The sequence below is a fragment of the Chelatococcus reniformis genome (assembly GCF_014640075.1).
GTDB classification, from domain to species: Bacteria; Pseudomonadota; Alphaproteobacteria; order Rhizobiales; family Beijerinckiaceae; genus Camelimonas; species Camelimonas reniformis.
The window spans coordinates 3,935-61,380 of the sequence record NZ_BMGG01000012.1 but is presented as its reverse complement, the minus strand read 5'-3'; the positions used below and the strand labels follow the sequence as shown (position 1 = coordinate 61,380).

The window sequence follows — 57,446 nt, the reverse complement described above, 5'->3', positions numbered from 1 at the left end:
CGTCACCGACATGATCTGATGGGGTGAAGCTCCGCGTTCTGCCAGCCGCGCGGCCATGGCGTGGCGGAGGCCGTGCGCCGAGCAATGTGGTAGCCCAGCCGCGTCGCACCACTCACGAAAGACGTTGCCGAAGCCGGCTGGCGTTCTGGCTCGTCCTTGCTGGGTGGCCAGGAATGTGAGGTGCGTGATCTTGGTGCCTGCGATCACCTCGTCGAGATCGGGGTGCACCGGCACCTCGACATCGACCGGCTCCCGATCGGCAAGATCCTCGCCCTTGGCCTGCGTGTATTTGAGCCAGCCGCCGCGGATGTGCTGCGGGCCGAGCCGCACGGCGTCCTCGCGCCGGCGGGCCGAATAGAGCAGCAGCGCCGTCGCCGGCCTCGCCTTCGTGCCACGGGTGGGTGCTCTCAAACTGCTCGACCTCGTCCAGGGTCCACGAGTGGTGCCCCTTCTTCACCTCCTTGGGTGCCGGCATGCGTCGGCGCCAGGGTGCGAGGCAGCGCGAGGTGGCGCTCAGATTGAGCTGCGCGCGTCATCGTTGGAGAGCCTCCTCGGCGAGCTTCCGGCGCCAGGTGGTGACGGTCTGCGGCGAGACGCCGAACTGCCGGCCGAGCGCGCGGTCGGATAGGGCGGCACGCTGCGGTTGGCGAAGAGCTTCGATCAGGCGCTCACGGCGCTGGCACGCGGTGGCGGCCGGCGCCGGCCCCTCCGGGTCCGGTTGACAGATCGGCGCCGAATTCGGATCCGGTTGCGGGGAGCCCTTGCCGAGGTCGAGGATCACGATGCCCAGATCCGCCTGGCCCATGGTGGCGCCTGGTTGTGCCAAGCCTCTGTGAAGCTATTCCCTTCTCCAATGCTCATCTCGATTAGGTCGCTCTTGGGATCCGGCTCTGGATCCGGGACGTCGAAATCGACGCAGCTCACCTGCCACCGGCCACCACGACAGGCGATCGTTAACGCGAAGCTCTGGGCATCGATCAGCTCGCCCTCGGCGTCGTCACGTAGGTCCTTGTCCAGCTCCATCACAATGTTCCTTGAGGGGGCGCGCTGGAGAAGCGGTCCCAGTCGAGCGCCAGCCGAACGACCCGGACATCTGACCGTGCGAACATCCTCAGGCGCTCGCCGTTGTCGCGGGTCATGTCCAGGCCCGACGGGTCATGATCGCCCAGGTGCAGCACGATGGGCGTTCGCCCCGCCCGCCAGCGGTCGGCATGGTGCTGGTCGGCCTGCTGGCCGGCTTGGCGCTCGACCGCCGCGCGGACATCCCAGGGCCGTTCTCGATGACGCAGAGATTCGCGCCCCGACGCATCCGAAGCCCCGAGAGGGGCAGCCCTCGTGGCAGACCTCCCTAGCTAGACTGGCCCTGCGAGATCGAAGCCTAACGCGCAGCTAGCTGCGACGGGCGGGTTCCGGAATGCAAAAGGCTCCGCCGACAGTCGGGCGCCCCACTATCGACAACCTGGTGACGAGCCCCATTGTGCGACGCACCACAACGTTGTACCACGCCAGAGCCTCGCCTATGCGAGAGATGGCTGGGCGCGTATGATGTGCCGTCGCAATCAGAGTTGGGGGGGCTCCATGGCAGACTATTCGGTGAGGCTATACTCAGGAAGTTACGATCAGGTTAGCAATTCTCTTCTGATAAACGGAGTAGGCGGCAATTATGCCATCTCTCCCGGCGAGTATCCGGTCGGCAGTGTCATCCCTCTCGCTACCGGTCTTGCCATAAAGGTGCTCGGCTTCTCTGAAGATAGCGTCTTCGCGCAGTTCTCATCAAATTCTAGCACAAACCCCATTTTCTTTCTCGCGCCAGCGGCAACTCCTGTTGCAGACATCATGGGGAGAAGCTTCGCAGTGGAATTTACGGCGGGCAGCTTCCAGATCACGAACTCCGGCGAATTCGTTGCCTGCTTCTTGGCTGGCACACGAATCGCTACACCGGATGGCGACGTTGCAGTCGAGGATCTCGTCAGAGGCGACCTGGTTCTCACCGCCGATGGCCGGAGCCGGCATATCCTTTGGATCGGGCGTCAAGCGGTGGCCGCGACGTTCGCCGATCCCTCAACGTGCTATCCCGTTCGCATCATGGCCGGGGCCCTGGCCGAGGGCGTGCCCGTCCGTGACCTCTACGTCTCGCCCGACCACGCCCTGCTGGTCGACGACGTTTTGGTACAGGCCGGCGCCTTGGTGAATGGCACTACGATCACCCGCGTGGAGCAGCCTGAGGAGCGCTTCACCTACTACCACATCGAACTGGAGGACCACGCGCTGGTGCTCGCCGAGGGCGCGCCGGCCGAAACATTCGTCGACAACGTCACCCGCCGCCGCTTCGACAATTACGCCGAGTACGAGGCGCTGTTCGGTGCATGCGAGGCGCGGCTGCCGGAATTGGAGCTGCCGCGCATCAAGTCGGCGCGCCAGCTGCCGCGGGCCGTACGAGAACGGCTCGCGACGCGGGCCGAGGCGCTGGGCTTCGTCGGCGCCGCGGCCGCCTAGCCCCCCGTGATCTGAGCATCACCATCTGCCCTGGCACCGCTCGCGACGGCGCAACGTCAGAAGCCTCAGAGGTCAGGCAAGTGCGAACGGGTTTAGAAATGCGGACATTCGCCTCGATTGGATGAGCCCGTCTGATCGGAACATGGCGCCAGTCCCCGCTTCTGAACCCGTCATAAGACGACGTTGGACTTGGGGGCGCCTGTCTCGGCGGGGCATCGAAGCTTTTCAAAGCGCGAGTTTCAGGCTTGCAACAGTTGTGGTGACGTGTCGGAGAGGCGATGCCAGAGCTGCCTCATAGCGTGCTGGCGCGAGAATTCGCTACAGAAGCAGCTGTGGAGAGCAGATTGTCTATTTGACGTCGTTTTGCCCGTCCCGCGTCTCGCCGCCTCGCATCGTTCGCCGCGCCGCCTGAGGCCGAGGATGGCCGCGAGCATGACGAGGCGGAGCGTGGGCGGCTCGGCGTCCCTCACTGCCGGTGAAGCACGCCTATGCCGAAGACGGGCAGCGGCAGCAAGGCACGCCGTTCGGCCGCAGCATCGGCTGAAGTCCGGCCCACGACCAACTCGGACCATATTGGATAGATCATCATTCTGCTGGAGCAATAGTAGCGGGTCGAGTGGTGACGGAGTTTTCGGCCTATCAGGGCGGCCGCGCCGATGCGTTTTTGCTTCCGGCGCGGCGATCAATGGCACGCCGGCGGGCGCGTCGCCACCTGCCGCGCGGGGGCGAGGTTCAGACGAACGTCCTACACGACCGCCAAAGGACATTTATCGCCGGATCGCCTAGGGTGGGTTCGGCTCCGGGCAACCGGAACAGGGCGGGCGGATCAACCGCCCGGTCAAGAATACGTTGAGGAAACGTCAACCGCCCGCCGCCAGGCGGCAAAAGAGGAGGACAGCATGGCCGGTACGCGTTCGATTGCGCGCGCTCTGACCGTAGGCTGCGCATTGGCATTTGCCACCTCGTCCTTCGCGCAGGACGTCACGCTGCGTGCGTCCCACCAGTTTCCGGGCGGCAAGGGCGATCCCCGCGACGAGATGGTGCAGATGATCGCCCGCGACGTCGAGGCGGCCAAAGTCGGCCTCAAGGTCCAGGTCTTCCCCGGCTCGTCGCTGTTCAAGGCCAACGAGCAGTGGGGCGCGCTGACCAAGGGCCAGCTCGACATGTCGTCCTTCCCGCTCGACTACGCCTCCGGCCGCGTGCCCCAGTTCTCGGCCACGCTGATGCCGGGCCTGGTGCGGAACTTCGATCGCGCCGAGCGCCTGAACGACTCGCCTTTCATGCAGGAGATCAAGGCGATCGTCGACAAGCAGGGCGCCATCGTGATCGCCGATGCCTGGTTGTCCGGCGCCTTCGCTTCCAAGAAGGGCTGCATCACCGGTCCCGACAGCATCAAGGGGCAGGTCACCCGAGCCGCCGGCCCCGCCTTCGAGCAGATGCTCGCCGCAGCGGGCGCCTCCATCTCGTCCATGCCATCCTCGGAAATCTATTCGGGCATGCAGACGGGCGTGCTCGACGCGACCAACACCTCGTCCGAGAGCTTCGTCTCCTACCGCCTCTACGAGCAGGTGAAGTGCCTGACGGCGCCGGGGGCCAACGCCCTATGGTTCATGTACGAGCCCGTGCTGATGTCCAAGCAGGTGTTCAACCGGCTGAGCCCCGCGCAGCAGAAAGCCATCCTGGACGCCGGCAAGAAGGCACAGACCTGGTTCGCGCAGGAGGTGCGCAAGGGTGATCAGAAGCTGATCGACGCCTACAAGAAGGCCGGCGTCGAGGTGGTGGAGATGTCCGCGTCCGATTACGACGCCTGGCTCAAGGTGGCGCAGGAAAGCTCCTACAAGAACTACGCCGAGAAGGTGAAGGGTGGCGGCGAACTGATCAAGAAGGCTCTCGCCGTCCAGTGACCGCGCCACCGCCGCGGCACCTGCGCCGGGAGGCCGCGGAACGCCTGCGCCGACGGACGATCGACGGCCCGTAGCCGCTACGCGGCGGATGCGGCGTCCAGTCCCGCCGCGCACCGATCATCCCGATAAGCGAAAGTCTCCCATGATCAGCCTGTTCCTGCGAGCGGTCGACCTCATCTCGAAGGTTGCGGCGGTCGTCGCCGGCCTGATGCTAATCGCGGCGATGCTGGTGATCTGCGAGATGATCTTCCTGCGGTACGTGTTTCGCGCGCCGACCATCTGGCAGACGGACTTCGTCGTCTTCTCGGCTACCGCGGCCATGTTCCTTGGTGCGCCTTATGTGCTGAAGACCAGCGGGCACGTGGGAGTCGACGTGATCGAGACCGCGCTGCCGGAGGGACCCCGGCGCGTCGTCGGCATCGTCGGCGGCGTCCTTGGCCTGCTCTTCGCGCTGATGATGACGATCGCAAGCGCGACCTTCTTCCACGAGGCGTATGTCAACGACTGGCACACCTCGACGGTGGCGGCCATCACCCTATGGATCCCGCTCCTGCCGCTGCCGGTCAGCTTCGCTCTGCTGTCGCTCCAGTACGTCGCCGAACTCATCCGCCGCGTCAGTGGCCCAATTGAAGCCGAAGGCCACGTGTGATGAGCCTCTCGCCCACGTCCTCCGGCCTGCTCGTCATCGGTCTGCTGTTCGTGCTGCTGGCCACCGGCATGCCCATCGCCTTCGCGCTCGGCCTGACCGCGATCTGCGGCCTCTTGATCGCCAACGGTATCGGCGTCTTCGAGGTACTGGCCGAGACCATGTTCGCGGGCATCGCCAACCTCGCCTATGTCTCCATCCCGATGTTCGTGCTGATGGGGGCGGCGGTGGCCGCCACCCCCGCGGGGCGCGACCTCTACGAGGCGCTCGACCGCTGGCTCAACCGTGTCCCCGGCGGGTTGGTGCTCTCGAACATCGGCGCCTGCGCCATCTTCGCCGGCATGACGGGCTCGAGCCCGGCGACCTGCGCGGCCATCGGCAAGATGGGCATCCCCGAGATGTTGAGGCGAGGCTATCCGGCTTCGGTCGCCACAGGATCAATCTGCGCGGGCGGGACGCTCGGCATCCTCATCCCGCCCTCGGTGACGATGATCGTCTACGGGATCGCCACGGAGACCTCGATCGGCCGTTTGTTCCTGGCGGGCGTGATGCCCGGTCTCATGCTCACGGCGATGTTCATGGCCTGGGCGCTCTACGACTGCCGCCGCAAGAACTTTGATTTCGACGTGCGCAGCAAGCGCTTCAGTCTCGGCCAGAAGCTGGCGGCGCTGCCGAAGGTCACGCCCTTCCTCATCATCATCCTCGGCACGCTGTACGTGCTCTATGGCGGCGTGGCCACGCCTTCGGAAGCGGCGGGCGCGGGCGCCTTCCTGACGCTCGGTGTCGTCATCGTGATGTACCGGCTGTTCCGGCCGAAGCCGATCTTCGACATCTTTTCGTCGACGCTGCGCGAGAGCGTCATGATCATGATGATCATGGCCTCGGCGGAGCTCTTCGCCTTCGCCCTCTCCTCGCTCTTCATCACCCAGACCGTGGCGGGGGCCATCGCGTCCCTGGAGGTGAACCGCTGGGTGCTGATGGCGCTGATCAACCTGTTCTTGCTGGTGGCCGGCATGTTCTTGCCGCCGGTCGCCATCATCGTGATGTCGGCGCCGCTGCTTTACCCGATCATCGTCTCCTCCGGCTTCGATCCCTATTGGTTCGCGGTGATCCTGACGGTCAACATGGAGATCGGCCTCATCACGCCGCCCGTCGGGCTCAACCTGTTCGTGGTCAAGGCCATCGCCCCGCAGGTACCGGCGCAGCAAGTGCTGACCGGATCGCTGCCCTATGTCCTGCTCATGCTGCTCGGGATCGTGATCCTGAGCATCTTTCCGGGCGTTGCCACGTGGCTTCCCAACTACGTCATGGGTCCGACGTGACGCGCCGCTTGGCGACACGGAGGGGACGATGGCTGGTTGGGCTTGACGGCCGCCACGTCCGCTTCTGCGACCATGACGGGTTTACCAGCTGCAGCCCGAGGCATCCGGCGCTGCACAAGGATCGGCAGAGACGCCGCCCGCCGCGTCGGCGCTGGCGGTGGGGTCAGGGCAGGTTGGCGGCGCGCAGGCGCTCGGCGAGCGCGCGCCGTTCCAGGATGTCGAGGATCGTGTCGGCGATCTCCTTGGCCGAATCCTGGTGAATCTTGACGGTGATCTCCGCCTCGCCTTCCAGGCCGAAGGCGAGGGTCACATGGCCGTCGCGGTCCGAGCCGATCGCGCAGGCGACGACCGGCAGGCACGGGTCGGTGCCATGGCGCTCGGCGATCGCCGTCGACAAGCGGAGGGACAGATTGACCAGGCCGCTGATCTCGGTGACCGGGAGCGAGATCGGCGCTGTACCGTTCGGCCCGACGAGCTCGATCACCAACCGCGATCCGTCAGGCGAAATAGATCCCGCCTCGACTTCGTCGAACACGTCCATCGCTCCTCCCATTCGGAGCGATTTTAATCATTCCCGGCCACCCATCAACCTCGGGCTGCGCATGGCACGGCGGCCCCGGCATGGCCCACCCGCAGGCTCGCGCTGCCCGTGCGGACGCACATCTTGTCCCGACGGGCCGTCCACCCGATCGGTGGGAGGCCGCCCCAGCGTCGAAAGCGAGATGATTTTCATTGAACGATCATCCCGTTCCAAGTCTTTGTTTGGGAAACTTGCCCAGACCGGTACCGGCCTTTTGGGATCATGCTCTAGCGCGTTTTCGAGCGAAGTGGACGCCGGTTCGCGTGAAGAAAACGCAAACAGATAGAGCATTGCGGCGATTCGAAGAAACGCGGAAATGCTCTAGAACCGCAGCGTCAGCAGGATCAGGGCGGCCGCGCCCGCCGTGCCGAGCAGCCACATGAGGCTCGACAGATGGCCGAAGGTGTCGATACGCCGCCGCAGCTCGCGGTCGCGGTCGACGATCGTCTGAATCTGTTGGCCGGAGAGCCAGGGCATGTCGGCCCGCAGATCACGCGCCAGGTCGGCGCCGCCGGCGGGCGGCAGGCCGGCATCGGGGTCGAGCCGGTCGAAGGCGCTGCCAGCGATGTTCATGGCCGGCCCCCGCTCGTCATGATGGGGGTGCCGAGCACCGCGGACCGGCGCGAGCGCCGTGAATTGAAGGTCAGCATCGACCGCACCCCTCTTCGGGCATGTTGCGACTGGATGACGGCATCCAGTTGCCCCGACAGGCTCCAAACCAGCCAACCTGAAGCGCCTCTTGCGATCGGATCAGTTCGCCCCATCGCGCGACGCGCGAGAAGCGCCGGTTGGCCGCAGCCCTGACGTAGCCGCCCCGCTTTGGCCCGGGAATGGCACTTATTGGTCGCATCCTATCGTCAACCGGCGATGGTCAGCCACGGCCAGCGGGCGCGGTAGGCCTCGGCCTTGCGGCGAAACAGCTCGGGGCGGGCATGCTTGGGATTAATCCGCAGCACGCCCTCCCACAGCTCGTCGAGCCCATTGGGCGCATAGAGATCGCCGGCAGCGTCCAGGCCGACGCATGTGCAGCGCACGAGGAACCGGTCGATGCCCTCCCTCGCCGAGCCCAGCGGTGGATAGGCGCCGCCGAACCGATCGCCGTACCAGAGATGGACGCGTGCCTGGTTCCTGATCTCGACCGAGACGCCGAGGTCCTTGAAGAGGTCCGCAGCCTGCCGGATGACGGCGTCTTCCGCGGCCCACGAGAGGTCGCGGTCGTCGAAATAGAAGACGTCGTAGTCCTTGATGCCGGCTGCCGCCGGGCGCCCGCAGCGCCGGTTCCAGACGGTCTGGAACAGGGAGCCGGCGGTCAGGACACACTGTGGCAGGCCGAGGCGCGGCAGCCGCTCGATGATTGCGGCGTTGGCCGGGTTGGCCAGAACCCATCCGACGAAGGCATCATTGGAGATCGGCACCCGACCCGCTGCTCCCCGTGCCCAGGCGTGCATCGCCGAGCGACGCCGCGCCGGGCTGGTCGGCCCAGTGCCGCCTCGAGGCTACATCGCCGGCTGCGCCTGCGCCGGCGTCAGCATGAAGCTGACGACATCGCGGACTTCGTGCTCGGCCGCCGAGCCCGGAGCGAAGTCGGTGACCGTCAGGCCTTCGGCGAAAGCCCGCACGAAGTTCGTATCGTAGCTCAGGACCGGCCCGACGTCGTGGCCCAGCTCCGCCAGCTCCTGGGCGATCAACTGGCCCTCCAGGGTCTGCGCGTCGACGCGCGTCGGCACGATGACGATGCGCGGCATGGCGGCACCGGGCCAGCGCGACAGCTCGTCGATCTTGTCCAGCGTCTGCTTGGCCGAATTGATGTCGAGGCTCGACGGTCCGCACGGCATGATGATCATGTCGGCGAGCTCGATCGCCGTGCGCGACACCGAGCCCAGGTCCCCTGGCGTGTCGATGATGGTGACATCGGTGCCGGACGTGTAGATCGCCTTGATCCAGGCGGTGATGCGCGCCGAGCTGTAGGCGTGGTGGCGGACCGGAAAGCGCAGGCGCCGCGGATTGGCCCAGGCGAACGCCGACTTCTGCGGGTCGGCATCGATCAAGGTCACGCTGTGCCCGAGCCGCACGAGTTCGCCCGCGACGTTCACGGCGACGGTGGTCTTGCCGACCCCGCCCTTCCGCTGCACCACGGCGATGATGAACGTCGATCCCATCTGTGTCCGCTACCCGGCAGTCCATCGGGCGCCGAGGGAGATCCCGGCGCCATGCAGAGTCAGCAAATAGCCTGGAGCACGTATCGATAGGGTTAACGATTGCGGGCGTCAGGCGATCGACAGATGCTCGCCGGTGAATTCGCCGATGATCTTGGCGGAAAGTCTATGGGATGCAGGGCACGGCCCGCCGAGATCTTGGGCCCGGTGGGTTCGACATCTGTGCGGACCGGTCCTGCCGGCTTGCGGCGACACCGAGGTGCGGACGATGCCACGGGACGGGGTGGCAACCCGCCAGCCGGACGCCGTTCCGGCCCGGCGTGTTGGATGGGGCCCGTGCGGGGCCCGCCGCGATGCGCCGCGCCCGGCGGGGTCTACTGAAGCTTGGCTGCTTGCGCCGTGGGACGAGCGGCGATTCCCGCTGCGGTCAGCTGGAGGCCGACCGCGGCGGCCACCATCGCCACGAGGCCGGCGGCGATGATGAATTCTCGGAGGTGGATCGACTGCATCGCAGCCCCTTCGTTCTTGTCGCGAAGGAGCATGGGCGCAGAAGGTTAACGAATGGTCAACCCTCCTGCCGGGTAAGTTCAGGGAGTGCGGAGCCGTAACAATCGTGCCCTGTGGAGATCGTGCAACAATATCTTACGTTGCTGATCTGCAATTCGTTTTGGCATACTGCCGATAGATCAGGCGCGTTTTGCTGACCAGCTCCAGCTGGAAAGCCTGGCCGAGGCGGATAAATCCGTCTCGTACGCGCGACAATTCGCCGACCCTACGAAAGAACGATTGTACGGAGCAGGCGTTCCACCTGCCTTGCCACGCTCGTTGCGTCATGGCCGGGCTGAGCGGCGGGCTCGGCCATGACGCGCGTCGTCGTCTGCTCAGGCGCGGCCGTGGCGCCGTGCGGGGGCCGCCGCGGCCGCGGTCAGCCCTAGCCGAGCGAACAGAGCCGCGTCGCTCTGCTCCTCCGGATTGCCCGCCGTCAGCAGCGTCTCGCCGACGAAGATCGAGTTGACCCCGGCGAAGAAGCACAAGGCCTGCAGCTCCGTGCTCATGCCCTTGCGGCCGGCGGCGATGCGCACCGTGGACGCCGGCATCATGATGCGAGCCAGGGCCGCGGTGCGGACGAAGTCGATGGGATCGAGCGGCGCGGCGCCCGCCAGGGGCGTGCCGGGCACGGCGATCAGCATGTTGATCGGCACGCTCTCCGGGTGGTCGGGCAGGTTGGCCAGCGTGACCAGCATGTCGGCGCGGTCCTCGGCCGTCTCTCCCATGCCCACGATGCCGCCGCAGCACACGTTGATGCCGGCCTCGCGCACCGTGCTCAGGGTGTCGAGCCGGTCGGCGAAGGTGCGCGTGGTGATGACGTCGCGGTAGTAGCGCGGCGAGGTGTCGATGTTGTGGTTGTAGTAGTCGAGCCCAGCCTCCTTCAGGCGGGCCGCGTCGTGCGCCGTGAGCATGCCCAGGGTGACGCAGGTCTCCATGCCCATCTCCCGCACGCCCTTGATCATGGCGACGACGGCATCCATGTCGCGGGCCTTGGGGTTGCGCCAGGCGGCGCCCATGCAATAGCGCGTGGCACCCGCCTCCTTGGCCTTGCGAGCCTCGCGCAGCACGGTTTCGACCTCGGCCAGCTTCGTCGCCTTGACGCCGGTCTTGTGGTGGGCGGACTGGCTGCAATAGCCGCAGTCCTCGGGACAGCCTCCGGTCTTGATGCTGAGCAGGCGTGCCAGCTGCACCTCGTTGGGCTCGAAGTAGGAGCGGTGCAGGCGATGGGCAAGGAACAGCAGGTCGTTGAGCGGCGCGCGGTAGAGCTCCATCGCCTCGGCGAGCGTCCAATCGTGGCGCAGCCGCGACTCCTCCCGCTGGGGAAGGGGCGGTCGGCGGAGATTCGCGTCAGTGCTTTCGACCGTCATGCTCATCTGGTTCTCCTTTTATAGATAATTTATAACATTTATCTCCTATGTTGGCTGAGCTTGACCGGCGGCGCAAGCCGGGCAAGCGCGGCCGCCGGCCGCGCCGATCTTGCGGCCGCGCCCGATCCGACGGCGATCAATGCTGCGAAGGTGGGAGGGGCCCCGGGGGCGCCGCGGTCAGCCCAGGGGAACCGGCTGCCTGGCCTTGGCGCCGGCCGCCACGGGCGTGCCGACGCGCAGGACATGCCGGGTGAGCGTGGCGAGCGCGATGTCGGACTTGCCCTGGCGCAGTGCCGCCAGGATGGCCCGATGATCGTGATCGGTGCGGGCGTCCCAGGTCGAGCGCCAGGCGGCGAAGAGAAAGCGGGCGCTCGCCGCCTGCAGGTCGGCGATCGAGGACAGCAGCCGCGGCATGCGGCAGGGCGTCAGCAGCAGCCGGTGGAAGGTGCGGTTCGCCTCCTCCCACGAACGCACGTCCTTGCAGGTATCGCCGAAGGCGGTGGCCTGCTCGGCCTGGTCCAGGATCGCCGGGGTCAGGTGCGGCACGGCATGGCGCAGCGCCAGCGTCTCCAGCGCCGCGCGCATCTGGGCCACCTCCTTCACCTCGTTGAGGTCGAACGAGGCGACCCGTACGCCGCGGCGGGGAATGCTGACGGCAAGCCCCTGCGCTTCCAGGCGACGGAACGCCTCGCGCACCGGCACGTGGCTGGCCCCGAACTCCTCGGCGATGTGGTCCTGCCGCAGGCGCTCGCCCGGCGCCAGGGCGCCGGCGATGATGCGGTCGGCCAAGGTCCGGCTGATGCGGGCGGCCACGGTCTCGTCGGGGGGCGTGCTCATCGCGTCGATATTATAGATAAGTCGGCTGCTGGGCAGCGTCCTGCCACGCCTGGATGCGGTAGAGTGTCGACGGGCTCACGTCCCGCGCCGCGGCCCCCGTGTGGGCGACGGTCGTCTCCACCGGCTCCGTGGCCAGATAGGGAGCGTAGGTCTCGGCGAGCGACGGAACGTCTTCGACGATCAATACGCGCCTTATCGCTCTGGTCATCCCTCGTCCCATGGTTTGGCCGCCTCGACGCCCGGCACGAACCCGCACGCGAACCCCCCTCGGCCATCGAACGCGCACCTGAAGCGCTTGTCCATGGGACAGGGCTTCACGCCGCGCAAGCCTGTCGAGCATAGCCCATCGGCGACGCCCGGGCGTCGGGCGTCTGGCAGGTCCCGATCAGTCGCGCAAGAATATGTAATCAAAGTCGTTTTTTCCACATGGGATCGCTCGTGCCCCAGCCTCTGCCCGAATGACGGTCCCAGCCGCATGTGCGCGGGTGCTGCGATCGCCGGCGGCGGCGGTCATCCCGCACGACTGCGGCGCGCCGAAGCTGTCTACCGACTTCCCCGAGGGCGGAGGTGGCCCCCGGAAAGCGCCTCAACCTGAGGGCAACGTGTCGAGGAGTGGGCTCGAAAGATGCGCAATCTGATAGGCGGCGCCGAATTCGCTTCCATCCAGCTCCGCCTCGGACAACACGACCCGCACGAATCTCCAGTGCCGAGGGTCGAGGCCGACGATGGCTGCGCGGACGTCCGGCGCCGTCGCGTACGTCCGCGCCAAATCGACCTCGGCCGCGAAGGCCGCGGTCAGATCGGCATCGAGCCGAACGGCGACATCGTTCCGGTAGAGGAAGCGAGCTCCTCCGGCTCTGCCCCGGAAGGCGTCGAGCGCGAAGAACGTCTCAATCTCGGCGCGACCGAATGATTGCGTGACGACCTCGTAGCCGCCCCGCATCAGCCAATCGCGGAGCGCCTTGTCCTGTCGCCAGAGATAGAGCGACGAAAAGCTGTTCGCGATCGCGCCGAAGCGGCCCGTCTCGCGGAGCAGGAAGGCCTTGAAGTATAGCTCGGGTGCCACGTCCCAGACGGCAGCGCGCTCTTTGGACCGCCTCCGGAGAGCGTCCAGATCGTACTGCGCCGGCAGACGGTGCGCGTAGTGGGCAATGATCATCGTCGAAGCCTCAACGAGTTGTGGGGGCTGGCGAGGGATGGAGCACGATTTCCTACACTTCGTTCGCGAGCGACAGCTCGGATTTTCCGGGCGCGCGGCCAAAGGTCAGGAAACTCAACAGGGCCAGCACCCAGACGCATATGCCGCCATACAGCATCACCAGACCAAAGCCGTGAACCAAAGACGCGTGGACGATAGCGTCGGGCGACGCCATGGAATGGAGTTCGGGGACGTCCGATGTAACGAGGCTTCCAGCTGCAATCCTCTCGGCGAGAGCTTGCAGGCGCGAGGCCTCGATCGCTCCTGGCACGGCGCTGCGCAGCCACGAGGATATGCCCGCGGTCAGAATGAATCCCATCAGCGCGATGTTGATCGCCAGCGAAATCATCCGGGCGCTCATGTCGATGCCCGAGGCCATGCCGGCGCGCGCGCTCGACACCGCCGCCGTCGTCGTGTTGGTCACGGGTGTGTTCGTCAGGCCCAGCCCGATACCGGCGGTCAGACAGCCCGGCAACAAGGTCAGCCAGCTCGCCTGCTCAAGTCCGCTGCCCGCCCACATCAGGATAAATCCAAGGCCGATGACAAAGAGGCCCGTCGGGATCGCAATCCCGGCCTGGAAGCGGAGCAGGATCCGCTCGCCGAGGGGCGGCACGACAAGCGTGGGCAAAGTGTAGGTTAGCAGTGCCGCGCCCGCCGCAACATTGTCGTAGCCGATGGCGCTCTGAAAGAAGATCGGAAGATAGATCATGAAGGGCCAGAAGCTGAAGTTCATGCCCATCGAGCCCAGGAGCGCGCCAGAGAAGGCGCGCTCCCGAAAGACCGAGAAGTCGAACATCGGACGGCTGCTCCGTGTTTCCACCAGCACGAAAGCAAGCAAGCTAAGCGCGGCAACGAAAGCAACAGCGAGTCCTGCCGGACCAAAGAAGCCCAGTTCAGGCCCTTGCGTGATGTAGAAGGTCACGCAGAATACTGCTGTCGAAAGGGTCACGATGCCCGCGAGATCGAGATGCCCCGCATCGGGATCGCGCGATTCCCGTACGCTGCCCGCAGCAAGGACGGCGGTGACGATGGCGAAAATCGCGTGGATCAGAAAGACCCATTGCCAGTTGGAGATGGCGACTATTGCCGTGCCGATGATCGGACCGAAGCCCAGGCCGATCCCAAATATGATCCCCCATGCGGCAAAAGCACGAGCGCGTTCCGCCCCCTCCCGGAACTGATGCGAGAGGATGGCGACCTGGCAGATCAGCATCGCCCCGCCACTCATTCCCTGGAGAAATCGGCTCAGGATGAGAACGGGGGCATTGGGCGCCAAGCCGCAGATCAGAGATGCGAGGCCGAAGATGACGATGGCGCCGACGAAGATTCGCTTCCTGCCGTACCGATCGGCGAGCGCCCCCGTCGCCATCAAGACCGTCGTGACCGCGATCGTGTAGGCGTTCATGATCCATTGAAGTTGCTTGAAGTCGGCATGCAGCACGGCCTCGATGGTTGGTAGGATCGTCGGAACGCTGGAAATCTCCAGCCCGAACATGAGGGACGCAAGGCAGACAGACGCTAGCGCGACCGCGTTCCCGCCCGTCTTCGGACTTGTCATGACTTTTGGCTCCGACCCACATCCCCCCGACACGGGGGGCTCCGCTCCGCGGCGAGTGCGGGCGAACATAGGAGGCGCTTGATCACAACAGAACCTGATTGATATGTATTTTAGAGATAACAAATTCGGATAGATCCATGCTGACACTCGATATCGAGGCCGTGAGGGTCTTCGTGATGGTTGCCGAGCTTCGCAGCTTCACGCGGGCAGCCGATGCACTGGGCACCACGCAGGGTGCGATCAGCGTGAAGCTCAAGCGGTTAGAGGATCGCATCGGCAGTCGACTGCTTGAGCGAACGCCGCGGTCGGTACGGCTTTCGGCGCAAGGGGCCGCTTTTCTGGAAGGGGCGCGCGAGCTGATTTCGGCTCACGAGCGCGCCGTTGCGGGACTGAATTCGCCCCCGAGACGCTTTGGCCTCGGCATTGCTGCGCATGTGGCGGGGCCGGAGGTCCCGACGCTGCTGGGGCGGCTGCACGCTCACGACCCGCACCTGACCATCGAAGTGCAGCTTGATAGTTCGCGCAGGCTCCTTGACTTGTTCGATCAAGGCAGGCTCGACGCGGCGATTGTCCAGCGCGAGGATGATCGACGAGATGGAGAGATGCTGGCGCGCGAGCGCGCGGGCTGGTTCGCCACGCAAGGTTTCGAGCACCGCCAGGGCGAGCCGCTTCGCTTGGCTGCTCTCAGCCCCACCTGCGGCGTTCGTGATACGGCCACGCGCTTGCTCGATGCCGCGGGGATAAAATGGACCGAAGTATTCCTGGGAGGCGGGTCTTCGGCTGTGCATGCCGCCGTCGCGGCGGGAGTGGCGGTTGCACCCCTCTCTTATCGAATTGCCCCCGCCGGCACGGTCGATATCGGGGGGCGCTTTGGACTTCCTCAGCTCCCGTCATCCGACGTCGTACTCCATTCGTCCCTGACGGACCAGCGATCGCGGGCAGCCCTGCGGGTGCTGGCGGCAGCGTTCCGTGAGCATCGAGAGCCCACTGCCGCGGGATGACGCCTTCAGGCACTCATCCAGGTCCACGCGCTTTATTGAGCGTGATCTTGCCCAGGAGGCGATCTCTACTCTCTGGGATCACGTTCCGGCGAGCACAGGCCTGGCCTGGCCCGCGCGCACGCCGCGGATGCAGGCGGTACGTCGTCGAGCGGACGGAGCGTTCACCGGCTCCGCGCGCAGTCGCCGCGCCAGTTCGTCGGCAGGGGTCGAGCCTGGCGCCGTCCGTGACCGTCCATCTGCATCGCTCGACCTCGTTGCGCCGGCGCGGGCTGGCGGCGGCCATGGCAGAGGTATCCGCAGCAGTCCGGCCGCAAGGCCGAGACATCGCTCCGACAATCGGGCTAGTTTAACGTTCATGGTGCAGGTTGGCCCACCTATCGCAGGGTATTCGATGGCACGTGTGCTCCGGCCGGCTCCAGCGGGCCACGCCCCGTCGGGAAGGGCATAGTGAACGGGGAGGACGCATGATCACCATTGAGAAGGGACGCGGCCCGGACGGCCGCATCGCCGTCGTGCGGTTCGACCGCGGCGACGGCGTCAACGCTCTCTCGCCGGAGGCGCTGCGGCAGCTTACCGATGCGGCGCGTAGCTTCGAAGACGACGCGGCGACCTCCGTGGTGGTCCTCGCCGGGGCCGATCGGGCGTTCAGCGCCGGCTTCGATCTGAAGGACCCGGAAGGCCGCGCCCGCGCCGACATGGACCTCGGCGCCCGGCGCCGGCACCTGCGGCTCGGGCCGCGGCTGACCAAGGCGTGGGAGGACATGGAGCAGGTGACCATCGCCGCCATCGAGGGCTTCTGCGTCGGCGGCGGCGTGGCCCTGGCCGTGGCGCTGGACTTCCGCATCATGGCGGCGGGCGCCCATATGCGTGTGCCGGAGGTCGCCCTGGGCATGAACATGAGCTGGCAGACCATCCCCCGCCTGGTCCAGCTCGTCGGCCCGGCCCGCACCAAGCAGGCGGTCATCCTGGCCAACGACCGCATCAGCGCAGGCGCCGCGCTGGCCTGGGGCCTGGTCGAGGAGGTGGTGCCGGATGGGGACACGTTCGCCGCGGCGCTGGCCATGGCGGAGCGCATCGCGGCGCTGCCGCCGCTGTCGGTCGCCATGACCAAGCGGACGGTCGATCGCGTGGCTCACGCCTTCGATGACCTGGCGAGCCACATGGACGTCGACCAGTTCGCGCTCGCCAGCCTGACGGAGGACCATCGCGAAGGTGTCGCCGCCTTCCTCGAGCGCCGGCCGCCTCGCTTCAAGGGACGGTGAGGCGAGGCGCCTGGCGCCCGGACTTGACTGGATAAATAGATCAACTACGGTTCTATTTATGGCGGCCAACAGCCTTCTCGCCGGCGCGACCCAGATCCTCTGCTTCATCGCCCGCGTCGGCGACAGCACGACGTCGGCTGCCATCGCCAAGAGCCTCAAGACCAATCCGGTGGTGGTGAGGCGCATCCTGAAGTCCCTGGAGCGAGCCGGGATCGTCGACCTGCGAGCGGGCCGCCACGGCGGCGTGGCGCTCCGGCGTCCGGCGGCCGAGATCACGCTCGAGGATGTTCACAAGGCCGTCGGCGGCGACTTGTTCGCGCTGCGGCCCACGGGCAATCCGCGCTGTCCGATCTATCGGGCCATGGCAGGCTCGCTGACGCCGGTCTTCGATGCGGCGAGCGAGGCCGTCGACCAGACCTTCCGGCGCACCAAATTGGCCGCCCTGCTGGCCGCGATCGACTAGAGTATTTCCGCATGTCTCCGGATCTCGGAAATACTCTACTTATCTGTTTTGTCGCATTTCTTTCGCGCGAACCGGCGTCCCTTCGCTCGAAAATGCTCTAGGCGCAGACTTTAATAAAACAAATCATGTTTCGTATTAAATGAGGTAGATCGTGCCCCCACCTGAAGCTCGCAACACCTCGCCCGGCCAGGTCCTGGCCATCGCCTGCGTCGGCATCGTGCTCGCCAACCTCGACCTGTTCATCGTCAATGTCGCGCTGCCTGACATCTCCAGCGCTTTTCCCGATGCCAGTCTCGAAAAGCTGTCCTGGATCCTGAACGGCTATGCCATCGCCTATGCGGCGCTGCTGATCTTCTTCGGACGGTTGGCGGAGCGGTTTCGCCGCGACAGGAGCTTTCTCCTTGGCGTTGCGCTGTTCACGGCCGCTTCGGCGGCCTGCGCCGCGGCCGTCAGCGTCGAGATGCTGATCGTCTTCCGTGTCGCGCAGGCGGCGGGGGCCGCGTTGATGACGCCAACCTCGCTGGGATTGCTGCTGGCCTCGTTTCCCGCGGAGCGGCGGGGCGGCGCGGTCCGCATGTGGACCGCCGTCGGCGGCTTTGCCGCAGCGTTCGGTCCCCCGCTCGGGGGCTTGCTGGTCTCCGCCAGTTGGCGCTGGATCTTTCTGGTGAACATCCCCATCGGCATCGCGGCGCTGATCATCGGCTGGCGCAGGCTCCCCGCCATTCCCGGCCATGACGTCCCCAAGCCGAATCCCGGGGCGGCCCTTTTGGTGACAGCCGGCATCGCCACGCTGACCTTCGGCATCATGAAGATCAGCGAATGGGGCTGGAGCTCCGCCGGCGTCGGCCTGGCCCTGGCCTCCTCGGCGGTGCTGCTGGCCCTGTTTGTCACCCACTGCCTGCGCTCGGCCAACCCCTTCGTCGATCCGGCGCTGTTCCGTATCCGCCAGTTCCGGGGTGCCGTGCTGGTGTTGGCGCCGTTCTCCGCCGCCTTTGCCGCATCGCTGCTCGCGGTCATGCTGTGGCCGCAGGTGGGGTGGGAATGGTCGGCGCTGAAGACCGGCCTCGCGATCGCCATCGGGCCTTTGACCGTGCCGGCCGTGTCCATTCTGATCACCGGACGCCTGATCGCCCGCTTCGGCATCGCTCCCGTCGGCGCGGCCGGGTTGGCGTTCGTCGCCCTGAGCTCCGCCTCGTGGGCGGCCGGCACGGGGCTGCAGCCCGACCTTGCAGGGACGTTGGCGTCCATGGTGCTGATGGGGATCGGCGTCGGCCTCGCTTTACCGACGCTGATGGGGGCTGGCGCCGCAGCCCTGCCGCCGTCAGCCTTCGCCACCGGGTCGGGCGTGCTCAACATGATCCGCCAGACCGGCATGGCCATCGGCGTCGCGGTCTGCGTCGCCCTGATTGGATCGCCACAGACGCCGACAGAGCGCCTGCAGGCTTTTCAGGGTGCGTGGTGGGCCATTGCCGTCGTCGCCTTGGCCGGTCTCGTGCCGCTCCTGCTGCTGCGTCAGCCGAAGCGGGCGCAGGCCTCCACGCCGGCACCGGTCGTGCCGAGCTCGGTACCGGGCGAATGAACGGGCAAGCGGCCGGGTCGTCGTCGACCCGGCCGGCCGGTGTGCTCAGAACGCGTCGATGTAGGCGCGCTTGCCGCCGGGGACGGGCTTGGGCGCCGGCGTCGATGCCAGGCCGCGCAGCAGCCAGCTGCGCGTCTCGGCCGGGTCGATGACGTTGTCGATCTCCAGCACCGTGGCGATCGAGGTCGCCTTGCCCTCCTCGTACTTCCTGGCCACCATCATCTCGTAATAGGCCTGCCGCTCGACGGGATCGTCGATTGCCTCCATCTCCTTGCGGTAGCCCAGCCGCACGTAACCCTCCAGGCCCATGCCGCCGAACTCGCCGGTCGGCCAAGCGACGGTGAAGAACGGGGCTTGGAAGCCGCCGGCCGCCATGCCCTGGGCGCCCAGGCCGTAGCCCTTGCGCAGCACCACGGTGAACACCGGCACGGTGGCGTTGGCGCCGGCCAGGAACATGCGGCAGACGTGGCGCACCACGCCGGTCTTCTCCGCTTCCGGGCCGACCATGAAGCCGGGCGTGTCGCAGAGCGAGATGATCGGCAGGTCGAAGGCGTCGCACATCTGGATGAAGCGTGCCGCCTTGTCGCCCGCCGGTGCGTCGATGGCGCCGCCCAGGTGCTTGGGATTGTTGGCGATCAGGCCGAACGGTTTGCCCTCGATGCGCACGAAAGCGGTGACGATGCCGACGCCGAACTCGGGCCTGAGCTCGAGCACCGAGCCGGTGTCGGCGAGAAGCTCGATCACGTCGCGCACCTCGTAGACGCGCAGGCGGTTCTCGGGAATGGCGCGGCGCAGCAGGCGCTGGTCGGCCGCCTCCCACTCGGCGATCGGTCCTTGGAAGTAGGACAGATACTTGCGGGCGACCTCCGTCGCCTCGATCTCGTCCTCCACCAGCACGTCGATGACGCCGTTCGGCACCTGGGTGGAGACGGGGCCGACCTCGGCGGGATGGTAAACGCCCAGGCCGCCGCCTTCGATCATGGCCGGGCCGCCCATGCCGATCGACGAATTCCTGGTGGCGATGATCACGTCGCAGCAGCCGAGCAAGGCGGCGTTGCCGGCAAAGCAATAACCGGAGACGACGCCGACGATCGGCACCGTGCCGGACAGCCGGGCGAACTCCACGAAGCTGGTGGTGTCGAGGCCGGTCAGGCCGGCCCCGTCGGTGTCGCCCGGGCGGCCGCCGCCGCCTTCCGCGTAGAGCACCAGCGGCAGTTCCCACTGCTGTGCCAGGTGCAACGCGCGGTCGAGCTTCTTATGGTTGCGCTTGCCCTGGGTGCCGGCGAGCACGGTGTAGTCGTAGGCGACGACCATGCTGCGCGCCCGCTCGGCCGGGACCTGCGTGCCGTTGATGGAGGCGGTGCCCACGATCAGGCCGTCGGCCGGGGTGTTGATGATCAGATCGTCGAGACTGCGCCGGCGCGCCTGGGCGGCGATGGCGAGGCCGCCGTATTCCATGAACGTGCCGGGATCGACGAGCTGCTCGATGTTCTCGCGCGCGGTGCGCTGGTTGGTCTTGCGCCGGCGCTCCACCGACTGGGGACGGTTGGCGTCGAGCAGGTTCGCCTGGCGCGCCAGCACGTGGGCGAGGTCCGCGCGAATGGCGTCGAGGTCGACCGCTTCCGCCGACTGGTCGGTTTGGCCTTCGACGTCGGCCGGCTCGACGAACAGGATGCTCTCGCCGCTCATCAAGGTGTCGCCCTTGGCGGCCGCCAGGCCGCGGACGATGCCGCCGCGGCCGGCGCTGATCAGGTGCTCCATCTTCATGGCTTCGAGCACCGCGACCTGCTGGCCCGGCCGCACCAGGTCGCCGACGGCGACGTCGATGGAGACGATGGTGCCCTGCATGGGGGCGGGCACCGGCTCGGTGCCGGACGGGGCGGAGGGCCGCTCGCTGCTCGCCGCGCCGGCGCCGGCGGGCGCCTCGGGCGCGAAGAACAGCTGGCGGTGGGTGCCGTCGCGGCCGGCGCGCACCAGCTCCGCCACATGCTCCTCGACGAAGCGGGTGGTCACTGCGTTGGCGGCGACGGCCGGGTGTTGGAGCAGCGCCTTGAGGAAGGGCAGGTTGGTGCCGACGCCCTCGATGCGGAACTCGCAGGCAGCGCGATAGGCCTTGGCGACAGCGTCGGTGAACTGCGGCGAGCCGGAGTGCACGATCAGCTTGGCGAGCAGCGAATCGAAGGCGGCGCTGGTGCGGTAGCCGGCATAGCCGAAGGTGTCGACCCGCAGCCCTGGCCCCGACGGCGGCTCGAACACGGCGAGCGTGCCGCCCTGCGGCTTGACCAGGCCTTTCTCGTCCATCGCCTCCATGTTGATGCGCAACTGCACCGCGTAGCCGCGCGGCTGCGGGATGCTGGTCTGCAAGAGGCCGAGGTCGGCGAGCGAGCGGCCGGCGGCGATCTGGAGTTGCGCCTGGACGAGATCGACGCCCAGGACCGCTTCCGTGACCGTGTGCTCCACCTGGAGGCGGGGGTTGGCCTCGATGAAGGCGAAGAACGGCTCGCCCTCACCCGGCGCCGCATCGAGCAGGAACTCGAAGGTGCCGAGGTTGTCATAGTGGGCGGCGGCGGCCAGCTCGCGGGCCGCCAGCGTGATGCGCTCGCGCAGCGCCGGCGTCAGCGCCGGGCTCGGCGCCACCTCGACGATCTTCTGGTTGCGCCGCTGGATGGTGCATTCGCGCTCGTAGAGATGGCTGATGTTGCCGGCGCGGTCGCCGATGATCTGCACCTCGATATGGCGCGCGTTGCGCATCAGCCGCTCGACATAGACCGCCTCGTCACCGAACGCCGCCTTCGCCTCGGAGCGGCAGCGGGCGTAGGCTTCGGCCAGTTCCTCCCGCGTCGTCACCGGCCGCATGCCGCGGCCGCCGCCGCCGGCGATGGCCTTGATCATGATCGCGGCGCCTTCGCCGAGGCCGTCGAAGAAGGCGGTGGCCTCCTCCAGGGTGGTGGCGCCCGTGGTGCCCGGGATGACGGGCACGCCGACCTTCTGGGCCAGCTCCCGCGCCGCCGTCTTGTCGCCGAACAGGCCGAGCGCCGTGGGCGAGGGGCCGACGAAGACGATGCCGTTTTCGGCACAGGCCTCGGCCAGCGCCACGTTCTCGCTGAGGAAACCGTAGCCCGGATGCAGCCCGTCGCAGCCGGTCGCCTTGGCCGCGGCGATGATCGCCGCCACGTCGAGATAGCCCCGCGCCCCGCGCCCCGCGAGCGCGTGGGCTTCGTCGGCCTTGCGGGTGTGCAGCGACAGCTCGTCGTCGGCCGTGTAGACGGCGACGGTGGGGATGCGCAGCTCGCCCGCCGCCCGGGCGATCCGGATGGCGATCTCGCCGCGGTTGGCGATCAGCAGCTTGGAGATCGTGGCGGGCGCCGGCGACGCGGACTTCGTGGCGAGGCTCGTGGCCAAACTCGTTCCTCCTATGCAGGGGGGCCTGACGGCCGCTCTCCTTGTTCCGGCGCTGCATGCGTCCGGTGCTCACAGCTCAGGCTTCGGCATTCGGACGGAGCATGCGCCGCCGCATGCGCGGGCCGCGCGGCGGGTCTGGGCCGTTCTTAAAACATGTTCTGGCGCGGTGAACACCCCTTTCGGTCCGCTCCGGGCGCACGGGCGCGCATGACGCAGTCCCTGGCCATGCGCCAGGCGCGCCGCATGCGGTGATGCCTTCTGCGTCAGCCGGCGAGGGCGGCGGCGGCGGCGCTCGTCCCGCAGGCCGTCGCCTGGCTCACTTGAACTTGTGGAGTACGAAGTTATCAGTTGATAACTTCAACATCGGAGCGGAACGATTGCGGCCGCAGCCGGACAAACAGAGGGAGCAGACGCCCATGGCGATCCGAAATCTGGCGGATGTGGAAGCGCTCGAGAGCGTTCCTTTCGAGGAACGGGTCACCGCGACGTCCGTGTTCGAGTTGCTTCAGGGCGTATGCACCCGCCATCCGGACCGGCTCGCTATGCGCTTCCTGCGCGAGGGCTTGCCCGACGAGCCGAGCCGGGACGTGACCTACGCGGCGTTCGGTCGTCAGCTCGTCCAAGCGGCGAACCTGTTCCGGGCGCTGGGCGTCGGCCCGCACGATGCTGTCTCGATGCTGCTACCTGTCGCGCCCGAGACATTTGTTGCCCTGTTCGGCGCCCAATACGCCGGGGTGGCCAATCCCATCAACTTCCTGCTCGAGAAGGAGCATATCGTCGGCCTCCTGCGCAGCGCCGGCGCCAAGGTGCTGCTGGGGCCCGATCCCGAGCTGTTTCCCGGCGTCTGGGCCAAGGTCGAGGCGGTTCGCGCCGAGCTGCCGGGCTTGGCGGCCGTGATCCGCGTCGGCGGCCCGGTTGAACGACCGGAGATCGACGCGCTGCATTTCGAGACCGAGCTCGCGCGCCAGCCTGGGACGCTGGCCTTCAGGCGCGACATCAAGCGCGACGACGTGGCCTCCCTGTTCCACACCGGCGGCACCACGAGCGCACCCAAGCTCGCCCGCCATACCCACGGCGGCCTCCTGGTGCAGAGCTGGACCAACGCCGAGGTGATGCTGACCGGCCCGGAGCAGACGTGGTTCAACGGCCTGCCGCCGTTCCACGTCGGCGGCGCCACCCTCTCCGCTCTGGTGCCGTTCGGGCAGGGCGCAACGGTCGTGATCCTCACCGCTGCCGGCTATCGCAGCCCGGTCGTGGTCAAGAACCTGTGGGCGCTGGTGCATCGGTTCAAGCCGACGGTCCTCGGCATGGTGCCGACCAGCTGGGGCGCGGCGCTCAACGTGCCGACCGACGGCTTCGACCTGTCGAGCATCAAGATCTGCCAGAGCGGCGGCTCGGCGATCGCGCCGGAGGTCGCCAAGGCGGTGACCGAGGCGGTCGGCGCGCCGCTGATGGAAGGCTGGGGCATGACCGAGGTGCACGGCATGGGCCTCATGAACCCAGGCCTCGGCGAATGCCGGCTGGGCTCCATCGGCCTGCGCGTCCCCTATCTGGAACTCGTCGTCGCGGACGTGGCCGACGGGGTGGTCCAGCGTGTCCTTCCGCCGGGGGAGATCGGCCACGTGCTGGTGCGCGGCCGGCAGCTGTTCGGCGGCTACGCCGACGAGGCTCACAACCGCGGCGCATGGGTCGAGCCGATGGCGGATGAGGCCAGGCCGGCCTGGAGCCCGGGCGGTCCATGGCTCGACACCGGCGACCTCGGCCGCCTCGACGCGGACGGCTACGTCTGGCTTACCGGACGGGCCAAGGACATCATCATTCGCGGCGGCCACAATATCGATCCGCAGGTCATCGAGGAGGTGCTGCACGCTCACCCCGACGTGGAATCGGCGGCGGCCGTTGGCCGTCCCGACGGCTATGCCGGCGAGTTGCCGGTTGGCTTCGTGCAGCTCAAGGCCGATGCTGCGGTCTCTCCCGCGGAGATCCAGGACTTCGCCCGCCAGCGCATCGCCGAGCGGGCAGCGGTGCCGGTGGAGATCATCATCCTGCGGCTGATGCCGCTGACCGCGGTCGGCAAGATCTTCAAGCCGCAGCTTCGCCATCTCGCCGCGCAGATGACGCTCGAGCGCCTCGCGCGGGCGCTCGTGGGCGACGGCGTGCCGGTGCAGGTCGAGGTGGGTGCGCATCCTCAGCACGGCAGCTTCGCCTCGATCCGGCTGACCGGCCCGGTCGGAGCCCGGCAGCTCGAGGATCTGCGTGCCAGCTTGGCCAAGCTGCAACTGCGCCACGAGGTGCTGGTCGACGCCAACTGATCGAACCCCGCGGCGCCCGGGTCGCGGCCTCCACGTGCCGTTCGCGGCCGGCCGGCGCCGCCTGCTCGCCCGCGCCAGCAGGGGCTGGCGTCGTTGCGCGGCGCGCCGTGGCTCAGGCCTTTAGACCGGCCTCATGTGCCCATTCCAGCGCATGCGAATAGGCGAAACGCCGGCGGCAGCCAGACCAGCAGCGGCGCGCCCGCCTCCATCACTTGTGCGCGTGGCGGTGGTCGCGCGCGTGATCATGGTGGTCGTGGCCGCAGCCGCAGTCATGGTCATGGTGATCGTGCCCATGGTGATCATGGCTGGCGTGTGCATGCTCATGCGCGTGATCATGGCCATGGCCATGGCCGTGGCCGTGCGCCTGGTGCCCGTGATGGTCGTGCTCGCAGGCCGTCTCGTAGGCGCCCCGCTCGGGGCGGAATGGCCGCTTGACCGGCGTGACGCTGCAGCCCTGGCCCCGCACCATCTCGGCCAGCACGTGGTCGGCCTCGATGTAGAGCGCCTCCACGGTGATCTCCGCCGGCGTGTGGCGGTTGCCGATGTGCCAGGCGGCCTTGAGCAGCCGCAGCGGGCTTTCGGCGCGGATCTCGAGCAGATCCTCGGCGGCGGCCTTGACCTGGACCAGCCGGCCGTCCTCCAGCTTGAGCGCGTCGCCGTCGTCGATCAGCGTCGCCTTGTCCAGATCGACGAGCAGCTCCAGCCCGCCCTCGGCGGTCAGCGCAACCCGCCGCTTCTGCCGGGCCTCGTGGTCCAGGGTGAGCGTGTCGACGACGCGCTCGGCCTTGACGGCCGGGCGGCGGACGATGGCGGTGGCACGGTTCATGGGCGATCGGCTCCGAACTCACGATGAGGCCGGACGACACCCGGCCGGCATCCTGAACTATACCCAAAAGCGCGCGCTCGCATCAGGCCGCGCGATTTGGGCGTCCGCGGCGCGACATGCCCGGCGCCGTCGGGATCGGCGGCGCTGCTCAGAACAGGAAGGAACGCGGGGCGAAGGGCAACGCGGCCGCCGCCGGCGCTGCACCGGCGATCGGCGTTCGCGGAACTCAGACGGAGAGACGCTGACGGACGTCGGCCTCGACCATGCCCGCCCGCGTGCCCGCCAGCACGACCTGGCCCCTGTCCATGACGGCATAGGTGTCGCAGAGGTCGCGGGCGAACTCGAAATATTGCTCGACCAGCACGATCGCCATCTGGCCGCCCTTGCGCAGGGTGTCGATGGCGTGGCCGATCTGCTTGATGATCGACGGCTGAATGCCCTCGGTCGGCTCGTCGAGGACGAGCAGGCGCGGGCGTGTCACCAGGGCGCGGCCGATGGCGAGTTGCTGCTGCTGGCCGCCGGAGAGGTCGCCGCCGCGGCGGCCGAGCATGTCCTTGAGCACGGGAAACAGCTCGAAGATCTCGGGCGGCACGAAGCGCTGCTTGGCGGGCAGGGGCGCAAACCCGGTCTCCAGGTTCTCCTTGACGCTGAGCAGCGGGAAGATCTCGCGCCCCTGCGGCACCACCGCGATGCCCCGCCGGGCGCGGTCGTAGGGGGCGAGCTTGGAGATGTTCTCGCCGTTCCACACCACGGCGCCCCTGGCGATCGGCTGCTGGCCGACGATGGCGCGCATCAGCGAGGTCTTGCCGACCCCGTTGCGCCCGAGCACTGAGGTCACCTGGCCGATCTGGGCCTGGAGCGAAACGCCGCGCAGGGCCTGGGAGGCGCCGTAGTAGAGGTCGATGGCTTCGACGTTCAGCATGCCCGACCTCAACGCCCCAAATACACTTCGATGACGCGCTCGTTGCTGGAGACCGCGTCGATGGTGCCTTCGGCCAGCACCGAGCCTTCGTGCAACACCGTGACCTTGCAGTCGAGGTCGCGCACGAAGGCCATGTCGTGCTCCACCACCACCACCGAATGGTCGCGGGCGATCTCGCGCAGCAGGCGCGCTGTGTCGGCGGTCTCCGCGTCGGTCATGCCGGCCACCGGCTCGTCGACGAGCAGCAGCTTGGGGTCCTGGGCCAGCAGCATGCCGATCTCCAGCCACTGCTTCTGTCCGTGCGAGAGGTCGGCGGCCAGGCGTTCGTGGTGGTCGATCAGCCGTACGATCTCCAGGATGTGCTCGATGCGTTCCGGCGCGATGCGGTTGCGGGCGCCGAACAGGGCCGACCAGGGCCCCCGCTCGTCCTTCAGCGCCAGGCGGATGTTGTCGGCCACCGTGTGGCTCTCGAACACGGTCGGCTTCTGGAACTTGCGGCCGATGCCGAGGTTGGCGATCGATGCCTCGTCGAGGGTCGTGAGATCTGTGGTGCCGTCGAAGTAGACGTCTCCCTCGTCGGGCTTGGTCTTGCCGGTGATGATGTCCATCATCGTCGTCTTGCCGGCGCCGTTGGGGCCGATGATGGCCCGCATTTCGCCGTGCTCGAGGGTCAGGGCCAGATTGTTGATGGCGCGGAAGCCATCGAAGGTCTTCGACACGCCGTCGAGGTAGAGGACGGTGTTGGTGAGCCCTCGGTCCGGGATCATGCTTTGCCTCCTTCCACCGCGCCGGCCTCGCCGATGCCGGCTTCGGCGGCGAGGCTCTCGTCCCGGGGCGAGATCTCCTGGCGTTGCTGGCGCTTCTGCGTCAGCAGGCCGACGATGCCCTTGGGCAGGAACAGGGTGACCACGACGAACAGCAGGCCCAACGCAAACAACCAGATCTCCGGCAGCGCGCCGGTGAGGTAGGTCTTGCCGAAGTTGACGAGGACGGCGCCGAGCGCGGCTCCGACGAGGGTGCCGCGGCCGCCCACCGCGACCCAGATCACCGCCTCGATGGAATTGGCGGGCGAGAATTCCGACGGGTTGATGATGCCGACCTGCGGCACGTAGAGCGCGCCGGCGACGCCCGCCATCATGGCCGAGACGACGAACGCGACGACCTTGTAGGTCTCGACCCGGTAGCCGAGGAACCGCGTGCGCGATTCCGCGTCGCGGATGGCGACCAGCACCTTGCCATAGGTCGATGTCACCATGTAGCGCGCGACCAGGTAGCCCAGCACGAGCGCGATGGCGGTGGCGACGAAGAGGGCGCAACGCGTCGTCTGCGCCTGCACGTTGAAGCCCAGGATGTCCTTGAAATCGGTGAGGCCGTTGTTGCCGCCGAAACCCATGTCGTTGCGGAAGAAGGCGAGCAGCAGGGCGAAGGTCATCGCCTGCGTCATGATCGAGAGGTAGACGCCGGTGACGCGCGAGCGGAAGGCCAGCCAGCCGAACACCAGCGCCAGCAGGCCGGGCACCAGCAGCACCATGAGCGCGGCGAACGGGAAACTGTCGAAGCCGTGCCAGTACCACGGCAGCTCCTTCCAGTTCAGGAACACCATGAAGTCGGGCAGGAGCGGGTTGGCGTAGACGCCGCGCGGGCCGATCTGGCGCATCAAATACATGCCCATGGCGTAGCCGCCGAGGGCGAAGAAGGCGCCGTGGCCGAGCGAGAGGATGCCGCAATAGCCCCAGACCAGGTCGAGGGCGAGCGCGAGCAGGGCGTAGCAGAGGTATTTGCCCAGCAGCGCCACGACGTAGGTCGGCACGTGGAAGGCCGAGCCCTCCGGCACCGCCAGATTGAGCAGCGGCACCAGCACGGCGGCGGCGGCGACCACCGCCAGGAAGATCCAGCCCTTGCCGTCGATCAGGCTGAGCAGAAGCGGCCGGCGCCCCATGGAGTTCGTCCCCGCGCCGCTCATGCTTCCACCGCCCGGCCCTTCTGGGCGAAGAGCCCGCGCGGCCGCCGCTGGATGAACAGGATGATGAAAATGAGCAGCAGGATCTTGCCGAGCACCGCGCCGGCAAAGGGTTCCAGCAGCTTGTTGGCGACACCCAGCGTCAGGGCCGCCACCAGCGTGCCCCAGAGATTGCCGACGCCGCCGAACACCACCACCAGAAAGCTGTCGATGATGTAACCCTGGCCCAGGTTGGGCGAGACGTTGTCGATCTGAGCGAGGGCGACGCCGGCGATGCCGGCGATGCCGGAGCCCAGGCCGAAGGCGAAGGTGTCGATCCAGGGCGTGCGGATGCCCATGGACGAGGCCATACGCCGGTTCTGGGTCACTGCCCGCATCTTCAGCCCGAACGAGGTGCCGCGCAGGACGGCGAGCAGGCCCAGGAAGACCACCAGGCTGAACAGCACGATCCACATGCGGCCATAGGTGATCGACAGGCCGAAGACGTCGAACGAGCCCGACATGTAGGAGGGGGCGCCGACCTCGCGGTTGGTGGGTCCGAACACCGAGCGCACGGCCTGCTGCAGGATCAGGCTGATGCCCCAGGTGGCCAGCAGCGTCTCCAGCGGCCGGCCGTAGAGATAGCGGATCACGGTGCGTTCGATCAGCACCCCCACCAGCCCGGCGATCAGGAAGGCGAGCGGCACCGCGACCGGCAGGGTCCAGCCGAACAGGCCCGGCGCATAGATGCGGGAGGCCTCCTGCACCACGTAGGTGGTGTAGGCGCCGAGCATGACCATCTCGCCGTGGGCCATGTTGATGATGCCCATGACGCCGAAGGTGATGGCGAGCCCGATGGCGGCGAGCAGCAGCACCGAGCCGAGCGAGATGCCGTACCAGACGTTCTGGACGTTCTCGAGCAGCGCGAGCCGGCTCTGGATCGTGGCGGTGGCGCTCTCGATGGCCGGCTTCACCGCCGGGCTCGCCTGGGCGCCGGCGGCGCCCAGCAGGCTGAGCGCATCCTGATCGCCGCGCTTGGAGACGACGGCGACCGCCGCGATCTTGTCGGCATCGCCGGTGGCCCCGTCCATCAGCCGGGCGGCGGCCTGCGCCTCGGTGAGCTTCTGCTTGACGCCGGCATCGGTCTCGCGCGCCAGCGCTCGGTCGATGGCCGGCAGTGCGGCGGGATCGCGGGCCTTGAACACGGCGTCCGCCGCGGCGGCGCGGACGGCGCTGTCCTTGGCGACCAGCCGCAGTGCGCCCATGCTGGATTCGATCGCCCGTCGCACCCGGTTGTTGACGCGGACCGCGGCGAGCTGGGCGGCGTTGGCGCTCACGGCGGCACCGGATTTGGCGTCGACGGTGCGCCCATCCGCCGTCTTGAGGACGAGCACCCCGCTCTGCGGGTCGACGTAGAGGCGGCCCTCGCCCAGGGCTTCGATGATCGGCAAGGCGTCCGGCGAGCCGGTGGCCGCGAGCGCCGCGACGCCGGCGTCGATCTCCGCGTAGCCGCTGGCGCCGGCGAGCTTGGCGAGGGCGGCGTCGAGGTCCTGCGCGCAGGCGGGACGGCCGGCGAAGGCGCCGACGAGCAACAGAACGAGCGCGAACAGGCGCACCATACGGACCTCCGCCAACTACCAAGCGGTCAAGGGGACCGGCGCGGGCGCCGGCGCGGGCAGGTGCTGCCCTATATCCTCCCCGCGTCATGGCCGGGCTTGAGCCGGCCATCGATCGACAGGGCAAACGTCGGCCCGAGAGGGCTGACTGAAGGGCGCGTCCTCAGGGGAGGGATGGCCGGGTCAAGCCCGGCCATGACGGGTGAGGGGACGCACCCTCAAGTGCACGCGTGCAGTGCCGCTAGAGCATTTCTGTGTTCATTCGAATCGTCGAAATGCTCTAACTGTTTGATTTATCGCGTTTTCTTCACGTGAACCGGCGTCCACTTCGCTCGAAAGCGCTCTAGTTGGACGCGCCGCCGCACTTGTTGGTCTTGGTGTTGAAGTTGCCGCACTTGAGCTCGACCCAGTCGGCCTTGAGGTCCTTGGAGCCTTCCAGGAAGGGCGACCAGGCTGCGCCGGGGATCAGCTCGGTGGTCTTCCAGACGACGTCGAACTGGCCGTCGGCCTCGATCTCGCCGATATAAACCGGCTTGGTGATGTGGTGGTTGGCGAGCATCTCCGAGGTGCCGCCGGTGAGGTTGTCCTGCTTGGTGCCCGGCAGCGCCGCGATAACCTTGTCCGGATCGGTCGACTTGGCCTTCTCCACCGCCTTCACCCACATGTTGAAGCCGATGTAGTGGGCCTCCATCGGGTCGTTGGTGACGCGCTTGGGGTTCTTGGTGAAGTCGTGCCAGGCCTTGATGAAGGCTTCGTTGGCCGGCGTCTTGATCGACTCGAAGTAGTTCCAGGCGGCGAGATGGCCGACGAGGGGCTTGGTGTCGAGACCGGCGAGCTCCTCCTCGCCGACGGAGAAGGCCACCACCGGGATGTCGGTCGCCTTGATGCCCTGGTTGCCGAGCTCCTTGTAGAAGGGCACGTTGGCGTCGCCGTTGATGGTCGAGACCACCGCCGTCTTCTTGCCGGCGGAGCCGAACTTCTTGATGTCGGCGACGATCGTCTGCCAGTCGGAGTGCCCGAACGGCGTGTAGTTGATCATGATGTCCTCCGCGGCAACGCCCTTCGACTTGAGGTACGCCTCGAGGATCTTATTGGTGGTGCGCGGATAGACGTAGTCGGTGCCGGCCAGCACCCAGCGCTTCACGCCCTCATCCTTCATCAGGTAGTCGACGGCCGGGATCGCCTGCTGGTTGGGGGCGGCGCCGGTGTAGAACACGTTGCGCTCGCTCTCCTCGCCTTCGTACTGGACGGGATAGAACAGGATCGAGTTGAGTTCCTTGAACACCGGCAGCACCGACTTGCGCGAGACCGAGGTCCAGCAGCCGAACACGACCGAGACCTTGTCCTTGGTGATCAACTCCCGCGCCTTCTCGGCGAACAGTGGCCAGTTGGAGGCCGGATCGACGACGACCGCCTCGAGTTTCTTGCCGAGCACGCCGCCCTTCTTGTTCTGCTCCTCGATCAGCATCAGCATCACGTCCTTGAGCGTGGTCTCGCTGATGGCCATGGTGCCGGAAAGCGAGTGCAGGATGCCGACCTTGATCGTCTCCTGCGCCTGCGCCGGCGCTGCCGCCGCCGCGATGCCGCCGCCGATGGCAAGCACCGCCATCAGCTGTTTCACACCCCATTTCATCTCTTGCCTCCCGCCAGAATGGCTATCGCGTGGGCAGCAGCAAGCCCCGTGCCAGCGCGCGCCGTGGCTCTCCGGCGGCTGCGAGCGGTCGGTTCGATCCGGAGGGGATGGCTATCTGGCGCCGCGGCGCCGCGGCGCCACAGTGACACGGCCGCACCATGCGTGCGGAGCGCGATTGCTGGCTAATCGTTGCCCATATGGGTCGTTTCGTAGTCAATTGCCTGCAAATTACGCTTGTTCTGCCCTTCGCTTGATCGCGGTCATCAGATCACTTGATCTCCCGCGCTGCGCCGTGGTCACTTGCGCGCCAAAGCGGGGCGAAGCACCCGGCTCAAGACAGAGGGAGTGGAACATCATGCCGATCCGAAACCTGGCTGACGTCGAGGCGCTCGAGGGCGTGCCGTTCGAGGCGCGCGTTGCGGCCACGTCCGTGTTCGAGCTGCTGGCGGGCGTGTGCGCGCGCCATCCGGACCGGCTCGCCATCCGCTTCCTGCGCGAAGGGCTCGTCGACGAGCCGAGCCGGGACATCACCTATGCGGCCTTCGGCCGCCAGATCATCCAGGCTGCGAACCTGTTCCACGCCCTGGGCGTCGGGCCGCAGGACGCCGTGTCGATGCTGCTGCCGGTGGCGCCGGAGACGTTCGTCGCACTGTTCGGCGCCCAATACGCCGGCATGGCCAACCCCATCAATTTCCTGCTCGAGAAAGAGCACATCGTCGGCCTGCTGCGCAGCGCCGGCGCCAAGGTGCTGCTGGGGCCGGACCCGGAGCTGTTTCCGGGAATCTGGGCCAAGGTCGAGGCGGTGCGCGCCGAGCTGCCGAACCTCGCCGCCGTGATCCGCGTCGGCGGCCCGGCCGAGCGGGCGGACATCGACGCGCTGCATTTCGAGACCGAGCTGGCCCGCCAGCCTGCGACGCTGAGCTTTACGCGGGACATCAAGCCCGACGACATCGCCTCTCTGTTCCACACCGGCGGCACCACGAGCGCGCCCAAGCTCGCCCGCCACACCCATCGCGGCCTGCTGGCGCAGAGTTGGACCAACGCCGAGGTGATGCTCACCGGCCCGGATCAGACCTGGTTCAACGGCTTGCCGCCGTTCCACGTGGGGGGCGCCACCTGCGCCGGGCTGGTACCGTTCTCGCAAGGAGCCACCGTGGTCATCCCCACCGCCGCCGGCTACCGCAACCCGGTCGTGGTCAAGAACCTCTGGGGCTTGGTGCAGCGCTTCCGGCCCACGGTGCTGGGCATGGTGCCGACGAGCTGGGGCGCGGCCCTCAACGTGCCCACCGAGGGCTTCGATCTGTCGAGCCTCAAGATCTGCCAGAGCGGCGGCTCGGCGATCGCGCCCGAGGTCGCCAAAGCGGTGCGCGACAATGTCGGTGCTCCGCTGGTGGAGGGCTGGGGCATGACCGAGACGCACGGCTTCGCCACCATGAACCCGGGTCTCGGCGACTGCCGGCTGGGCTCCATCGGCCTGCGCGTGCCCTACACGGAGCTCATCGTCGCCGACGTGGCCGACGGCGCCGTGCAGCGCGTTCTTCCCGCCGGCGAGATCGGCCACGTGCTGGTGCGCGGCCGGCAGCTGTTCGGCGGCTACGCCGACGACGCCTACAACCGCCAGGCGTGGGTCGAGCCGATGGCGGCCGAGACCAGGCCGGCCTGGAGCCGCGGCGGGCCGTGGCTCGACACGGGCGACCTCGGCCGCCTGGACGAGGACGGCTACGTCTGGCTCACTGGCCGGGCCAAGGACATCATCATCCGCAGCGGCCACAACATCGACCCGGCGGTCATCGAGGAGGTGCTGCACGCCCATCCGGCGGTGGAGTCGGCCGCGGCCGTCGGGCGGCCGGACGGCTACGCCGGCGAGCTGCCGATCGGCTTCGTGCAGCTCAAGGCGGGGGCCGAGGCATCGCCCGAGGCGATCCAGGACTTCGCCCGCCAGCACATCGCCGAGCGAGCGGCGGTGCCGGTGGAGATCATCGTGCTGCCGCTGATGCCGCTCACCGCAGTCGGCAAGATCTTCAAGCCCCAGCTGCGCCATCTCGCCGCGCAGATCACCCTGGAGCGGCTGACGCGGGCACTCGTCGGCGACGGCGTGCCGGTGCATGTGGAGGTGGGGCCGCATCCCCAGCACGGCAGCTTCGCCTCGATCCGCCTCGACGGGCCCGTCGGCGCCCAGCAACTGGAGGAACTGCGGGCCAACCTGTCGCGTCTGCAGCTGCGCCACGAGGTGCTCGCGGGCGCCGGCTGACCTGGAGCACGTCGCAATCGGATGAGCATCATCCGATTGCAGAGAAATGCTTCAGCCTTTGAATCCGAAGCGCGTCTCTTCCGATCGGGGATTTCGCCCAATCGCGAAGCGCCTTGGAGCTTGGCCCGATCAGATGCAGTCGTTCGGTCGGATCGAAATGCTCCGAAACCGGACCGCGACCGTGCCGTCGATCAGGTTCTGGCGCGTCCGGACTTGGGGCGTGTCAGCTTGGCGGGACCGGGCTTGGCCGGCGGCCGGCGCATGATGGCATCGGCGACCTGCTCGATGCGATGGCGCAGCGCCGCATTGCTGGCCTCGACCTCGGTCTGGCCGGCCGACAGATCGTGCTTCAGCCGCGTCACCTCGCGCTGCAGGTTGGCGCGGTCCGCGCGCAGGGCGCCGACCTCGTCGACGCCGTCCGCGGCGGTGGGCTCAGCCGTCGGGGCCTCGTTCGCGCCGCCGTTCAGAGCGGCGCCGCGCGGGCCGCCGCGGCGGCCGCCGGAGCCAATGCGCCCGGCGAGCTCGCGCTTCAGCTGGGTGACCTCGCGCTGCAGCGCCAGACGGTCGCTGCGGGCCTGGTCCAGCGCGCCTTCGAGCGACGACTTCTCCGCCCGCATCATCTCCACGTCGTCGGTCGCGGTGCGCACGGAGGCGCGTGCCGCCTCGGCATTGCTCTTGAGGGTCCCCTTCGCCGCCTCGAGCTCGCTGCTGAGCCAGGCCAGCCGCGCGGCGTTGGCCTTGAGCGCCTCGGTCTGGCGCGAGGCGGCGACACTGGCATCGGTCAGCCGGCGTGCCAGTTCGCGCTCGGCCTTCTCCAGGCCGGTGATGCGCTCGCTCTGGTCGTCGCGCAGGCGCTCCAGGCTGGCGATCCGCTCGGCCAGCGTCGCCGCCGCCTTGCGGTCGGCCGCTCGCGCCCGCTCCAGCTCGGCGTTGGCCTCCTTCTGGATGGCGAGGTCGCGGGTGAGCTTGGCGAACACCTGGGCATCGCTGGCGAGGTTTCCCTCGAGCGAGGTGACCTTGGCCTCGAACTCGGCGATGACGATGCGCTGGCTCTCCACCGTGTTGTGGAACTGGTGGTTGTCCGCTTCCAGCCGTTCCAGCGCAGCTTCCCGCACGCTCAGCGACTTGCGGTTGTCCGCCAGGTCGGCCTCGGTGCGGGCGAGCCGCTCGCGCGTGCCGGCGAGCTCGCTCGTCAGATCGGCGGCCTCGCCGCGAACCTGCGTGAGGCTTCCCTTCGTCGCCGCCAGTTCCTCTGAAAGGCTTTTGAGGGCGGCATGCTGGCGGCCGACCTCGCCCAGCGCTTGCGTCTTCTCGCCGAGGAGCGCCTCGTTGCGGCGCTCCAGCTGGCGTGCGGAGACGGCGAACTCGGCGCGCAGGTGATCGCGCTCGGCCGCGATCTCGTCCAGCGACAGCGGGAACTGCGCCTGCGCCCGGCGCCTGGCCAGCCGCTCGGCCCGCGCGTTGATGGCCGGCACCGCCAGCACCGCGAAGAAGGTGGCGGTGAAGAATCCGAGAGCGAAGATCATCGCCGTTTGGATCACGGGCAAGCTCCTGGGGATTCGCGCCGGTCGCGCGCGAGCGGCAGAGGCTCCGGTGGAATCGGACCTGCCGCTCTATCGCTTCGCCTCAGCATCGCAGTCCTGGCATACGATCGTCCCAAAACTGGCGTCCACAGTCTCAAAACCGGCGTCCACACCTGCGACGTTCTGGACCGTCAGAAGGGGTTCCACGTCGCCGTGGGGGTGAACTTCAGATAGCCGATGTTGACGCCGAGCCGGGCACCCACGCCGGTGCGGATGGGGACCACGATCATATTATCGCGAACCGCCGCCGTCATGCCAAAGCCGCCGACGAAATAGGCGGAGCCGTCGAGGCCCAGGAAGCGGCCGAAGATGCCCTCGGTGGCCGGCAGATTGTAGACCAGCATCATGGTGCGCGCGCCTTCGCCGCCGAAGTCGAAGCCGACCGACGGTCCCTGCCAGTACACCCGCAGGTCGCCCGCGTTGCGCGTGTAGAGCACGCCCTCGCCGAAGCGCAGGCCGCCGAAGAACGCGCCCGCGCCCTCCTGGCCAAGGATGTAGCCGTTCGGCTCGCCCCACCGCTTGAAGGCCTCCTGCACGGTGAGCGCGACGCCGCGCGAGACGGTGCCGAAGAACTTGTGGCCGGACTGGATGATCTCCTCCGGCTTGAAGGTGTCGCCCTCGCGGATGCGCGGGCTCTGAGCGAGCGCGGGCACGGCCAAGGCGACGAGGACGGAGACCAGGATGGCGCGGACGATCGCTGTCATGGGGGCCTCGTTGGGCTGGATGCTGGCGTCGGTGGGGCGCGGCGGGCGGATGGGGATCGGAGGTCGCACGAAGAAGCTCTCGGCTCGCGATGTCCGAAGGCCCTCAACGGGGAGCGGGATGCGTCGAACCACCACAGCCGCCAATCGTGACGCCGCCAAGGCGCCGCTGCGGCAAATCTTGCCCGCACCGGGGTCAGCGGTGGCCCGGTGCGGGGTCCGCATGCGGGCTCATGTAGCGGACGGCCGCCTCCGGGTCGCCCCAGACGATGAACGGGCCGTTGGCGAAGCTGTCCTGCACCGCGCCGTAGCGGAACGGCCGGCCCTCGCCGTCGACGACGACGCCGCCGGCCGCCTCCAGGATGGCTTGGCCCGCCGCCGTGTCCCATTCCATGGTCCGGCCGAAGCGCGGATAGACGTCGGCCTCTCCGGCTGCGACGGCGCAGAACTTGAGCGACGACGACGCACCTGAGCGGGCGCGAATCGGCAGCCCCGCCAGGAACCGCTCGGTAACTGCATCGCCGTGCCGCAGGCTTGCCACCGCGACCAGGCCGTCCGCCGGCGCGCGGCGGGTGCGCAGCGTGGTCCAGTTACCCGCGAGCGGGCTGGCATCCGCCTCGCAATCGATGACCCGGGCGCTTTCGCCGCCGACCCACAGGCGCTTGGCGCGCGGCGCATAGATGGTGCCGGCCACGGGCCGGCCATTCTCCACCAGGGCGATATTGACCGTGTAGGAGCCGGTGCCGGCCACGAAATCGCTCGTGCCGTCGATCGGGTCGACCAGGAAGAAGCGGGAGGCGAGCTCGCCCTCGAACCCCGCGGCGCTCTCCTCGGCGATGACGGGCACGTCGGGAAAGTCCCGGGCGAGGGCGTCGACAATCAGCTCCTCGGCGGCGATGTCGGCCGCCGTGCACAGGCTGCCATCGGGCTTCTCCCGCTCCTGGAGGCCCTTGCGCGCGACCTCGATGATCACGCCGCCGGCGAGGCGGGCAATGGCACCGAGAGCCTCGGCCAGGGCCTCGCGGTCGCTTGCGGATCGCCCGCCGTTGTCCCCGGTGCGGCCCGGCGCAGGTGCCTCGCTCATGGCGTTCATGTGCTCCTTGCCTTTTCAATCGGGCGGCAGGCGTGTATCAGAGCGCGCCCTGCGGCGTCCCGACAGGATGGACATAGAGTCCGGGGCCATCTCCATCCAGACCAGGCCGTCGCGCCGCGACAATCGCCGAGAGGTTCGCATGACCGCCGTGACGCTCGAAGCGCTCGACCTCGCCGCCTTGCTGTGCAGCCGCGTTTGCCATGACGTCATCAGCCCGGTCGGCGCGATCGTCAACGGGCTGGAGGTGCTGGAGGACGAAAAAGACGCCTCGATGCGCGAGCTCGCGTTCGATCTCATCGCCAAGAGCGCACGGCAAGCCTCGGCGCGGCTGCAATTCGCGCGGCTCGCTTTCGGCGCCGCCGGTTCGGCCGGCGCCGCCATCGACACCGGGGATGCCGAGCAGGTGGCCCGCGCCTTCGTCAGCGACGAGAACACCTCGCTGGGCTGGACCGGCTCGCGCCTCCTGCTGCCCAAGAACCGGGTGAAGCTGCTGCTCAACCTCATCCTCATCGCCGACAATGCCATTCCCCGCGGCGGCGCGCTCGACGTCGAGGTGCTGGACGAGGGCGCTCGCTTCGTCGTCCGGGCCAAGGGGCTCAACGCACGCATCCCGCCGCACGCGCCGGAGCTGATGGCGGGTCGCACCGCCGACGGCACCGTCGATGCGCACGCCATCCAGCCCTTCTATGCGGGCCTGGTGGCGGAGGCCGCCGGCATGGACGTGAGCTTTGCCATCGACGCGGACGTGGTGACGATCACCGCCGGTCTGCGGGCCTGATCGGCCGCCGCAGCGGCGGAACATCGATCTCGGCATCGATCGTGGAGAGATTTCGGCCCGTCGGGACCGACCGCGCGTCGCGGTCCAAGGCGGACGGGGCCCGCGGTTTGGCCGACCGAGGTACTGTGCCGTTCGCCACGCGCGGCGGGGCTCGGCCTTGGCGTCACCGCCGTCGCGCCACGGCGGCGGGCATTTATGCTCAGGCGGTCGCCCGCTCCTCGCCGCCGTTGGGCTCGCGCAGCACGTAGCCGCGGCCCCACACCGTCTCGATGTAGTTCTTGCCTTCGGAGGCGTTGGCGAGCTTCTTGCGCAGCTTGCAGATGAACACGTCGATGATCTTGAGCTCGGGCTCGTCCATGCCGCCGTAGAGATGATTGAGGAACATCTCCTTGGTCAGGGTGGTGCCCTTGCGCAGGCTGAGCAGCTCCAGCATCTGATATTCCTTGCCGGTCAGATGCACGCGCTGAGTATCCACCTCGACGGTCTTCGTGTCCAGGTTGACGACGAGGTCGCCGGTGGTGATCACCGATTGGGCGTGGCCCTTGGAGCGGCGGACGATGGCGTGGATGCGGGCGACGAGCTCGTCCTTGTGGAACGGCTTGGTCAGGTAGTCGTCAGCCCCGAAGCCCAGGCCGCGAACCTTGTCCTCCGTGCCCGCAAGGCCCGACAGGATCAGGATCGGCGTCTTCACCTTGGCCACCCGCAGCGATCGCAGCACCTCGTAGCCGGACATGTCCGGCAGGTTCAGATCGAGCAGGATGATGTCGTAATCGTAGAGCTTGCCGAGGTCGACGCCTTCTTCACCCAGGTCGGTGACATAGACATTGAAGCTCTCGGACTTGAGCATCAGCTCGATGCTTTGCGCTGTCGCGCTATCGTCTTCAATGAGCAGAACGCGCATGTCAGCTCCCCAACGTCGCCTCGGCCATGGGCGATGCCGCCTGTCGACGCCCCCCGCCTGTCCCGCGTGGTTCGCCCCATGTCGATCCGATTCGAACGTTAACGGACAAGGGTTAACAAAAACTGATAAGTCCAGGCAAGGGCGCCGGGCACATTACCGCCGGAATTTATCCTAAGTATCTACACAAGCTTATATTTCCTGAATTCGACATACTTAAACCGTTGCATTAACGAGCTGCTATAAGTGATTCAATAGACTCGGGCCGGCGGCTGCGCTTCGGCAAGGCCCGCGCCGGCCACTGTCGCCACCCTCGGTAAACAAAAGGTTGCCGGGCTGTGGCGATTCGAGCGCGCAGGCGGCCAGATCGTGGCGCCACGGCGGTAAGGAAGGCTCAACCTCTTCTCGTCATGGTTACCGCCGACGGGACATGGGCGACGAGGGCCCACGCGAGCGCTTGGCGGTCGGGTGGGACCGCCCGGTCGCCGAGCGGCGCTCCGGAGGCAACGGCTGGAGCCGGCTCGGCGATATGTTCCGGGGCTGACGTCGAGGTGCCGATGAAATCGCGTGATACGCTTCTGCGTTTGAAGCGCTTCCAGGCTCAGGAGAAGCGCCGCCGAGCCGCGCAGATCGAGATGATGATCGCGGAATTCGAGCGCATGGCCGGGGACCTCGACCGCGAGATCGCCCAGGAGGAGGAGCGCTCGGGCTTCTCCGACCCCAGTCATTTTGCCTACCCCACCTATGCCAAGGCGGCACGCACCCGCCGCGACAACCTCGTCAGTTCGGCGAGCGAGCTGAAGGGGCAGCTGAGCGAAGCCAAGGCCGAGCTGGCCGAAGCGCTCGACGAGCTGGGGAAGGCGGAGAGCCTCGACGACCGTGAGCGCGCTAGCGACGATTGGCGCGCGCCCGAGGCCCGCGCGAGCGGCGGTCGCATGAGCCGCGCCGGCGCCTGAGGCACGCCCTTGCCGGGCCCGTCCCGGCGAGGGGGACCCCGGCGCTGCCGGCCTCGCGCTCCCGAGCCGGGCAGGGCCCGCGCCAACCCCTCCCGGGCCGAGTTGTGCGCCAAGCGGCGCCGTCGCCGCTTGGCGCGACCCATTGGCACAAGCGACTTGCGGCGGCCGGGAGCGTCGGGCACAGATGGCTGCAACGCCCGCAGCTTCCAGAGCGCGCCAAGCGCGAGCCCGGCTGAGCATGAAGAAATATCTCGAATACGTCTGGCCCGTGATCGGGCTGGGCGCCGTCGTCTTTTCCGGCTGGCTGCTCTACCGCGAGCTGGCGGGCATTTCGTTTGCCGACGTGAGCAACGCCTTCCTGTCGATCTCGCCCCTGCATTGGCTGGGTGCGCTGGCAGGTACGGCGATCGCGTACGCCGCGCTTGCCTGGTACGACCGCATCGCCCTGCTGCACCTCGGCAAGCATCTGCCGTGGCCGGTGATCTCCCTCGTCTCCTTCACCACCTACGCCCTCTCGCACAGCATCGGTGCCTCGGTGCTGTCCGGCGCCATGGTGCGCCTGCGCGCCTACGGCACCATGGGGCTCAGCATCGCCGAGGTCGGCGTGCTCGTGGCGCTCTGCTCGTTCACCTTCGGCCTGGGCACGGTGCTGCTCGGCGGCCTGGTGCTGGTGTTCGACCCGGAGATCGTCTACCGCCTGTTCGACATGCCGAGCTGGTCGGCGGTGGCGCTGGGCGTGGGCATGCTGGCCCTGGTCGTCCTGTACGTCGTGGGCTCGTGGCTCGAGTTCCAGCCCATCAAGATCGGTAGTTTTGCCATCTATTATCCCCGGCTGCCGATCGTCGGGCGGCAGCTGCTGGCGGCGCCGCTGGAGCTGCTCGGTGCCGCTGCGATCATCTATTTCGCACTGCCGGATGCGAGCAATCCCGGTTATTTCGTCGTCCTCGGGGTGTTCCTTGCCTCGTTCTCCGCGGCGCTGGCCTCGCACGCGCCCGGCGGCCTGGGCGTGCTGGAGGCGGTGTTCATCACCGCCATGCCCGGCGTGCCCAAAGCCGAGGTTCTCGTCGCGCTGTTGGTGTTCCGGCTGCTCTACCTCATCATTCCGCTCGCCTTCGCGCTCATCGTGGTGGTGCTGTTCGAGCGCTCGCGCCTGGCGCAGACGCTGCAGGAGCGGCTCGCCCAGAGCAACCCGACCGCCGCCGCATCGGCGCCGGTCGCCGTGCCGGCGCGCCTCCCCAGCCCGGGCAACGACAAGGCGGCATGAGAGCCGCCCCATGAGCGGGCTGTCGCCCGAAACGGGCGCGAGAGAAAGCCGCGCCATCCTCGCCGGCTACGGCCGCCAGCTTGCCGGGCAGCTCGGGCCCGGCCTCGCGCAGGGGCTGCGCCGGCTGAAGCTCGGGCTCAGGGCGCTGGCGGGCCGCGACGGCGGTGGCTGGTTCATCCCCTACCGCTATGCCCAGCCCGGCCGCCGCCCGGCCTACCCCGCCCTGGAAGCCCTGTTCGACGCCGCCCGTCCGGGGATGGAGCGGCTGCTCGACGATATCAGGCAGGCGCAGACGGCGCTTCGCGCCATCCCCCCCGACGGACCGGGCCTGCGCTGGTCGCAAAGCTGGTTTCCGCGGCTGGATGCGGCGGCCGCCTATGTCACGGTGCGCCGGCTGTCGCCGCGGCTGATCGTCGAGGTGGGGTCGGGCCACTCCACACGCTTCCTGATGCGGGCGCTCCAGGACGGCGGTCATGGCGGAGCGCTGGTGGCCATCGATCCGGCGCCGCGGGCGGCGCTCGACCTGGCATCGGTGCGCCACATCGCGGCGCGCGCCGAAGATGTCGAAGCCGGCGTATTTGCCGAGCTCGGGCCCGGCGACGTGCTGTTCATCGATTCCAGCCATATCGCCATGCCCGGGACCGACGTGGACCGGCTGCTGCTCGACGTGCTGCCGCAATTGCCGTCGGGCGTCCACATCCACGTGCATGACGTGTTCCTGCCCGATCCCTACCCCGAGTCGTGGGGCTGGCGCGGCTACAACGAGCAGATCGCCATCGGCGCTTTGGTGCAGGGCGGCGGCTACGAGATCGTGTTCGCCAGCTGGTATGCCAGGACGCGTATGGCCGAGGCGGTCCAGCGCGCCGTCGGCGCGCTGCCGCTGTTGCCGGGCGCCTACGAGACCAGCCTCTGGCTGAGAAAGCGATGAGGCTCACATGCAGAAATGGCCGGGCGAACCCGGCCATCTGTCGTTCGGCGGTGACTACTGCCGGTAGAGCTGGATGCGCGTGGTGCGCAGCCCCGGCAAGCCGTGCTCCTCGATCGACTGCTGCCAGCTGAGGAATTCCTCCACCGTCAAGGTGTAGCGGCTGCAGGCTTCCTCCAGGCTGAGCAGGCCGCCGCGGACGGCCGCGACGACTTCCGCCTTGCGCCGGATGACCCAGCGCCGCGTGTTGGCCGGGGGCAGGTCCGCAATGGTGAGGGGACTGCCGTCGGGCCCGATGACGTATTTGACCCTCGGGCGATGGCCTTCGCTCATGGTACGCTCACAAACTCAACTGACCCCATGTCGATGCTCCGGAGCCTAGGTCCGCGCCTTTAAAATTTACCTAAAATGGGACTTGACGTCAGGGCTGGCTTGAACTTGGTGAACGGGCCGTTGCGATTCGTCCCGCGGCGAGGGCTCATTGCCCCAGGTTGGCACAGCCGGGGCGGCTGGACGCCGCCGCGGTGGCGCCGCCGCAGCGGACGCGATAAGACAGGTGGGGCGCCAAGCGGACGACCGCATCAGATCGGAATGCGCCGCCCTTTCGAGTGCCGTGTGATGAGCAGCCCGCCCCTGAACAGTCTCGACCTACCAAAGCCGCCGCACGACACGCGCGTGGTCGTCGCCATGTCGGGCGGCGTCGACTCGTCCGTGGTGGCGGCCTTGCTGACCGAGGCGGGTTACGACGTGACCGGCATCACGTTGCAGCTCTACGACCACGGGGAGGCGACGCACCGCAAGGGGGCCTGCTGCGCCGGCCAGGACATCCATGACGCCCGTCGGGTGGCCGACCGGCTCGGTATCCCCCACTACGTGCTCAATTACGAGGACCGCTTCCGCGCCGCCGTGATCGACCGTTTCGCCGACGCCTACCTCGCCGGCGAGACGCCGATCCCCTGCATCGAGTGCAACCGCTCGATCAAGTTCGCCGATCTGCTGGAGACGGCGCGCGACATCGGTGCAGACGTGCTGGCGACCGGCCACTACGTGGCGAGCCGGCGGCTGCCGAGCGGCAGCCGCGGCTTGTTCCGGGCCGCCGATGCGGATCGGGACCAAAGCTATTTCCTCTATGCCACCACGCAGGAGCAGCTCGACATGCTGCGCTTTCCGCTCGGCGACATGACCAAGCTGGAAACGCGGGAACTGGCGCGCTCGTTCGGCCTCGCCGTCGCCGACAAGAGCGACAGCCAGGACATCTGCTTCGTGCCCAACGGCCGCTACGCCCAGCTGATCGAGCGGCTGAAGCCCGAGGCGGTGTCGCCGGGCGAAATCGTGCACCTCGACGGGCGCGTGCTCGGCCGTCACGACGGCATCATCCGCTTCACCGTGGGCCAGCGGCGCGGCCTCGGCATCGCCAGCAGCGAGCCGCTCTATGTGGTGGCGCTCGATGCCGCGCGCGCCCAGGTGGTGGTGGGGCCGCGCGACGCGCTGGCGACCAGCCGCATCGGCCTGCGCGAGCTCGCCTGGATCGGCGACCAGCCGTGGCAGGCGCTGCCCGAGGATGGACTGGAGGTGGCGGTCAGGGTGCGCTCCACACGGCCGCCGCGGCCGGCGCGCCTGTTCCGTCTGGGCGGCGGCGTGGCCGAGATCGAGCTCGCCGAGGGCGAGCAGGGCGTAGCGCCGGGGCAGGCCTGCGTCATCTACGACAGCGCCGACGGGACAGCGCGGGTGCTCGGCGGCGGCACCATCGCGGCCGTGCCGCGCCCGCGCCCGCAGGTCCTTGCGGCGACGGCTGTCTGACCCTCGGTGGCAACCGATGGCGGTCGGGCAAGCGGTTTTGCGCTACGGTCATGCGGTTGCGATAGGTGGGCGGGATGGGCTGGAGCAGGTCCCGATCGGATGTCACCATCGGATCACGCGGACCGGCCAGGCCTTGGTTGTGGAGCATGGAGCGCTGCGGACGCCTGGGGGCTCCGGCAGGCATATCGGCAGTGGGGTGGGGCAGGAGATGACGCTGACGTCGGAAGAGCCCAAGGGGCAGACGCTTCGGCAGCCGGACATGGCCTTGATGAAGAAGGCCTACGCACGCTGGGCGCCGTTCTATGACCTCACCTATCGGCGGCTCACCGCACCCGGGCGCCTGGCGGCGGTCAGGGCGGCGGTCGCCTGCGGCCCCAATATCCTCGAGGTGGGCGTCGGCACCGGCATGGCGCTGGAGGACTATCCGCGCGACTGCAACGTGATCGCCACGGACCTGTCGCCGGACATGCTGGCGCTCTCCGTGGAGAAGGTGAAGAAGCATGGCCTCAGCCACGTCAAGGGCATCGCCGTGATGGACGCCTGCCGACTGGGCTTTCCCGACGGCGCCTTCGACGCGGTGAGCGCGCAGATGCTGATCACGCTCGTGCCCGATCCGGAGGGGGCGCTCGACGAATTCAAGCGCGTGGTCAAGCCGGGGGGCGAGATCATCCTCGTCAACCATTTCGGCGTGGCGGACGGCCCGGTGGCGCGCATCGAGGAGGCGGTGGCGCCGCTCGCCACCAAGGTGGGCTGGTCGTCGGCGTTCAAGATCGCTCGCATCGAGAGCTGGGCCAAGGCCTGCGGCGATGTCGATGTCGTCGCCGTCGACCCCATGCCGCCGGGCGGCTTCTTCAAGGTGCTGCGGCTCAGGAAGCGGGCCTGAGCCGGCGGGCGACTTGGAGGGCGCTCCCGCGGCTCCATGCTCCTCGCCCGCACGACTCGCCAGGTGAACCAGGGAGGACAGCATGACGGGTCGTGCGGGGAGCTATGTCCACGGCGCCGTCGCAGAGCCGCTGCTCGGCCGCACCATCGGCCAGGCCCTTGACCGCGCGGTCGCGGAATGGGGCGACCAGATCGCGCTGATCTCGCCCACCCAGGGTGTCCGCTGGACCTGGCGGGTGCTGGAGGCCCGGGCCGATGCCCTCGCCGCCGGCCTGCTGGCGCTGGGGCTGCGGCCCGGGGACCGGATCGGCATCTGGTCGCTCAACCGCGCCGAATGGGCGCTGACGCAGTTCGCCGCCGCCAAGGCGGGACTGATCCTGGTGACGATCAATCCCGCCTACCGTCTCTTCGAGCTGGAATTCGCCCTCAACAAGGTCGGCTGTGCCGCCCTGGTGACGGCGACGGCGTTCAAGACCAGCGAATATATCGACATGGTGCGCGCGCTGGCGCCCGAGCTCGCGGGGGCGGCGCCGGGCGGGCTGGCCGCCGCGCGGCTGCCGGACCTGCGGACCGTGATCCAGATCGGTGGCCCGCCGGTTCCCGGCGCGATCGCTTTCGAGGCGGTGGAGGGCCTTGGCGGCGAGGCCGAGCGGGCGGAGCTTGCCGCGATCGCCGGCCGCCTTCAGTTCGACGACGCGGCCAACATCCAGTTCACCAGCGGCACCACCGGCTCGCCCAAGGGCGTCACGCTGACGCACCACAACATCCTCAACAACGGCTATTTCGTCGGCCGCGCCATGCGGCTGACGGCAGCCGACCGCATCTGCATCCCGGTGCCGCTCTACCACTGCTTCGGCATGGTCATGGGCAACCTCGCAGCGGTGACCCACGGCTGCGCCATGGTCTACCCGGGCGAGGGCTTCGACCCGCTCGCCACGTTGGAGACGATCGAGGCGGAACGCTGCACGGCGCTTTACGGCGTGCCGACGATGTTCATTGCCGAGCTCGACCACCCGGAGTTCGCGCGCTTCGACCTCAAGTCCCTGCGCACCGGCATCATGGCGGGGGCGCCGTGTCCGATCGAGGTGATGCGGCGGGTGGCCGAGCGCATGCACATGGGCGAGGTCACCATCGCCTACGGCATGACGGAGACGAGCCCGGTCAGCTTCCAGAGCGCCGTCGACGATCCGCTGGCGCGGCGTGTCTCCACCGTCGGCCGGATCCATCCGCATACCGAGGTGAAGATCGTCGACGAGACGGGGCGCGTGGTGCCCCGCGGCGAGCGGGGCGAGCTGTGCACGCGCGGCTATTCCGTCATGCTCGGCTACTGGGACGAGGCGGAGAAGACCGCCCAGGTGCTCGACGCGGCCGGCTGGATGCACACCGGCGACCTCGCCACCCTGGACGAGGATGGCTACTGCAACATCGTCGGCCGCATCAAGGACATGGTGATCCGCGGCGGCGAGAACCTCTACCCGCGCGAGATCGAGGAGTTTCTCTTCCGCCACCCCAAGATCCAGGAGGTGCAGGCCTTCGGCGTCGCCGACGCCAAGTACGGCGAGGAGCTCTGCGTCTGGATCCGGCTGCGGGACGGCGAGGCGATGGCGGAGGACGAGGTGCGCGCCTTCTGCCAGGGCCAGATCGCGCACCAGAAGATCCCGCGCTACATCGAGTTCGTGAACGACTTCCCCATGACCGTCACCGGCAAGGCGCAGAAGTTCAAGATGCGGGAGGTCGTCGAGGAGCGGCTCGGGCTGAAGGGCGCCGAGACGGCGTAGAGCCGGCTCGCGGCCGCAGCGGGAAGACGGCCACTGAGCCAGACCGACCGGCGCCTGGCGCTCCGGCTGGCATCCTCACACGTACCAGCGTTCCCGATTGGGCCCGGCGGATAAACGGACAAAAATGTGGGCGCGCCCGCCCCATTCCTTGACAGGCTTCGGTCCCGTTCCTTATATGCGCACCTTCCATCGGCGGTGCCGAGGCGGGGTAGCTCAGCTGGTTAGAGCAGCGGAATCATAATCCGCGTGTCGGGGGTTCGAGTCCCTCCTCCGCTACCACCGCTCCCCACACTCCTCTCACGCGGTTCGGACAAGCGGCTTCCCCCAAGAGTGCGTTGAGCCTGCCTTTGATCTCGATCTTCACGCCGCCGGCGATGTCCGGGTTACGGTGGACCGTCACCCGCTCCACCAAGTCGCGCAATGCTGCCGCCGCTTCCCCATCGCCCGCGGCGATGCCGGCTGTCACCGCCTCCTGGAGGCGCTCGAGCTGGCGCTCATATTGAACGAGGGCCGTCGGATGCAGCGCGATCAGCGGCGGCAACTCCGGCGCGGCGCCAAGCTCGATTCGTAGCCGATTCTCCTCGGTTTGAAGCTCATCCATCCGAGCCGCGATCCGAGCGGCAGGGGCGCTGCCTGGCACCTGCTTAAGCAGGTGGTCGGTGTTCGCATTCTGGTCGCGATCAATCTCCGACAGGCGCCGCTCGATCCTGCTGCGCTGCGCCCCCGCCTTCGCATGAAGACGCCGCATCTCGGCATGGAACTCGCGCACGTACTCAGCGAGGACCTTGGGATGGCTCAGCTCGGCCCGCAGGCCTTCCAGCACAGCGTTCTCGACAGCGATGAGATAGAAGGTCTTCGGGTCGGGACAGGTGCCGTTCTCCGCAGCGGCAGAACACCTGATCCTGATCCGGCCGGACTTGTCCTTTCCATTCGTCGACATGCCGGCGCCGCAGCAGCCGCAGCGCAGCAAGCCGGACAGCATGTGCCGCGGTCGGCGTTGATGCTCGGCCTTGACGGGGGCGTTGATCGCCTTGCGCTCCTGCGCGGCCGCAAATAGGTCGAGCGGCACGATAGCTAGGTCATCAGCTTTTGCGGTCTGCCAGGCGCTTTCCGGATTCGGCCGCGACACCCTGCGGCCGGTGTCAGGGTCCTTGACCATGCGGACCTTATTCCAGACGATCTCCCCGACGTAGAGTCGGTTGCGCAGGATGCCATTGCCGCGCTGGGTATTGCCGTTGATCGTCGAGGCGTTCCAGCTGCGTCCGCGCGGCGGTAAAATCCGCGCGCGATTCAGACCATGAGCAATATCGCGCGGCGTCGCGCCGGCGGCGTATTCCGTGAAGATGCGCAGGACAACGGCCGCCTCCGCCTCGTCGACGACGAGCTCGCCCTTGCTGCGGGGATCGGCTCGATATCCATATGCGCGGCCGCCAGCGTGGCGTCCGTCGCGGACGACGCCAGACATCCCACGCCTCACCTTGAGCGCGCCGTCCTCGCGGTAGAGCTGACCGACCAAGCCGCGAAGCCCGACCAGCACCGTGTTGACGGCGCCCTCGTGCACGGCGCGGATTTCCACACCCATGAAGGTGAGGCGCTTGTGGATGCCGGCGAGGTCCTCCATGTCGCGCGACATCCGGTCCAGTGCCTCGACGATGACGACGTCGAAATCGCCAGCTCGGGCACGCTCCATCAGCTGCATGAGGCCGTCTCGGCCTAGGATGGAGCCGCCCGACCGAGCGCGGTCCTCGTAGACCGCCGCGACGCTCAACCCCTCACGGGCGGCGTAGGCGCGGCACAGCGCAACCTGATCCTCGATCGACTTCTCGTTCTGTAAATCGGTCGAGTACCTTGTATAGATCGCGCTCCGCATCCTCAGTCCTCGCCAGCACGGCGGCGTAGCAATCTCGGGCGGCCAAGCGCGCAAGCGCGCGCGCCAAGCGTAGAATCGCTCGATCTGGCCCGCTCTGCAAGGCCCGTTCTGGGGGGCTCACGGACAAGTCTCGAACTCTCGGCAGATCAAGACAACGAAGCTGCGGCAGCGCCTGAAATATGCCACAGGAACAATCCTCCAAAATCATCCCAGATTGATATGCGAGGCTCATACCTGATGCGTGATGCCTCGATACTCGATCAGATGGAAGGCGATTAGCTGAATAGTAGAACTAAAGAGACGTATTTCGGTGAAATAGGACGGTTGGAGGGCGCCTCTCAGCTGCGAACAGACAAAGATGCCCGACGAAACGCGAATGCAAGCAGGTGATTTGAGCACTCGAGGCCGCGATGTGCGCCGACCTGCGAGTCTGATCAGCGCACCGAATGCCGAGGCTAGCGCTACCCTACGGGCCAAGCACCAGGAGCAAGGGGATTTGCTCCGCCACCCCAAGGAAAACGATTTCGGCCTCCGGACACGCGCCGACAAGCTGCCCGCCAACAGGCGCTGAAGGGAGCTAGTCCTCCTGGGACCGCGAACGACAATAGCGACAAGGGCAAGGTTCGCCCCTATTCGAAGTGAAGGCTTGTAGCACTCGATATTCTCAGCGAGAGGGTCCTGCTCACCTCGATACTTGGTGTTTCAGCACTGCTAACACAGGACGGGCTCAGGAGCGATGTTGCGGAACGGCTGCGCCGAATGAGAGGCGAATTGATCCCCGACTTGGTCACTGGCATTACACAAGCGGCATATAGCGACCTCCGCCTTCAAGTCGCTAGGGAACATGCAATGCAAGATTACCGCGGCATCCAGCTGCCGCCCTACGCCGACATCATTTTGATCGACGACGGGTTGCGCGTCTCGCACGACTGGCTGGCGACAAGACGGGGCGCCCGGGACCCACGAAAGCGCAAAGGATCCGCATAATCCGACGCCGAAAGCCCCGGTCAACTCACGGTGCTGGGGCGAGATGTGAGAAGCGGATAGGTGTGGCGTTAGGCGGCGACCGCCCGCACGAACCCAGATCGTTGGCGCGCTGGCGGAAGGCGTGCCAGCCCGAGGCCCAAAGCGGTCACAATGGTCTGGCGGCCGACCCACAGCACGGGGCGGGTCTCGCCATCAGCGGTCATCACCGCGTTGCTAGCATCAAGCTCTTCAACTCGGCGTTTGCCTAACGGCATCGCGATAGAGAGTTCCGGGAAGGAAGCAGACAGGCAAGGGATCTCGATCAACGGAAAAATCTAGTAAAGAGGAATATGTCTCGTCGCCGAAAAGATAGTACTCGAACGTTGTTCCTACCTCGCATCCGACTTAATCTCCTTCGTACAGTCCTATGTATTCCTACTCGCTGTTAACAAGTGGCCCATCCGCTGGGCCGGACCGCGAATTCTGACCTACGCGCCGCCGACAATTTTACTCGAGGGATCGGATGTAGTGGTCAGATCTTTAGCGGCTCTCCCCGATACGGTGTTCCGGCATTATGATGCCGGCGGCATGCATGTCGCGCTCGGCGCCGGCCGACTGAACGTCGACGATCTGGCCGGCCTGGAGCGCGGTGTAGGTGGAGATGACCGCAGGCGCTACCTGGGCGGCGGCGCTCTGGGTCTTGGCGTCGTCGGTGGCGGCCGCGATGGCCACGCCGGCGATCACGTAGGGGCAGGCCACATAAGCCTTGGCCGCCGTGCTCACACCGTGCGACCGCCTCCGCTGGCGCAGAGCTACACCACTCAAGGGGACACGACCTTTCCCAGCCACCGCTGTCTGGCGCCCGCCTCCGAATTTCGCCACCGGCGCGAGGACAAGCGGTATAGCTTTTCGCTCGCCGACGGCGACTGGTTCTATCTCGTGGGCATCTGAAGGCTCGCGTCGCGAGATTGGCCAGAAGCGTACGGCAGCCTGACGATTCTGGCGAACGATGATTGCGCCATACCATGATCACCAAGTGGCGGGGCTGCCGCAAGATCAACGGATGACCTGGCACGATCTGGTCATCCCGGCAGTGGACTTGCCTCCTCAGAAAGCTGCACGGTGCGTGAACTGCGGGATGAGGCCTGCCTGTAAAGGCTGAAAATCGGACAGCCGGTTCCGCGGATCTGCGCCCCTGCTTGTTGGCTCCGGACCCTGGGGTGCGACGAGATCTCGTAACTGACGTGTCGGGGCGTGCGCCCCTTCGGTGGCGATCTTGGGCACCTTTTGCCGGTCTTCGAGACCGCGCCATTGATGGCGACTTGCGTGTGACACGCCAATTCTGCAACACTTCCGCGAACTCTTCGACATATTAAATCTTTGCCGGCGCCAAGCATGATCCGGCGCCGCCGATTGCCGGAAGACAGTTTCCTGCCTCTCCCTAATCGGCCGATCCGAAATAACGCATTCTACTTCGATCCCACATGGCATCAGCAACGCGTAAGTTACTCTATCTTCGCGCCTGATATCAGTCGTACCGATCACAGCAGCTAGAGCCGATCACGGCTGCTCCAATCAACGCGCCGGGTGTAAACTCACGCACGGCGCGGTCCGCAATCGCCAATTCCAATCGGTCCAAGAAGGCGGGCACATTCTCCGGCCCAAGCTCCTGAATCGCATGAAAATGGTAGCGCCACCACCGAGCCTCCAAAAGCCTTTCGACAATCCTCTCGGGGAAGCGAAAATCGATGATCTCTCCGGGGTTGCCCGCGACGATGGCATACGGTGGAACATTATTCGTGACTACTGTGCGGGGGAAAATGAGTGCGCCGTCTCCAATGCACACGCCGCACTTAAGCAAGGCCGCTTCTCCGATTCTTACATCATGCCCAACTGATACGGGCTCGACCTTGAGGGGCACGGGCAATCGAGCGTGCGGGTTAACCCCTAGGTCATCTAAAAATTCCAACCCTCCCGGTAGCGCGGGGTCAGCGTACCAAGCGGGAGAATTGCTTAGCAATTCCGCCTGCGGCTCGGTCATCATAATGCGCACATTGGTCGAAATAGAGCAGTAGCGGCCTATCCGAGCGTCCACGCCTAACGACGAGTATGAATAGCTAAACGAGCCGATTCTGTGCGGAAGCGTTCGACCCGATAGTATGTGGCTATACATCTCCAGCTCCGCGTCGGCTAAGATGGAAATGTATTCTCCTGACAAAAATCTGGACTGACGCCCCGTCGATAAATATATCCTCCGTTCCTTAAATAGATCGAGCAAGCTCTGGGATATAGGTATCTCCACTGACCGCCACCTCCGCCCTCGTAACGAGCCGCCGGCACTTTGACGTGAGCGACCTCGTCACACTTTGGCCATTCCAGACCCTCAGACCCTGCCAGGATCTCTCTGGCTTGGCTATAGGCGCGGGCGCGGGTAGATGTTGTCGCGGAGGCGCGCGACGCGTGCATGATGGTCTGGGCCCCATTGAAAGTTGCGTGCCGGAATTTTGAGCATGCCGGCCTGCTGGAGCAAGGACCCAAACGGGTCAACGCGCCAGAGGCACTATGTCGCCCCCCGCCGCGCTCCAATAGGCGGGAGGGTTTGTCCAACTGTCACGCAGTTTGCCTAAGTCTCCCCGGCTGTGAACGATCGTGCTCTGAGGCGACGTCGCCGCGGCCTCGATCCAAGTCGGAGGGGCCGCGCTCCTATTAGACGCGGGCATCGGGTTGAAGGACGGCGTCAGTCCGTTACAACAGGGGCGGATCGTTCCGCTCGGCGAGGGATATGTATGTGCGCTTTCAATCAACCGCGGCACGGTAGGCACAGATTCCGCAAGCGCCGTCTCAGAGCCGCTGGGATCGCCGATCGGTCTGTTGGGCTCAGGTTATCAATGGCCTCTATAAAGCTGAGATGACGAATGCATACGAACATGCCAGACAGGCGCGGCGATTGCGCCCCGCTATCGGTGGCACGTTCGGTGCATTGTCTACATCCTAGGGGCAGCTCAAAGAGTACATGCTCTCGGCTGGGTAGATTCGGGGGAATTGATGCGCGGGAAGCTCGAGTATATCCGTGAGGGAGCAATTGTTGGTTGGCTGTGGGATGACGAGAGCCCGACGCATCATGTCGAGTTCGATCTGTTTATCAACGGCGTCAACATTGGCACATTTAAAGCGAATCAGCGTCGGGGGGACCTGAAGGAGCATGGCATCGGCGATGGCGACCATCTGTTTCGTGTGCCACTCGAAGACGGGTGGCTCTTAGATGACGAGAACGTCATCGAGATCGTGACAGATAAGCCATACACGCCCCGCCCTGAGTGCTTAACCTTCCGCGGAAGGAGCCCGAGCCAAGCCGAGGTTCTTCGCGTGTTCCGCGAAGTGCCTCAAAATAACACCGTTGGGAAGGTGCCCTCTGGGCGCACCGCGACAACCCAGCGAGCGGGCACAAAGCCGCAGCCGAGCAAGAGTGAATCCAGCGGAAGCTCGCCGCTCAGTTCGAACTCCCAGGGAGGCAAAGACCAGCTTGCCGGCGGGCGTTCTCCCGGCAAGAAGGATCTTGAGCGGGGTAAGCCAATGGTCCCTGGCGGCCCTACCTCGGGCCCAAAAAAGACGATCGCGCCACGCCGCCGCGCCGCGTCGCCGAGTACACTTGTCGCCCGGGCGCAGCACAACAACCCGCGACCCGGTGCCACGGGGCCGCGAAGCCTGGAAATCGAAAGTGTCCAAAGCATCGTCGAGCAGCTAATCGATTCCGGGAAGCTCACTGAGCCGCAGATTGCACCGATTCTGGACGTCTTGTTCAAAGCCAAAAGATATGACGAGGTCATCCTAATCGGCGGCGCCGCACGCGCGCACGTGAAGGAGAGCTATAGACTTCTAAATTTTCTTGGACGCGCGCTCATATATATGGGGCGTCATGGCGATGCGATCGCGGTGCTTGAACGACTTCGCGAGTTGGAGCCAAAGCGGCATGGAGCCATCTATTATCTCGGCCTCGCGCTGAGCAAATTGCAGCGCTTCGACGAAGCATACGATGTCTTTAGTTTCTGTCTGTCGCATAAAGAGGACGAGTTTAAATACCAACTGGAGGCAGGGCGTGCTGCCACGAATATTGCATTCGGTGGCTACGGGGTCTTTGAGCACAGGGAAGAATTTGTTTCTACCGCAGTAGATCATCTAAAACGAAGCGCCGATCTCGCAAGCAACGATTTTCGGCCACTTCGAGAGCTGGCGGGCATCTACGCACATAAGGGAGATCTTTCCGCTGCATACGAGACCGCACGGAGGGCGGTGGAACGGAGCTCGGACTCGCCGCCCGCTTGGCAAACTCTTGCGCAGATCTGTGTTCAGCTGAACCGCTTTGATGAGGCGCGGACAGCGCTGTCAGCCGCAAATGAGATAGCTCCGGACAATGATTGGGCGAAGTTCGGTCTGAGGGTGATGCAACGATTTAGATCCTCTCAGATAGCTCGGGAACCCACCGTCTCTATTTTGAAGACTACGTCCCATAGGCGCGATGCCGCTCCTTGGAGTGCCCTGGGGCTAGAGGCCGAGCTAGCCAATCTCGACAGTGAGTGGGTTACCTGGTCGGAGAAGGCCCGGGTGTCCGAACTGCTGATTCAAGTGGAAGCGCGCGGCTTTCCATGGGCAGCCAGCGTCGTTCCGGAAGCAGCATCGGAGGCCCGCAGTTATATCTGGCGCAGAAGTTTTCTGCTTAGGATGCTCTCCACGGGCCTCTTCGATAGCGAGGCGACACTCGATTCCTTCTTGGAGCAGGCGGCAGTCCGTGGAGCAACTAGCCGCGCAGACGCGAGTGCTCGCGAGGTCGTCGGCCGGCCCGTTGCGCTACTCGTTTCGCAGTTCGGGATCCACAAGTTCGGAGGCGCAGAGCAATTCCTGGAGCAGATGGGCAATCTCTATGTGGGCCTCGGTTACGACGTTCTGTTGGTTGGAACGAGATCGGAGTTTGCTGGGACGAGGGGGGAAGCCGGCAAAATTCGGTATGCCTTTGTAGAGAGCGATCCTGATGATCTCTTTCGGCTGGCACTCGAAGAAAAGGCCCGTCTTGTCCACGTGGTGTCTGGACTCGGGTATGAAATTTCGGTCGCAATGAGGCACCTTGATCTGTGTCTTATTTTTGGGATACATTTCTGGCGTGAGTTGTTCATAAACCCAACGCCCGCTTCAGGCTATTTCCCCGACATCGATCGGCGGCAGACGCCTCGCGCAGAGTTCCAACTTATACTCGAGGATTTTAGCGGGATATACAGCAATTCGATATATACGCGGCAGATTGTCGAGCGTAATTTCGGTATCCGAACTCCAGTCATCTATTCGTTGCCGGACGACCTAGTGGAGCGAGATGTCGCGCCATTTGCCAAACGAGATGGTGTTTTGCTTGCAAATGCGCGCGTTGACAAAGGTTTTTCGGTGTTGCTGGATGTCGCGGAGCGGTTGCCCGAGGTCCAGTTCTTCGCGATTGCGTCGCAATCGGGCGAGGCTGCGGCTAACTATGCCGTCACGCGACGCTCGCTACCGAATGTAACCATTCTGGCGCGCGTTACCGACATGGCGGCTCTCTATCAGAAAGTTAGGGTCGTTATGGTCCCTAGCTATAGGTTTGTGGAGACGTTCAGTCGTGTCGTGATAGAAGCCCATCGGTTTGGCGTGCCTGTTGTGGGCTCGGATCGAGGCAATGTTCCGGCCCTACTCACGGAGAGTGGCGTCGCTCTGCCAGAGGATGCAAAAAAATGGGCAGAAGAAGTGCAACGTTTGACCTCAGACGTTGCCTATTGGGAGTGGCGATCGAGCTTGGCAATTGAGAATTCCAAGCGATACGCGTTCGACAAGCAGTTCGAACGGCTAGAGCGGCTGGTGACGGCTGCTAAGTCTCCGGTGCTCATCGGGGTCGGCAGCGGGCTCGGGAATGTAATACACACAACCCCGCTAATTAGAAATATGGCAAGAAGGCTGGGGCATCGCGTGGATGTTGTCGTAGCAGGAGACTACGCTGATCTGTTATTCTGCGTCTCAAATCGCGAATATGTTAATCATGTTTTCTTGCTGGGCGATGCGGTGCTTAATCGCAGATATGACACCGTCTTTCTGACGCACAGCTTCGGCTTCTTGACACCGCGCTTCGCCGCGCGGCGAGTCGTCAACTCTCGTAGCTGGGATCTGTTCGACGGGGCGCACGAGCTTCATGAAGCGGAATTCAATCTGGCGGCGGCCCAGGAGTTACTGAACATACCATACAGCCCTGACGATATAAAGGGATACTTCGTCGGTGACCATCATTACACCAGGCCGACCGACCCATTGATTGGGATACACGCGGGTTCCAAGGGTGGCATTTGGGCGAGCAAGCGCTGGCCGCATTTCGAGCTGCTCGCCAAACGACTTATGGATCGGGGTGAGCGTGTCGCATCGTTTGGCACGCCTGAGGAGTATATTCCTGGGACTATCGACCTTACGGGCGGCTCGATCGAAGAGATGACAGATCAGCTCCTCTCCTGCAGCAGGTTCATCGCCAACGATAGCGGGGTGATGAACCTGGCCAATGCCCTCGGCATTCCCCTGCTGGCGCTCTTCGGCCCTACCAACGTGGTCACGCGTGGACCGCTGGCCGAGACGAGCTTATCGATTGCCGTCGATAAGGACTGTGCGCCGTGCGAGATGCACGCCAGTGAGGCAGGAACGAGATTTCGTGCAGGCAGATGCAGCTGCATTGCGGAGATCACGGAAGAACAGGTCTTGGAGGCCTTGGCTATGCTAGATGACATTGTCATCGAAGGGAAGGATAGGCCGGTCCTCAAGGAAACAGTCCCTGCAGGGGGCAGCAAGAGGTGGGAGCAGCTGGCGAGTTGGCAGCCTGGGAGCCGATGAGTTGCATCTGAGCCGTGGGGCGCTTCCGACGCCGATTTATATGTCTAGCAAGCTGTCAGAGTTGGCGAAAAATCAGTTTAAAAGTATGGGTGTGCCAACCTCGTTGTGCGATCAAACGTTCTTATTTCTGCCCGGCTGAAAGAATGACTGCGGTAGGATGATGTCGTGATCTCCGCGATGGATCGCGTGGCGATGAGTGCGTTCAACGTAATCATCTAGCACGTGACCTGCCACTGAGTTTCTCCTCCACGCGGAGTATCGTAAGGGCGGACCGGATGATGATGGGCTACCGGCGGCTTCTCGTCCTGTTGCGGCGGGAAGGTGAGCCGTCGGGCATCAACCGCATTCACCGGCTCTATCGCGAGGAAGGGCTCTCGGTGCGCAAGCGACACGCGCGCCGCAAGGTTGTCGGCACGCGAGTGTCGATCGTTCTGGAGGCGAAGCCGAATGCCCGCTGGTCGATCGACTTCGTGCACATCGTCGACGACGCCACCAAGCAATGCCTCGGCGCCATCCCCTGACACCTCGATCTCGGGACGGCGCCGGCAGCGGGGGGCGGCCATCGTCGAGCGGTGTGGCAAGCCGGGTCTGATCGTCAGTTCATGGCACCGAGTTTCACCTGTAACGCCATGCTCGGCTAGCCCCAAGACGAAACACGGAAGGCGGTATCCAATCCGCGGATGAGAGTCTGATCAACCGTCGTCTCGAGCTCCACCTCCAGCCCTGTGCAGCTTCAGCCGAACACCACTGCTTCGCGCAAGCGAAGGGCAGTGAATCCCGCTCGCCTTCTGCACTTGACTGGGAACATGAGAGACTATGACGTGAGCCCCTGAAACTCCTCCACGGATAGTTAGAGTCCGCCCCAGCACGAGGGACGGACGGATGAAGAAGTCACGGTTCACGGAAGAGCAGATCATTGCGATCCTGCGGGAGCAGGAGGCTGGCGTCGCGACCGCGGAGGTCTGCCGGAAGCACGGCGTCAGTTCGGCGACGTTTTACAAGTGGAAGGCCAAGTTCGGCGGGCTCGACGTCTCGGAGGCGCGGCGTCTGAAGGGGCTTGAGGACGAGAACGGCCGGCTGAAGCGGATGCTGGCGGACGCGATGCTCGACAACGCCGCGCTGAAGGATCTTCTGGGAAAAAAGTGGTGACGCCCGCAGCGCGACGGGAGGCTGTGGCGTATCTCGCCGAAGCCTTCGAGATGAGCGAGCGGCGGGGGTGCCGGGTGGGCGGACGAGACCGGCGTCGGT

The 57,446-nt window shown here is 66.5% G+C and carries 47 protein-coding genes, 1 tRNA gene and 3 pseudogenes (1 of these 51 cut by a window edge); 22 read left to right on the top strand and 29 right to left on the bottom strand.

Translation table 11 applies throughout. The features are described from left to right. The 3 genes from IEW34_RS28085 to IEW34_RS28075 form a co-directional block, all read right to left on the bottom strand. Positions 1–330: the 5' portion of a tyrosine-type recombinase/integrase gene (locus IEW34_RS28085; RefSeq protein WP_188612562.1), read on the bottom strand. 165 nt of this gene lie to the left of the window's left edge; 330 of the gene's 495 nt are visible here — the first part of the coding sequence; its start codon is at positions 328–330; its stop codon lies beyond the left edge, outside the window. A gap of 202 nt (positions 331–532) precedes the next feature. Then, positions 533–805 (bottom strand): hypothetical protein, encoded by a 273-nt coding sequence (locus IEW34_RS28080; RefSeq protein WP_188612561.1) that lies wholly within the window; start codon positions 803–805, stop codon positions 533–535. Beyond that, on the bottom strand, positions 778–1,023 hold the full coding sequence (locus tag IEW34_RS28075; protein ID WP_188612560.1) for a hypothetical protein: 246 nt from the start codon (positions 1,021–1,023) through the stop codon (positions 778–780). Before IEW34_RS28075 ends, IEW34_RS28080 begins: the two co-directional genes overlap by 28 nt. Positions 1,024–1,578: 555 nt before the next feature. Here IEW34_RS28075 and IEW34_RS28070 point away from each other — a divergent pair. The 4 genes from IEW34_RS28070 to IEW34_RS28055 all read left to right on the top strand — a co-directional run bounded on the left by IEW34_RS28070 (position 1,579) and on the right by IEW34_RS28055 (position 6,368). Continuing rightward, positions 1,579–2,496, top strand: a complete 918-nt coding sequence (locus IEW34_RS28070) for a Hint domain-containing protein (protein ID WP_188612559.1) — start codon at positions 1,579–1,581, stop codon at positions 2,494–2,496. 899 nt (positions 2,497–3,395) lie between these two features. Further along, positions 3,396–4,400: a TRAP transporter substrate-binding protein gene (locus IEW34_RS28065; protein ID WP_188612558.1), complete on the top strand. Its 1,005-nt coding sequence runs from the start codon at positions 3,396–3,398 to the stop codon at positions 4,398–4,400. A 142-nt stretch (positions 4,401–4,542) separates the two neighbouring features. Beyond that, positions 4,543–5,049: a TRAP transporter small permease subunit gene (locus tag IEW34_RS28060; RefSeq protein WP_188612557.1), complete on the top strand. Its 507-nt coding sequence runs from the start codon at positions 4,543–4,545 to the stop codon at positions 5,047–5,049. Beyond that, positions 5,049–6,368, top strand: a complete 1,320-nt coding sequence (locus IEW34_RS28055; protein WP_188612556.1) for a TRAP transporter large permease — start codon at positions 5,049–5,051, stop codon at positions 6,366–6,368. Before IEW34_RS28060 ends, IEW34_RS28055 begins: the two co-directional genes overlap by 1 nt. A 163-nt stretch (positions 6,369–6,531) precedes the next feature. On the opposite strand, the gene IEW34_RS28050 is transcribed toward IEW34_RS28055, so the two are convergent. The 10 genes from IEW34_RS28050 to IEW34_RS28010 all read right to left on the bottom strand — a co-directional run bounded on the left by IEW34_RS28050 (position 6,532) and on the right by IEW34_RS28010 (position 14,613). Continuing rightward, entirely contained in the window at positions 6,532–6,903 is a 372-nt protein-coding gene (locus IEW34_RS28050; protein WP_210324612.1) for a hypothetical protein, read from the bottom strand. Between the two features lie 366 nt (positions 6,904–7,269). Further along, positions 7,270–7,521, bottom strand: coding sequence for a hypothetical protein (locus IEW34_RS28045; protein WP_188612554.1), 252 nt, complete (start codon positions 7,519–7,521; stop codon positions 7,270–7,272). Between the two features lie 284 nt (positions 7,522–7,805). Then, positions 7,806–8,363: a nucleotidyltransferase family protein gene (locus IEW34_RS28040; RefSeq protein WP_244642267.1), complete on the bottom strand. Its 558-nt coding sequence runs from the start codon at positions 8,361–8,363 to the stop codon at positions 7,806–7,808. Positions 8,364–8,444: 81 nt separating this feature from the next. Then, the gene (locus IEW34_RS28035; protein ID WP_188612552.1) at positions 8,445–9,107 is read right to left on the bottom strand and encodes an AAA family ATPase; all 663 of its coding nucleotides are present in this window, start codon (positions 9,105–9,107) and stop codon (positions 8,445–8,447) included. 371 nt (positions 9,108–9,478) lie between these two features. Next, positions 9,479–9,613: a hypothetical protein gene (locus IEW34_RS30985; RefSeq protein ID WP_280516341.1), complete on the bottom strand. Its 135-nt coding sequence runs from the start codon at positions 9,611–9,613 to the stop codon at positions 9,479–9,481. Positions 9,614–9,985: 372 nt separating this feature from the next. After that, a complete protein-coding gene (bioB, locus tag IEW34_RS28030) occupies positions 9,986–11,020 on the bottom strand; it encodes a biotin synthase BioB (RefSeq protein WP_188612672.1) in 1,035 nt (344 codons plus the stop codon). A 177-nt stretch (positions 11,021–11,197) separates the two neighbouring features. Beyond that, positions 11,198–11,857: a GntR family transcriptional regulator gene (locus tag IEW34_RS28025; RefSeq protein ID WP_188612551.1), complete on the bottom strand. Its 660-nt coding sequence runs from the start codon at positions 11,855–11,857 to the stop codon at positions 11,198–11,200. A gap of 10 nt (positions 11,858–11,867) precedes the next feature. After that, the gene (locus IEW34_RS28020) at positions 11,868–12,065 is read right to left on the bottom strand and encodes a response regulator (RefSeq protein ID WP_188612550.1); all 198 of its coding nucleotides are present in this window, start codon (positions 12,063–12,065) and stop codon (positions 11,868–11,870) included. Between the two features lie 378 nt (positions 12,066–12,443). Continuing rightward, positions 12,444–13,118 carry a DUF4865 family protein gene (locus IEW34_RS28015; RefSeq protein WP_210324611.1) on the bottom strand — a complete coding sequence of 225 codons (675 nt, stop codon included), beginning with the start codon at positions 13,116–13,118 and terminating at the stop codon, positions 12,444–12,446. Further along, positions 13,069–14,613 carry an MFS transporter gene (locus IEW34_RS28010; protein WP_188612548.1) on the bottom strand — a complete coding sequence of 515 codons (1,545 nt, stop codon included), beginning with the start codon at positions 14,611–14,613 and terminating at the stop codon, positions 13,069–13,071. Before IEW34_RS28010 ends, IEW34_RS28015 begins: the two co-directional genes overlap by 50 nt. A 137-nt stretch (positions 14,614–14,750) precedes the next feature. Here IEW34_RS28010 and IEW34_RS28005 point away from each other — a divergent pair, with 137 nt between their 5' ends. The 4 genes from IEW34_RS28005 (at position 14,751) to IEW34_RS27990 (ending at position 18,918) form a co-directional block, all read left to right on the top strand. Continuing rightward, the gene (locus IEW34_RS28005) at positions 14,751–15,614 is read left to right on the top strand and encodes a LysR family transcriptional regulator (RefSeq protein ID WP_188612547.1); all 864 of its coding nucleotides are present in this window, start codon (positions 14,751–14,753) and stop codon (positions 15,612–15,614) included. Between the two features lie 464 nt (positions 15,615–16,078). Further along, positions 16,079–16,876: an enoyl-CoA hydratase/isomerase family protein gene (locus IEW34_RS28000; protein ID WP_188612546.1), complete on the top strand. Its 798-nt coding sequence runs from the start codon at positions 16,079–16,081 to the stop codon at positions 16,874–16,876. Between the two features lie 58 nt (positions 16,877–16,934). Then, the gene (locus IEW34_RS27995) at positions 16,935–17,339 is read left to right on the top strand and encodes an Rrf2 family transcriptional regulator (RefSeq protein ID WP_188612545.1); all 405 of its coding nucleotides are present in this window, start codon (positions 16,935–16,937) and stop codon (positions 17,337–17,339) included. 151 nt (positions 17,340–17,490) lie between these two features. Further along, entirely contained in the window at positions 17,491–18,918 is a 1,428-nt protein-coding gene (locus IEW34_RS27990) for an MFS transporter (RefSeq protein WP_210324610.1), read from the top strand. Between the two features lie 45 nt (positions 18,919–18,963). On the opposite strand, the gene IEW34_RS27985 is transcribed toward IEW34_RS27990, so the two are convergent. After that, complete coding sequence (locus IEW34_RS27985; RefSeq protein WP_244642265.1) at positions 18,964–22,320, bottom strand: carboxyl transferase domain-containing protein; 3,357 nt, start codon at positions 22,318–22,320, stop codon at positions 18,964–18,966. Between the two features lie 416 nt (positions 22,321–22,736). Here IEW34_RS27985 and IEW34_RS27980 point away from each other — a divergent pair, with 416 nt between their 5' ends. Beyond that, positions 22,737–24,632: an acyl-CoA synthetase gene (locus tag IEW34_RS27980; protein WP_188612544.1), complete on the top strand. Its 1,896-nt coding sequence runs from the start codon at positions 22,737–22,739 to the stop codon at positions 24,630–24,632. Between the two features lie 208 nt (positions 24,633–24,840). Here IEW34_RS27980 and IEW34_RS27975 read toward each other — a convergent pair whose 3' ends face one another. The 6 genes from IEW34_RS27975 to urtA all read right to left on the bottom strand — a co-directional run bounded on the left by IEW34_RS27975 (position 24,841) and on the right by urtA (position 31,544). Beyond that, on the bottom strand, positions 24,841–25,458 hold the full coding sequence (locus IEW34_RS27975; protein ID WP_188612543.1) for an urease accessory protein UreE: 618 nt from the start codon (positions 25,456–25,458) through the stop codon (positions 24,841–24,843). A gap of 226 nt (positions 25,459–25,684) precedes the next feature. Further along, positions 25,685–26,380 (bottom strand): urea ABC transporter ATP-binding subunit UrtE, encoded by a 696-nt coding sequence (gene urtE, locus IEW34_RS27970; RefSeq protein WP_188612542.1) that lies wholly within the window; start codon positions 26,378–26,380, stop codon positions 25,685–25,687. 8 nt (positions 26,381–26,388) lie between these two features. Then, entirely contained in the window at positions 26,389–27,147 is a 759-nt protein-coding gene (gene urtD, locus IEW34_RS27965) for an urea ABC transporter ATP-binding protein UrtD (protein WP_188612541.1), read from the bottom strand. Continuing rightward, on the bottom strand, positions 27,144–28,319 hold the full coding sequence (gene urtC / locus IEW34_RS27960) for an urea ABC transporter permease subunit UrtC (protein WP_188612669.1): 1,176 nt from the start codon (positions 28,317–28,319) through the stop codon (positions 27,144–27,146). Before urtC ends, urtD begins: the two co-directional genes overlap by 4 nt. A 20-nt stretch (positions 28,320–28,339) precedes the next feature. Then, positions 28,340–29,938 carry an urea ABC transporter permease subunit UrtB gene (urtB, locus tag IEW34_RS27955; protein ID WP_188612540.1) on the bottom strand — a complete coding sequence of 533 codons (1,599 nt, stop codon included), beginning with the start codon at positions 29,936–29,938 and terminating at the stop codon, positions 28,340–28,342. A 340-nt stretch (positions 29,939–30,278) separates the two neighbouring features. Then, positions 30,279–31,544: an urea ABC transporter substrate-binding protein gene (urtA, locus tag IEW34_RS27950; protein ID WP_244642281.1), complete on the bottom strand. Its 1,266-nt coding sequence runs from the start codon at positions 31,542–31,544 to the stop codon at positions 30,279–30,281. Between the two features lie 379 nt (positions 31,545–31,923). Here urtA and IEW34_RS27945 point away from each other — a divergent pair, with 379 nt between their 5' ends. Continuing rightward, positions 31,924–33,819 carry an acyl-CoA synthetase gene (locus tag IEW34_RS27945; RefSeq protein WP_188612538.1) on the top strand — a complete coding sequence of 632 codons (1,896 nt, stop codon included), beginning with the start codon at positions 31,924–31,926 and terminating at the stop codon, positions 33,817–33,819. 191 nt (positions 33,820–34,010) lie between these two features. On the opposite strand, the gene IEW34_RS27940 is transcribed toward IEW34_RS27945, so the two are convergent. The 3 genes from IEW34_RS27940 to IEW34_RS27930 all read right to left on the bottom strand — a co-directional run bounded on the left by IEW34_RS27940 (position 34,011) and on the right by IEW34_RS27930 (position 37,187). Continuing rightward, positions 34,011–35,360, bottom strand: a complete 1,350-nt coding sequence (locus IEW34_RS27940; RefSeq protein ID WP_188612537.1) for a coiled-coil domain-containing protein — start codon at positions 35,358–35,360, stop codon at positions 34,011–34,013. Between the two features lie 173 nt (positions 35,361–35,533). Further along, on the bottom strand, positions 35,534–36,106 hold the full coding sequence (locus IEW34_RS27935) for a DUF1134 domain-containing protein (RefSeq protein ID WP_188612536.1): 573 nt from the start codon (positions 36,104–36,106) through the stop codon (positions 35,534–35,536). Between the two features lie 193 nt (positions 36,107–36,299). Next, complete coding sequence (locus IEW34_RS27930; RefSeq protein WP_188612535.1) at positions 36,300–37,187, bottom strand: 3'(2'),5'-bisphosphate nucleotidase CysQ family protein; 888 nt, start codon at positions 37,185–37,187, stop codon at positions 36,300–36,302. A 148-nt stretch (positions 37,188–37,335) separates the two neighbouring features. On the opposite strand from IEW34_RS27930, the gene chpT reads away from it, so the two are divergent. Further along, complete coding sequence (gene chpT / locus IEW34_RS27925) at positions 37,336–37,974, top strand: histidine phosphotransferase ChpT (RefSeq protein WP_188612534.1); 639 nt, start codon at positions 37,336–37,338, stop codon at positions 37,972–37,974. A 199-nt stretch (positions 37,975–38,173) separates the two neighbouring features. Here the strand turns inward: chpT and ctrA are convergent, their stop codons facing one another. Further along, complete coding sequence (ctrA, locus tag IEW34_RS27920; RefSeq protein ID WP_188612533.1) at positions 38,174–38,875, bottom strand: response regulator transcription factor CtrA; 702 nt, start codon at positions 38,873–38,875, stop codon at positions 38,174–38,176. Positions 38,876–39,429: 554 nt separating this feature from the next. Between ctrA and IEW34_RS27915 the strand changes: the two genes are divergently transcribed. The 3 genes from IEW34_RS27915 (at position 39,430) to IEW34_RS27905 (ending at position 42,020) form a co-directional block, all read left to right on the top strand. Continuing rightward, entirely contained in the window at positions 39,430–39,828 is a 399-nt protein-coding gene (locus IEW34_RS27915; RefSeq protein ID WP_188612532.1) for a flagellar export protein FliJ, read from the top strand. A gap of 238 nt (positions 39,829–40,066) precedes the next feature. After that, positions 40,067–41,092 (top strand): lysylphosphatidylglycerol synthase transmembrane domain-containing protein, encoded by a 1,026-nt coding sequence (locus tag IEW34_RS27910; RefSeq protein WP_188612531.1) that lies wholly within the window; start codon positions 40,067–40,069, stop codon positions 41,090–41,092. Positions 41,093–41,102: 10 nt separating this feature from the next. Then, positions 41,103–42,020, top strand: a complete 918-nt coding sequence (locus IEW34_RS27905; protein ID WP_188612530.1) for a class I SAM-dependent methyltransferase — start codon at positions 41,103–41,105, stop codon at positions 42,018–42,020. A gap of 54 nt (positions 42,021–42,074) precedes the next feature. Here IEW34_RS27905 and sciP read toward each other — a convergent pair whose 3' ends face one another. Continuing rightward, positions 42,075–42,350: a CtrA inhibitor SciP gene (gene sciP, locus IEW34_RS27900; protein ID WP_188612529.1), complete on the bottom strand. Its 276-nt coding sequence runs from the start codon at positions 42,348–42,350 to the stop codon at positions 42,075–42,077. A gap of 300 nt (positions 42,351–42,650) precedes the next feature. Here sciP and mnmA point away from each other — a divergent pair, with 300 nt between their 5' ends. From mnmA to IEW34_RS27880, 4 genes are all read left to right on the top strand, one after another. After that, positions 42,651–43,817 (top strand): tRNA 2-thiouridine(34) synthase MnmA, encoded by a 1,167-nt coding sequence (mnmA, locus tag IEW34_RS27895; protein ID WP_188612668.1) that lies wholly within the window; start codon positions 42,651–42,653, stop codon positions 43,815–43,817. 208 nt (positions 43,818–44,025) lie between these two features. After that, positions 44,026–44,700, top strand: a complete 675-nt coding sequence (locus tag IEW34_RS27890; protein WP_244642264.1) for a class I SAM-dependent methyltransferase — start codon at positions 44,026–44,028, stop codon at positions 44,698–44,700. Positions 44,701–44,782: 82 nt separating this feature from the next. After that, complete coding sequence (locus IEW34_RS27885; RefSeq protein ID WP_188612528.1) at positions 44,783–46,477, top strand: AMP-binding protein; 1,695 nt, start codon at positions 44,783–44,785, stop codon at positions 46,475–46,477. Between the two features lie 202 nt (positions 46,478–46,679). Beyond that, positions 46,680–46,756: transfer RNA gene (locus IEW34_RS27880), tRNA-Met, on the top strand. Here IEW34_RS27880 and IEW34_RS27875 read toward each other — a convergent pair. The 3 genes from IEW34_RS27875 to IEW34_RS27865 form a co-directional block, all read right to left on the bottom strand. After that, complete coding sequence (locus tag IEW34_RS27875) at positions 46,713–48,347, bottom strand: recombinase family protein (protein ID WP_188612666.1); 1,635 nt, start codon at positions 48,345–48,347, stop codon at positions 46,713–46,715. The genes IEW34_RS27880 and IEW34_RS27875 overlap by 44 nt on opposite strands. 1,055 nt (positions 48,348–49,402) lie before the next feature. Further along, positions 49,403–49,588, bottom strand: a complete 186-nt coding sequence (locus IEW34_RS31180) for a Hint domain-containing protein (protein WP_373288346.1) — start codon at positions 49,586–49,588, stop codon at positions 49,403–49,405. A 265-nt stretch (positions 49,589–49,853) separates the two neighbouring features. Beyond that, the gene (locus IEW34_RS27865) at positions 49,854–50,096 is read right to left on the bottom strand and encodes a hypothetical protein (protein WP_188612526.1); all 243 of its coding nucleotides are present in this window, start codon (positions 50,094–50,096) and stop codon (positions 49,854–49,856) included. 3 nt (positions 50,097–50,099) lie between these two features. On the opposite strand from IEW34_RS27865, the pseudogene IEW34_RS31175 reads away from it, so the two are divergent. Beyond that, a pseudogene (locus IEW34_RS31175) lies at positions 50,100–50,403 on the top strand (SOS response-associated peptidase family protein); the annotation flags it as partial. Between the two features lie 438 nt (positions 50,404–50,841). On the opposite strand, the gene IEW34_RS27855 reads toward IEW34_RS31175, so the two are convergent. Continuing rightward, positions 50,842–51,357 (bottom strand): LbetaH domain-containing protein, encoded by a 516-nt coding sequence (locus tag IEW34_RS27855; protein ID WP_210324609.1) that lies wholly within the window; start codon positions 51,355–51,357, stop codon positions 50,842–50,844. Positions 51,358–52,358: 1,001 nt separating this feature from the next. On the opposite strand from IEW34_RS27855, the gene IEW34_RS27850 reads away from it, so the two are divergent. The 3 genes and pseudogenes from IEW34_RS27850 to IEW34_RS27840 all read left to right on the top strand — a co-directional run. Beyond that, complete coding sequence (locus IEW34_RS27850) at positions 52,359–56,198, top strand: glycosyltransferase (RefSeq protein WP_188612523.1); 3,840 nt, start codon at positions 52,359–52,361, stop codon at positions 56,196–56,198. Between the two features lie 269 nt (positions 56,199–56,467). Next, positions 56,468–56,798: pseudogene (locus IEW34_RS27845) on the top strand (IS3 family transposase); the annotation flags it as partial. A 282-nt stretch (positions 56,799–57,080) separates the two neighbouring features. Further along, positions 57,081–57,446 (top strand): annotated as a pseudogene (locus tag IEW34_RS27840) (transposase); the annotation flags it as partial.

Coding starts and splice junctions, on each gene's coding strand:
- IEW34_RS27930 (WP_188612535.1), bottom strand. CDS start 37,187: ATGAGCGAGGCACCTGCGCCGGGCCGCACCGGGGACAACGGCGGGCGA.
- IEW34_RS28055 (WP_188612556.1), top strand. CDS start 5,049: ATGAGCCTCTCGCCCACGTCCTCCGGCCTGCTCGTCATCGGTCTGCTG.
- IEW34_RS27935 (WP_188612536.1), bottom strand. CDS start 36,106: ATGACAGCGATCGTCCGCGCCATCCTGGTCTCCGTCCTCGTCGCCTTG.
- sciP (WP_188612529.1), bottom strand. CDS start 42,350: ATGAGCGAAGGCCATCGCCCGAGGGTCAAATACGTCATCGGGCCCGAC.
- urtC (WP_188612669.1), bottom strand. CDS start 28,319: ATGGGGCGCCGGCCGCTTCTGCTCAGCCTGATCGACGGCAAGGGCTGG.
- IEW34_RS27975 (WP_188612543.1), bottom strand. CDS start 25,458: ATGAACCGTGCCACCGCCATCGTCCGCCGCCCGGCCGTCAAGGCCGAG.
- chpT (WP_188612534.1), top strand. CDS start 37,336: ATGACCGCCGTGACGCTCGAAGCGCTCGACCTCGCCGCCTTGCTGTGC.
- IEW34_RS27945 (WP_188612538.1), top strand. CDS start 31,924: ATGCCGATCCGAAACCTGGCTGACGTCGAGGCGCTCGAGGGCGTGCCG.
- IEW34_RS30985 (WP_280516341.1), bottom strand. CDS start 9,613: ATGCAGTCGATCCACCTCCGAGAATTCATCATCGCCGCCGGCCTCGTG.
- urtA (WP_244642281.1), bottom strand. CDS start 31,544: ATGGCGGTGCTTGCCATCGGCGGCGGCATCGCGGCGGCGGCAGCGCCG.
- IEW34_RS28010 (WP_188612548.1), bottom strand. CDS start 14,613: ATGACAAGTCCGAAGACGGGCGGGAACGCGGTCGCGCTAGCGTCTGTC.
- IEW34_RS27905 (WP_188612530.1), top strand. CDS start 41,103: ATGAGCGGGCTGTCGCCCGAAACGGGCGCGAGAGAAAGCCGCGCCATC.
- IEW34_RS27855 (WP_210324609.1), bottom strand. CDS start 51,357: ATGATGACCGAGCCGCAGGCGGAATTGCTAAGCAATTCTCCCGCTTGG.
- IEW34_RS27915 (WP_188612532.1), top strand. CDS start 39,430: ATGAAATCGCGTGATACGCTTCTGCGTTTGAAGCGCTTCCAGGCTCAG.
- IEW34_RS28025 (WP_188612551.1), bottom strand. CDS start 11,857: ATGAGCACGCCCCCCGACGAGACCGTGGCCGCCCGCATCAGCCGGACC.
- IEW34_RS27910 (WP_188612531.1), top strand. CDS start 40,067: ATGAAGAAATATCTCGAATACGTCTGGCCCGTGATCGGGCTGGGCGCC.
- IEW34_RS28080 (WP_188612561.1), bottom strand. CDS start 805: ATGGGCCAGGCGGATCTGGGCATCGTGATCCTCGACCTCGGCAAGGGC.
- IEW34_RS27980 (WP_188612544.1), top strand. CDS start 22,737: ATGGCGATCCGAAATCTGGCGGATGTGGAAGCGCTCGAGAGCGTTCCT.
- IEW34_RS28000 (WP_188612546.1), top strand. CDS start 16,079: ATGATCACCATTGAGAAGGGACGCGGCCCGGACGGCCGCATCGCCGTC.
- IEW34_RS31180 (WP_373288346.1), bottom strand. CDS start 49,588: ATGCCGTTAGGCAAACGCCGAGTTGAAGAGCTTGATGCTAGCAACGCG.
- IEW34_RS28020 (WP_188612550.1), bottom strand. CDS start 12,065: ATGACCAGAGCGATAAGGCGCGTATTGATCGTCGAAGACGTTCCGTCG.
- urtE (WP_188612542.1), bottom strand. CDS start 26,380: ATGCTGAACGTCGAAGCCATCGACCTCTACTACGGCGCCTCCCAGGCC.
- IEW34_RS28035 (WP_188612552.1), bottom strand. CDS start 9,107: ATGGGATCGACGTTCATCATCGCCGTGGTGCAGCGGAAGGGCGGGGTC.
- IEW34_RS28005 (WP_188612547.1), top strand. CDS start 14,751: ATGCTGACACTCGATATCGAGGCCGTGAGGGTCTTCGTGATGGTTGCC.
- IEW34_RS27995 (WP_188612545.1), top strand. CDS start 16,935: ATGGCGGCCAACAGCCTTCTCGCCGGCGCGACCCAGATCCTCTGCTTC.
- ctrA (WP_188612533.1), bottom strand. CDS start 38,875: ATGCGCGTTCTGCTCATTGAAGACGATAGCGCGACAGCGCAAAGCATC.
- urtD (WP_188612541.1), bottom strand. CDS start 27,147: ATGATCCCGGACCGAGGGCTCACCAACACCGTCCTCTACCTCGACGGC.
- IEW34_RS28060 (WP_188612557.1), top strand. CDS start 4,543: ATGATCAGCCTGTTCCTGCGAGCGGTCGACCTCATCTCGAAGGTTGCG.
- IEW34_RS27890 (WP_244642264.1), top strand. CDS start 44,026: ATGACGCTGACGTCGGAAGAGCCCAAGGGGCAGACGCTTCGGCAGCCG.
- bioB (WP_188612672.1), bottom strand. CDS start 11,020: ATGACGGTCGAAAGCACTGACGCGAATCTCCGCCGACCGCCCCTTCCC.
- IEW34_RS27850 (WP_188612523.1), top strand. CDS start 52,359: ATGCGCGGGAAGCTCGAGTATATCCGTGAGGGAGCAATTGTTGGTTGG.
- IEW34_RS27885 (WP_188612528.1), top strand. CDS start 44,783: ATGACGGGTCGTGCGGGGAGCTATGTCCACGGCGCCGTCGCAGAGCCG.
- IEW34_RS28070 (WP_188612559.1), top strand. CDS start 1,579: ATGGCAGACTATTCGGTGAGGCTATACTCAGGAAGTTACGATCAGGTT.
- IEW34_RS28065 (WP_188612558.1), top strand. CDS start 3,396: ATGGCCGGTACGCGTTCGATTGCGCGCGCTCTGACCGTAGGCTGCGCA.
- urtB (WP_188612540.1), bottom strand. CDS start 29,938: ATGGTGCGCCTGTTCGCGCTCGTTCTGTTGCTCGTCGGCGCCTTCGCC.
- IEW34_RS28075 (WP_188612560.1), bottom strand. CDS start 1,023: ATGGAGCTGGACAAGGACCTACGTGACGACGCCGAGGGCGAGCTGATC.
- IEW34_RS27875 (WP_188612666.1), bottom strand. CDS start 48,347: ATGCGGAGCGCGATCTATACAAGGTACTCGACCGATTTACAGAACGAG.
- IEW34_RS28045 (WP_188612554.1), bottom strand. CDS start 7,521: ATGAACATCGCTGGCAGCGCCTTCGACCGGCTCGACCCCGATGCCGGC.